The sequence below is a fragment of the Vibrio sp. CB1-5 genome (genome assembly GCF_059412285.1).
Genome location: NZ_JBJHPB010000003.1, coordinates 173,015 through 230,685 on the forward strand (window position 1 = coordinate 173,015; position 57,671 = coordinate 230,685).

56 protein-coding genes (2 of these 56 running past the window's edge) are annotated in these 57,671 nt (G+C 46.0%); 28 read left to right on the forward strand and 28 right to left on the reverse strand.

Annotated features, from left to right (window positions below):
- A protein-coding gene (locus ACJB0T_RS03450) for a PTS transporter subunit EIIC (protein ID WP_479292860.1) crosses the window boundary here: on the forward strand, positions 1-768 show its 3' portion. 666 nt of this gene lie to the left of the window's left edge; the window shows 768 of its 1,434 coding nt (coding positions 667-1,434); its start codon lies beyond the left edge, outside the window; the stop codon is at positions 766-768.
- Positions 769-854: 86 nt separating this feature from the next.
- Here ACJB0T_RS03450 and ACJB0T_RS03455 read toward each other — a convergent pair whose 3' ends face one another.
- The 6 genes from ACJB0T_RS03455 to ACJB0T_RS03480 form a co-directional block, all read right to left on the reverse strand.
- A complete protein-coding gene (locus ACJB0T_RS03455; protein WP_338166048.1) occupies positions 855-1,130 on the reverse strand; it encodes a nitrogenase-stabilizing/protective protein NifW in 276 nt (91 codons plus the stop codon).
- A 162-nt stretch (positions 1,131-1,292) separates the two neighbouring features.
- Positions 1,293-2,390 (reverse strand): alkene reductase, encoded by a 1,098-nt coding sequence (locus ACJB0T_RS03460; protein WP_479292857.1) that lies wholly within the window; start codon positions 2,388-2,390, stop codon positions 1,293-1,295.
- A gap of 26 nt (positions 2,391-2,416) precedes the next feature.
- The gene (gene gloA, locus ACJB0T_RS03465) at positions 2,417-2,803 is read right to left on the reverse strand and encodes a lactoylglutathione lyase (RefSeq protein WP_042470576.1); all 387 of its coding nucleotides are present in this window, start codon (positions 2,801-2,803) and stop codon (positions 2,417-2,419) included.
- 230 nt (positions 2,804-3,033) lie between these two features.
- Positions 3,034-4,203, reverse strand: a complete 1,170-nt coding sequence (locus ACJB0T_RS03470; protein WP_479292855.1) for a MerR family transcriptional regulator — start codon at positions 4,201-4,203, stop codon at positions 3,034-3,036.
- 154 nt (positions 4,204-4,357) lie between these two features.
- Complete coding sequence (locus ACJB0T_RS03475; RefSeq protein ID WP_479292854.1) at positions 4,358-5,896, reverse strand: glutamate synthase-related protein; 1,539 nt, start codon at positions 5,894-5,896, stop codon at positions 4,358-4,360.
- A gap of 103 nt (positions 5,897-5,999) precedes the next feature.
- Positions 6,000-6,716 carry a GntR family transcriptional regulator gene (locus ACJB0T_RS03480; protein ID WP_479292852.1) on the reverse strand — a complete coding sequence of 239 codons (717 nt, stop codon included), beginning with the start codon at positions 6,714-6,716 and terminating at the stop codon, positions 6,000-6,002.
- Between the two features lie 236 nt (positions 6,717-6,952).
- On the opposite strand from ACJB0T_RS03480, the gene ACJB0T_RS03485 reads away from it, so the two are divergent.
- The 3 genes from ACJB0T_RS03485 to ACJB0T_RS03495 all read left to right on the forward strand — a co-directional run bounded on the left by ACJB0T_RS03485 (position 6,953) and on the right by ACJB0T_RS03495 (position 10,065).
- A complete protein-coding gene (locus ACJB0T_RS03485) occupies positions 6,953-8,377 on the forward strand; it encodes a glycoside hydrolase family 1 protein (protein ID WP_479292850.1) in 1,425 nt (474 codons plus the stop codon).
- Between the two features lie 152 nt (positions 8,378-8,529).
- Positions 8,530-9,147, forward strand: coding sequence for a 3'-5' exonuclease (locus ACJB0T_RS03490; RefSeq protein WP_479292848.1), 618 nt, complete (start codon positions 8,530-8,532; stop codon positions 9,145-9,147).
- Positions 9,148-9,177: 30 nt separating this feature from the next.
- The gene (locus ACJB0T_RS03495) at positions 9,178-10,065 is read left to right on the forward strand and encodes a DMT family transporter (protein ID WP_479292846.1); all 888 of its coding nucleotides are present in this window, start codon (positions 9,178-9,180) and stop codon (positions 10,063-10,065) included.
- Between the two features lie 27 nt (positions 10,066-10,092).
- Here ACJB0T_RS03495 and ACJB0T_RS03500 read toward each other — a convergent pair whose 3' ends face one another.
- Positions 10,093-11,415 carry a PTS sugar transporter subunit IIC gene (locus ACJB0T_RS03500; protein ID WP_479292845.1) on the reverse strand — a complete coding sequence of 441 codons (1,323 nt, stop codon included), beginning with the start codon at positions 11,413-11,415 and terminating at the stop codon, positions 10,093-10,095.
- Positions 11,416-11,780: 365 nt separating this feature from the next.
- Between ACJB0T_RS03500 and ACJB0T_RS03505 the strand changes: the two genes are divergently transcribed.
- The 4 genes from ACJB0T_RS03505 to ACJB0T_RS03520 all read left to right on the forward strand — a co-directional run bounded on the left by ACJB0T_RS03505 (position 11,781) and on the right by ACJB0T_RS03520 (position 15,195).
- On the forward strand, positions 11,781-12,086 hold the full coding sequence (locus tag ACJB0T_RS03505; RefSeq protein ID WP_479292843.1) for a PTS sugar transporter subunit IIB: 306 nt from the start codon (positions 11,781-11,783) through the stop codon (positions 12,084-12,086).
- Between the two features lie 80 nt (positions 12,087-12,166).
- Positions 12,167-13,495, forward strand: coding sequence for a PTS sugar transporter subunit IIC (locus tag ACJB0T_RS03510; protein ID WP_479292841.1), 1,329 nt, complete (start codon positions 12,167-12,169; stop codon positions 13,493-13,495).
- 147 nt (positions 13,496-13,642) lie between these two features.
- Positions 13,643-13,948, forward strand: a complete 306-nt coding sequence (chbA, locus tag ACJB0T_RS03515; RefSeq protein ID WP_479294527.1) for a PTS N,N'-diacetylchitobiose transporter subunit IIA — start codon at positions 13,643-13,645, stop codon at positions 13,946-13,948.
- Between the two features lie 290 nt (positions 13,949-14,238).
- Positions 14,239-15,195 (forward strand): LacI family DNA-binding transcriptional regulator, encoded by a 957-nt coding sequence (locus ACJB0T_RS03520; RefSeq protein WP_479292839.1) that lies wholly within the window; start codon positions 14,239-14,241, stop codon positions 15,193-15,195.
- Here the strand turns inward: ACJB0T_RS03520 and ACJB0T_RS03525 are convergent.
- The 5 genes from ACJB0T_RS03525 to ACJB0T_RS03545 all read right to left on the reverse strand — a co-directional run bounded on the left by ACJB0T_RS03525 (position 15,182) and on the right by ACJB0T_RS03545 (position 19,494).
- Complete coding sequence (locus ACJB0T_RS03525) at positions 15,182-15,976, reverse strand: hypothetical protein (RefSeq protein WP_479292838.1); 795 nt, start codon at positions 15,974-15,976, stop codon at positions 15,182-15,184. The two genes, ACJB0T_RS03520 and ACJB0T_RS03525, sit on opposite strands and share 14 nt — an antisense overlap.
- Positions 15,973-16,755, reverse strand: a complete 783-nt coding sequence (locus ACJB0T_RS03530) for a hypothetical protein (RefSeq protein WP_479292836.1) — start codon at positions 16,753-16,755, stop codon at positions 15,973-15,975. The genes ACJB0T_RS03525 and ACJB0T_RS03530 overlap by 4 nt, the downstream gene beginning before the upstream one ends.
- A 219-nt stretch (positions 16,756-16,974) precedes the next feature.
- A complete protein-coding gene (locus ACJB0T_RS03535; protein ID WP_479292834.1) occupies positions 16,975-17,706 on the reverse strand; it encodes a hypothetical protein in 732 nt (243 codons plus the stop codon).
- Complete coding sequence (locus ACJB0T_RS03540) at positions 17,699-18,544, reverse strand: hypothetical protein (protein WP_479292832.1); 846 nt, start codon at positions 18,542-18,544, stop codon at positions 17,699-17,701. Before ACJB0T_RS03540 ends, ACJB0T_RS03535 begins: the two co-directional genes overlap by 8 nt.
- Before the next feature lie 161 nt (positions 18,545-18,705).
- A complete protein-coding gene (locus ACJB0T_RS03545; protein WP_479292830.1) occupies positions 18,706-19,494 on the reverse strand; it encodes an AraC family transcriptional regulator in 789 nt (262 codons plus the stop codon).
- Between the two features lie 99 nt (positions 19,495-19,593).
- On the opposite strand from ACJB0T_RS03545, the gene ACJB0T_RS03550 reads away from it, so the two are divergent.
- From ACJB0T_RS03550 to ACJB0T_RS03570, 5 genes are all read left to right on the forward strand, one after another.
- A complete protein-coding gene (locus tag ACJB0T_RS03550) occupies positions 19,594-20,508 on the forward strand; it encodes a DMT family transporter (RefSeq protein ID WP_479292828.1) in 915 nt (304 codons plus the stop codon).
- 98 nt (positions 20,509-20,606) lie between these two features.
- Positions 20,607-21,092 carry an acyl-CoA thioesterase gene (locus ACJB0T_RS03555; protein ID WP_479292826.1) on the forward strand — a complete coding sequence of 162 codons (486 nt, stop codon included), beginning with the start codon at positions 20,607-20,609 and terminating at the stop codon, positions 21,090-21,092.
- 207 nt (positions 21,093-21,299) lie between these two features.
- Positions 21,300-23,111 carry an alpha-amylase family protein gene (locus tag ACJB0T_RS03560; protein WP_479292823.1) on the forward strand — a complete coding sequence of 604 codons (1,812 nt, stop codon included), beginning with the start codon at positions 21,300-21,302 and terminating at the stop codon, positions 23,109-23,111.
- Positions 23,112-23,301: 190 nt separating this feature from the next.
- Positions 23,302-24,477, forward strand: a complete 1,176-nt coding sequence (gene malE, locus ACJB0T_RS03565) for a maltose/maltodextrin ABC transporter substrate-binding protein MalE (protein ID WP_479292821.1) — start codon at positions 23,302-23,304, stop codon at positions 24,475-24,477.
- A 342-nt stretch (positions 24,478-24,819) separates the two neighbouring features.
- Positions 24,820-24,978 (forward strand): hypothetical protein, encoded by a 159-nt coding sequence (locus ACJB0T_RS03570; protein WP_479292818.1) that lies wholly within the window; start codon positions 24,820-24,822, stop codon positions 24,976-24,978.
- 81 nt (positions 24,979-25,059) lie between these two features.
- Here the strand turns inward: ACJB0T_RS03570 and ACJB0T_RS03575 are convergent, their stop codons facing one another.
- The 3 genes from ACJB0T_RS03575 to ACJB0T_RS03585 form a co-directional block, all read right to left on the reverse strand.
- Entirely contained in the window at positions 25,060-25,716 is a 657-nt protein-coding gene (locus ACJB0T_RS03575) for a DsbA family oxidoreductase (protein WP_479292817.1), read from the reverse strand.
- Positions 25,717-25,764: 48 nt separating this feature from the next.
- Positions 25,765-26,088, reverse strand: a complete 324-nt coding sequence (locus tag ACJB0T_RS03580) for a rhodanese-like domain-containing protein (protein ID WP_479292815.1) — start codon at positions 26,086-26,088, stop codon at positions 25,765-25,767.
- A gap of 142 nt (positions 26,089-26,230) precedes the next feature.
- The gene (locus ACJB0T_RS03585) at positions 26,231-27,859 is read right to left on the reverse strand and encodes a glycoside hydrolase family 13 protein (protein WP_479292813.1); all 1,629 of its coding nucleotides are present in this window, start codon (positions 27,857-27,859) and stop codon (positions 26,231-26,233) included.
- A 134-nt stretch (positions 27,860-27,993) separates the two neighbouring features.
- Between ACJB0T_RS03585 and ACJB0T_RS03590 the strand changes: the two genes are divergently transcribed.
- Positions 27,994-28,884: a LysR family transcriptional regulator gene (locus ACJB0T_RS03590; protein ID WP_479294525.1), complete on the forward strand. Its 891-nt coding sequence runs from the start codon at positions 27,994-27,996 to the stop codon at positions 28,882-28,884.
- Positions 28,885-28,965: 81 nt separating this feature from the next.
- On the forward strand, positions 28,966-29,214 hold the full coding sequence (locus ACJB0T_RS03595; protein WP_479292812.1) for a hypothetical protein: 249 nt from the start codon (positions 28,966-28,968) through the stop codon (positions 29,212-29,214).
- On the opposite strand, the gene ACJB0T_RS03600 is transcribed toward ACJB0T_RS03595, so the two are convergent.
- The 4 genes from ACJB0T_RS03600 to malE (ACJB0T_RS03615) form a co-directional block, all read right to left on the reverse strand.
- The gene (locus ACJB0T_RS03600) at positions 29,195-30,118 is read right to left on the reverse strand and encodes a cation efflux transmembrane domain-containing protein (protein WP_479292810.1); all 924 of its coding nucleotides are present in this window, start codon (positions 30,116-30,118) and stop codon (positions 29,195-29,197) included. The genes ACJB0T_RS03595 and ACJB0T_RS03600 overlap by 20 nt on opposite strands.
- A 410-nt stretch (positions 30,119-30,528) precedes the next feature.
- Positions 30,529-31,419 (reverse strand): maltose ABC transporter permease MalG, encoded by an 891-nt coding sequence (malG, locus tag ACJB0T_RS03605; RefSeq protein WP_042469972.1) that lies wholly within the window; start codon positions 31,417-31,419, stop codon positions 30,529-30,531.
- An 11-nt stretch (positions 31,420-31,430) separates the two neighbouring features.
- Complete coding sequence (gene malF / locus ACJB0T_RS03610) at positions 31,431-33,002, reverse strand: maltose ABC transporter permease MalF (RefSeq protein WP_479292807.1); 1,572 nt, start codon at positions 33,000-33,002, stop codon at positions 31,431-31,433.
- An 81-nt stretch (positions 33,003-33,083) separates the two neighbouring features.
- On the reverse strand, positions 33,084-34,265 hold the full coding sequence (gene malE, locus ACJB0T_RS03615) for a maltose/maltodextrin ABC transporter substrate-binding protein MalE (protein ID WP_479292805.1): 1,182 nt from the start codon (positions 34,263-34,265) through the stop codon (positions 33,084-33,086).
- 769 nt (positions 34,266-35,034) lie between these two features.
- Here malE (ACJB0T_RS03615) and malK point away from each other — a divergent pair.
- Positions 35,035-36,144 (forward strand): maltose/maltodextrin ABC transporter ATP-binding protein MalK, encoded by a 1,110-nt coding sequence (gene malK, locus ACJB0T_RS03620; protein WP_479292803.1) that lies wholly within the window; start codon positions 35,035-35,037, stop codon positions 36,142-36,144.
- A gap of 66 nt (positions 36,145-36,210) precedes the next feature.
- Here the strand turns inward: malK and ACJB0T_RS03625 are convergent, their stop codons facing one another.
- The 3 genes from ACJB0T_RS03625 to ACJB0T_RS03635 all read right to left on the reverse strand — a co-directional run bounded on the left by ACJB0T_RS03625 (position 36,211) and on the right by ACJB0T_RS03635 (position 38,120).
- Positions 36,211-36,561, reverse strand: coding sequence for a hypothetical protein (locus ACJB0T_RS03625; protein WP_479292801.1), 351 nt, complete (start codon positions 36,559-36,561; stop codon positions 36,211-36,213).
- Complete coding sequence (locus ACJB0T_RS03630; protein ID WP_479292799.1) at positions 36,561-37,376, reverse strand: hypothetical protein; 816 nt, start codon at positions 37,374-37,376, stop codon at positions 36,561-36,563. Before ACJB0T_RS03630 ends, ACJB0T_RS03625 begins: the two co-directional genes overlap by 1 nt.
- 81 nt (positions 37,377-37,457) lie before the next feature.
- On the reverse strand, positions 37,458-38,120 hold the full coding sequence (locus ACJB0T_RS03635) for a curlin subunit CsgB (RefSeq protein ID WP_479292797.1): 663 nt from the start codon (positions 38,118-38,120) through the stop codon (positions 37,458-37,460).
- A 353-nt stretch (positions 38,121-38,473) separates the two neighbouring features.
- Between ACJB0T_RS03635 and ACJB0T_RS03640 the strand changes: the two genes are divergently transcribed.
- From ACJB0T_RS03640 to ACJB0T_RS03650, 3 genes are read left to right on the forward strand one after another with little or no spacing between them, the layout of a single operon-like run.
- Positions 38,474-38,968, forward strand: coding sequence for a curli production assembly/transport protein CsgE (locus ACJB0T_RS03640; RefSeq protein WP_479292795.1), 495 nt, complete (start codon positions 38,474-38,476; stop codon positions 38,966-38,968).
- A 10-nt stretch (positions 38,969-38,978) separates the two neighbouring features.
- Positions 38,979-39,389: a curli assembly protein CsgF gene (locus ACJB0T_RS03645; RefSeq protein WP_479292793.1), complete on the forward strand. Its 411-nt coding sequence runs from the start codon at positions 38,979-38,981 to the stop codon at positions 39,387-39,389.
- Between the two features lie 17 nt (positions 39,390-39,406).
- The gene (locus ACJB0T_RS03650; RefSeq protein ID WP_479292791.1) at positions 39,407-40,243 is read left to right on the forward strand and encodes a CsgG/HfaB family protein; all 837 of its coding nucleotides are present in this window, start codon (positions 39,407-39,409) and stop codon (positions 40,241-40,243) included.
- A 129-nt stretch (positions 40,244-40,372) separates the two neighbouring features.
- Here ACJB0T_RS03650 and ACJB0T_RS03655 read toward each other — a convergent pair whose 3' ends face one another.
- Positions 40,373-41,056: a LuxR C-terminal-related transcriptional regulator gene (locus tag ACJB0T_RS03655; protein WP_479292790.1), complete on the reverse strand. Its 684-nt coding sequence runs from the start codon at positions 41,054-41,056 to the stop codon at positions 40,373-40,375.
- Between the two features lie 370 nt (positions 41,057-41,426).
- A complete protein-coding gene (locus ACJB0T_RS03660) occupies positions 41,427-41,627 on the reverse strand; it encodes a restriction endonuclease subunit S (protein WP_112463026.1) in 201 nt (66 codons plus the stop codon).
- A 244-nt stretch (positions 41,628-41,871) separates the two neighbouring features.
- Here ACJB0T_RS03660 and ACJB0T_RS03665 point away from each other — a divergent pair, with 244 nt between their 5' ends.
- From ACJB0T_RS03665 to ACJB0T_RS03690, 6 genes are read left to right on the forward strand one after another with little or no spacing between them, the layout of a single operon-like run.
- Complete coding sequence (locus tag ACJB0T_RS03665; RefSeq protein ID WP_479292788.1) at positions 41,872-42,828, forward strand: AAA family ATPase; 957 nt, start codon at positions 41,872-41,874, stop codon at positions 42,826-42,828.
- Between the two features lie 34 nt (positions 42,829-42,862).
- Positions 42,863-43,888, forward strand: coding sequence for a DUF58 domain-containing protein (locus ACJB0T_RS03670; RefSeq protein ID WP_479292786.1), 1,026 nt, complete (start codon positions 42,863-42,865; stop codon positions 43,886-43,888).
- 10 nt (positions 43,889-43,898) lie between these two features.
- Positions 43,899-44,420, forward strand: coding sequence for a DUF4381 domain-containing protein (locus ACJB0T_RS03675; RefSeq protein WP_479292784.1), 522 nt, complete (start codon positions 43,899-43,901; stop codon positions 44,418-44,420).
- Positions 44,417-45,385, forward strand: a complete 969-nt coding sequence (locus ACJB0T_RS03680) for a vWA domain-containing protein (protein ID WP_479292782.1) — start codon at positions 44,417-44,419, stop codon at positions 45,383-45,385. The genes ACJB0T_RS03675 and ACJB0T_RS03680 overlap by 4 nt, the downstream gene beginning before the upstream one ends.
- Positions 45,378-47,219 carry a vWA domain-containing protein gene (locus ACJB0T_RS03685; protein ID WP_479292781.1) on the forward strand — a complete coding sequence of 614 codons (1,842 nt, stop codon included), beginning with the start codon at positions 45,378-45,380 and terminating at the stop codon, positions 47,217-47,219. Before ACJB0T_RS03680 ends, ACJB0T_RS03685 begins: the two co-directional genes overlap by 8 nt.
- A gap of 5 nt (positions 47,220-47,224) precedes the next feature.
- Positions 47,225-48,832, forward strand: a complete 1,608-nt coding sequence (locus ACJB0T_RS03690) for a BatD family protein (RefSeq protein WP_479292779.1) — start codon at positions 47,225-47,227, stop codon at positions 48,830-48,832.
- Positions 48,833-48,903: 71 nt separating this feature from the next.
- Here ACJB0T_RS03690 and ACJB0T_RS03695 read toward each other — a convergent pair whose 3' ends face one another.
- On the reverse strand, positions 48,904-49,941 hold the full coding sequence (locus ACJB0T_RS03695; RefSeq protein WP_479292777.1) for a porin: 1,038 nt from the start codon (positions 49,939-49,941) through the stop codon (positions 48,904-48,906).
- 423 nt (positions 49,942-50,364) lie between these two features.
- The gene (locus ACJB0T_RS03700) at positions 50,365-51,450 is read right to left on the reverse strand and encodes a porin (protein WP_479292775.1); all 1,086 of its coding nucleotides are present in this window, start codon (positions 51,448-51,450) and stop codon (positions 50,365-50,367) included.
- 658 nt (positions 51,451-52,108) lie between these two features.
- Between ACJB0T_RS03700 and ACJB0T_RS03705 the strand changes: the two genes are divergently transcribed.
- From ACJB0T_RS03705 to ACJB0T_RS03715, 3 genes are all read left to right on the forward strand, one after another.
- A complete protein-coding gene (locus tag ACJB0T_RS03705) occupies positions 52,109-53,131 on the forward strand; it encodes a porin (protein ID WP_479292773.1) in 1,023 nt (340 codons plus the stop codon).
- Positions 53,132-53,336: 205 nt separating this feature from the next.
- On the forward strand, positions 53,337-54,362 hold the full coding sequence (locus ACJB0T_RS03710) for a porin (protein ID WP_479292771.1): 1,026 nt from the start codon (positions 53,337-53,339) through the stop codon (positions 54,360-54,362).
- A gap of 301 nt (positions 54,363-54,663) precedes the next feature.
- Positions 54,664-55,713 carry a porin gene (locus ACJB0T_RS03715; protein ID WP_479292770.1) on the forward strand — a complete coding sequence of 350 codons (1,050 nt, stop codon included), beginning with the start codon at positions 54,664-54,666 and terminating at the stop codon, positions 55,711-55,713.
- 465 nt (positions 55,714-56,178) lie between these two features.
- On the opposite strand, the gene ACJB0T_RS03720 is transcribed toward ACJB0T_RS03715, so the two are convergent.
- Together ACJB0T_RS03720 and yfcC are read right to left on the reverse strand one after the other, a co-directional pair.
- Complete coding sequence (locus ACJB0T_RS03720) at positions 56,179-57,177, reverse strand: succinylglutamate desuccinylase/aspartoacylase family protein (RefSeq protein ID WP_479292769.1); 999 nt, start codon at positions 57,175-57,177, stop codon at positions 56,179-56,181.
- A gap of 66 nt (positions 57,178-57,243) precedes the next feature.
- A protein-coding gene (gene yfcC / locus ACJB0T_RS03725; RefSeq protein WP_479294523.1) for a putative basic amino acid antiporter YfcC crosses the window boundary here: on the reverse strand, positions 57,244-57,671 show its final stretch. The gene runs 1,048 nt beyond the window's last position; 428 of the gene's 1,476 nt are visible here — the last part of the coding sequence; the start codon falls outside the window, past its right edge — the gene reads right to left on this strand; it ends in the stop codon at positions 57,244-57,246.

Here is a 57,671-nt window from a genome sequence, read left to right on the forward strand (position 1 = left end):
GTATTGGGCTTCGTGCCTATCGAACTGCTCAACTATGGCGGTGCTATCGTGCCAGCAATCCTAGCGGTTTGGGTATTGTCTAAAGTGACACCGTTCGTTGACCGTTTTGTGCCATCTTCTGCGAAGCCTGTATTTACCCCCCTACTGGCCTTCACAGTGACGTCGACCATTGTCCTGTCATTGGTTGCTCCAGCAGGTATGTGGCTAAGTAATGGCGCAGGTTGGGTAGTGAGCTCACTACTAGAGATTTCACCAACGCTTACTGGTTTTGTGTTCGGTATCACTCGTCCTATTACGATTGTGTTTGGTATCCACCACAGCATGACACCAATCAGCCTCAACAACTTTGCGTTATACGGAAAAGATTTGCTAATGCCGATTATGTGTCTCGGTAACCTAGCAATTGCTGGCGCGACGATGGCGGTATGGTACAAACAGCGCAACCGCGTTTCTAAAGAGCAATCTTCAGTCACAGTAGGTTCAGGTATCACCGCTATCCTTGGTATCACAGAGCCAGCGCTATTTGGCGTACTGACTAAGTACACAAAAGCTCTATTTATGGCGAGCCTAGCAGCAGGTATCGTAGGTGCGATTTCAGTGACCATTGATACTCACCTAACCAGCTACATTCTGTCTTCTGTGTTCAGCCTTCCAGCGTACTTGGCGAGCGGTACTCAGAACTTCATTCAAGCAGTACTGGGCGTTGTCGGTGTATTTGCACTGGCCTTCACGCTAACCATGATGTTTGTGAACGTTGACGACAAATAAGCGAAGCGGCTAAATATCCAAAACACGATATAAAATAAAGGCTCATAACCACTAGGTTATGAGCCTTTTTCTGTTTACGGCTTTTGTTAGCGCCTAATACAAGAAGTACACCCCCGGCATGCAGAACGTGTTGCGGGATCGAGACGGCCTCGTTGGATTTTGCAATACGCATTACGCAGAACTCGCCTCGCAGCGAACCAATCATCTGGTTTTTGCATTAACAGATAACCATTGAAGCGCTTGAGAAGTGGCAGACGATATTCATCGAGAAACTTGCGGTCATAGTCGACTTCAAAATAGTCAAAGACCTGTTCAAGAGCTGTGAAAGTGGCCAGTTTGTCTTGGATATCGGTAAAGCTCATTGCAGCCGAAAAGAGAGGTGAAGGTATGAAGAGTGTATTAGAGATAACAAGAAAGAGGAAGCCCGAGACGCCATTCCTATAAATAGGATGCCCCCTCGCCTCGAGCCTAATCTTGTTACGTTATTTGATTATCGTGCTCAAATTGCAGCACTAAACAATCAATTACGCTTGGTATTCTGGGTAGTCTAAAAGACCAACCTCGTTACCACCGAACAGAGTCTCTGGGTTGTGCGGTGCTAGCGGGTAACCGTGCTGAATGCGACTCGGCAGGTCTGGGTTTGCGATAAATGGACGACCGAAGCCCACCATGTCCGCAAGACCGCCAAGGATCGCTTGCTCAGCTTTTTCTTGGTTGTAGCGACCAGCATAAATAATGGTGCCTTGGTACGCTTCACGTACTGCTGTTTTAAACTCAGCAGGTGTGTCTGGCGCATCATCCCAATCCACTTCAGCAATATGCATGTAAACCACATTGTGTTTGTCCAGTACGCGTGCAGCGGCCGTGTACGTCTCTACTGGTGTTTTATCAACTGTACCGTTAAGTGAAGTAAATGGGGCTAGACGCACACCCACTTTGTCCGCACCAATGGCGTCAACAACGGCCGCAACCACTTCATCTAGGAAGCGAAGACGGTTTTCGATTGAACCACCATACTCATCATCACGGTTGTTCGCTTCTGAGTCGATAAACTGGTTAATCAGGTAGCCGTTTGCACCGTGTAATTCGATTCCATCAAAGCCCGCTTCAACAGCGTTTAAAGCCGCTTGACGGTACTGAGCAATCACTTCTTCAATATCTTGTTTGGTCATTGCGCGTGGTTCAACAACGTCAACAAAACCTGGTTCATTGCTGCCATTGTCAACGAACACTTTCACGTTTTCTGCTTTGAGTGCAGACGATGAAATTGGCTGTTCACCACCGATATTATCTGGATGAGTAACACGGCCTACATGCCATAGCTGAGCGAAAATTGCGCCTTCTTTAGCGTGCACTGCGTCCGTTACTTTTTTCCAGCCCGCAATCTGCTCTTGTGAGTAAATGCCTGGTGTCCAAGCATAACCTTGACCCATTGGAGAAATCTGCGTGCCTTCAGCAACAATTAGACCCGCTGAAGCGCGCTGTGCGTAATACTGCGCCATGATGTCGTTAGCTACGTTGCCTGGCTGCGATGCACGAGAGCGAGTCATCGGTGGCATCACAATACGGTTTTTTAGAGTAAGCGAACCAAGTTGAATGGGTTGAAACATTGAATCTGCCATAATCATTTGCCTCTATCTGTTCTCTATTATTTGCTCGATTGAATTAGCTCAATAGAGTAACCATCAGGATCTTTCACAAACGCGATGTGAGTTTCGCCGCCTTTCATTGGCCCCGGTGCACGAGTGATGTTGCCACCAAGCTGTTCAATGCGCTCACATGCTGCATAAATGTCGTCACAACCGATCGCTATATGTCCCCAAGCATTGCCTTGGTCGTACTGGTCTGTATCCCAGTTATAAGTCAGCTCGATGGTAGAGCCTGCATCTTGACCTTCGTAGCCAACAAAAACGAGTGAATAGCGATATTCTTCGTTCTCGAAACGGTCTAACACCTTCATACCAAGAACTTCTGAATAGAATTTAATGGACTTATCTAAGTCCACTACGCGAATCATTGTGTGCAAAACTTTCATATTTACCCTCGCCTGAATCTTATGCGGACACTCACTAACATGGGTAAGTCGACGACATAAGCGAAATGGTGATTTCCAATTGGCGCTAGATTACGACAAAAGGGAAAGTACGTGAAATTATCAGATATTATGATTTGCATAATTTTTTGGAATGATTAAGCAAAGACGTGTGAACTCTATGAAAAAGCCCACTGTAAAGTGGGCTCTCTAATTCGTCAGCAATCTTACGTTTACTGCTTTTGAAGGATAAACATGTGATAACCAAACTCTTCGGCAAAATGTGTGCAGGTATCTACCTCTTGTTTGATGTCTTTCCATGCTGCCTTTTGAGACATCTCTGGTTCAAGCTCTGTGATCCGCTCGGCAAGCGGTTCATAGTAGTTTGCCCATGCCTCGCTGCTCATCGGAAAATGTTCGACAACCAGATAACCCCCTTTTTTCATCTGCTCAAGACGTGTCCCAACCTGTTGGATATCCGGGTACTCTTGATTCCAAAAACTCACAGACGCTTCGCTTGGCGTCGATGTCTTCCAAACCATGTCGCTCAACATGATATATCCGTGCTCGGCCAGCAACGGCTTCCATTGTGATATCGCTTTTTCTACACCCATTATGTAGGCGCTGCCTTCCGCCCAGATGAGATCGAAGCTTTGAGGTTCAAAAGGAAGTTCTGTCATGCTTGCAGAAACAGTATCAAGCCTATCGGCTAAACCCAGTGCTTCAAAGCGCTCAGTAAGTCGGTCTAGTGCTGACTGTTCATTATCGATCGCAGTGATGTGCGCATCACTATTTTCAGCTAGCACTTTGGTTGCTAACCCCTTCCCGCAGCCGATTTCAAGAAGCTGTTTAGGCGATGTTGGCACAGCGTTCAATGCTTTTCGTGTTTCTTGCTCACTGCCTGGCCCCCAGCGTTCGAGCGTTTCAAAGACCTTCATAAAGTCGGCCATATAAATGTCATGTTCGTTCATATCTTTTGATAACCATTTCAAACGCAGCGCTTCTTTCTCACTAAAGCCCTGCTTAATCAACCAATCTAAATGAGCATCAGGAGCGAGCTTATCCAATCCTTCGTGCCACGCTTTTAGGTCTCCCTCACCCAGCATTGCCGCCAATAAATCGCGCGACTTCTGCTTGTGCTCAATCTCTTGTTCAAGCGTATGCAAACGGCTTTGCAGCAGCGCTCTATCGACTTTAGCTTCTAGACACGCTTTGCATTCTCTTAGTGTTAATCCACCCGCTTGCAATTGCTGTATCAATCGGACTCGTTGTAAATCTTTATCGCTGTAGACTCGATAGCCGTTCGCCAACCTTTTGCCACAAATAAGCTGCTGTTTTTCGTAATACAGCAGCGCCGTTCGCGACAAGCCCACTTCGGCTGCCAGCTCAGATATTCGATACACACTATCGCCCTCTGTGATTGATGGTTATGAACTTTAAACTATAAAGCTATAGACAGGTCAATGGGAAATTACAAAAAACCGCGACCAAAATAGCCGCGGTGTTCCAACTAGTAAATTTTAAGCTGCAACTCAGCGATACTATAAGTATCAAACGTTAAGGTTCATATCCCGAATACTTTACGCCAGACAAATGAGCCATATCTCGATTCCAAGTCGCCAAATCTTTATGGTTAAACTCGCTCAACTGATGATGGCCACATGCTCTTGCCATTACTTGCATGAGCGAAACCGAGGCTTCAAAAAAGTTCTTAAGTTGGCGTGAGGCTTTGTCCACGTTCAATCTTTGGCGCAAATCCGCTTTTTGAGTGGCAATCCCCGCCGGACAGTTGTTGGTATTGCACATTCTCGCCGCCACACAGCCTATTGATTGCATGGCACTATTTGATATTGCGACGCCATCGGCACCCAGCGCCATCGCTTTCACAAAGTCCATCGGCACGCGCAGCCCACCGGTTATGATGAGCGTCACTTTGCCACTCATTCCTTGCTCGTCGAGATATCGCCGCGCTCTCGCTAGTGCTGGAATGGTTGGCACACTAATGTGATCGCGGAACATTTCTGGCGCAGCACCGGTACCGCCACCTCGCCCATCAAGAATGATGTAATCCGCACTGGCATCAAGGGCGAACTGAATGTCCTCTTCAATATGGTTAGCACTTAGTTTAAAACCGATAGGTATGCCACCTGTTACCTCTCTTACGCGGTCTGCAAATGCTTTGAAATCTTCAGCGCTATTGAGATCTTTAAATGTCGGCGGAGAGATAGCGGGTTCTCCTTCGGGAATACCACGAACTTGTGATATCTTCCCGATATTCTTGCTACCTGGAAGGTGCCCGCCAGTGCCCGTTTTCGCACCCTGCCCGCCTTTGAAATGAAAAGCCTGTACTGACTTGAGTTTGTCTTCATCGTAGCCAAATCCAGCACTGGCTAGCTCGTAAAAATAACGCGAGTTCGCGGCTTGTTCTTCTGGAAGCATACCTCCCTCACCCGAACAAATCCCCGTCCCCGCGAGCTCAGCTCCCATTGCTAGAGAGATTTTCGCCTCTTCTGATAAAGCGCCAAAGCTCATGTCAGATACGAATAAGGGAATATTGAGCTTAAGCGGCTTTTTGGCTTGCGGTCCAATGACAAGCTCTGTACCGACTACCGCATCTTCTAGCAAGGGTTTTGTCGCCATTTGTGCCACCATGACTTGCAGATCATCCCAATGAGGCAATAGATGGCGTGGCACGCCCATCGAGGTCATGGGGCCATGATGCCCAAGTTTTGAGAGTCCCTCGCGAGCGAGCTGATGAATAAACTCAACGGTAGGCTCCTCTTTAGTTTGGGTAGCGACTGGGGCGTCATTTGCTTTAGCGGTGACACCCGGCCCTTCAGTACCTACTTGTTCGTTTGAAAACTGTTTGTGGCTGCCATCGCAATAAGGAGGATTGGCGGTGTGTTTGCATCGACATAAAAAGGCATCTCCGTCTTTGTCGACAGAAAAGCTTTTTGGTTTGAAGTCTGTTCCTGCATGGGAGCCGTCACAAAAGGGTTGGTTTTTCGAGCGTCCACAGGTACAAAAATAATAGTCTTGCCCTGTTTTCACTTCGACCTTGATAGGTGTGTTGCCAGCGATTATGGGTTTGCTCATCGTGCTTTCCTTATATTCAACGCTTTCTAATGAAGGTTGTCAGGATAAGCATAGGTCAAAAATCAACCGCTCATGCGCTCTTATCTAGCTGTGATTCAAAACGTTACAGCTGCGTTTCGCTCTTGACGTAAGTTGTTGAGAACTCGAACGTGTCGCAAGTGTGCTTAGCGACGGAGTATTCAAAAATTTGGCCGTTATCCAAGTAAGCATTCTGAGCGACACTCACTATATTGTCTCCAACAGGCAGACTGAGGTGCTCCGCCTCCGCTATTGTCGCATTAGCGATGGTGATTTTAAGATTAGCGCTATGTATCGTAAGGCCGAGCTTACCAGTGATATAACCATAGATGGATGCTTTAACATCCTCGATCGCTAAACGAGGAATGATGTTAGCGGACAAGTAGATGTACTCAATAATAGTTGGCACACCATCAAGCACACGGACACGAGTAATGTCGTAGACTGGTTCACCTACCTGGCATTTCAGTTTATCAGCAATCGCCTTATCGGCATTCATTTTGACAAACTTAACCACGCGCGTTTTGACCGTTTTACCTTTCTCTTCTGCTCTTTTTTTGGTGCCCAGTAGATGTGAATCCGTTACTGAACTTGAGGGCTGCTTAACAAATGAGCCCGCCCCACGCTTGCGCACGACTAAGCCTTCTTTAACCAAATAATCTAGGGCTTTCTTAAGCGTTATCTCGCTGCACTGAAATTCATTCGCCAACGACTTTCCGTCCGGAAGCTTACCAGATGGTGAGTATTCACCCGCTAAAATTCTGGCCTTCATTTCGTTGTAAATGCCCTGATATTTCACCATTCTCGCCTGATCCCTTTACTCTGCCGAGTCTAATTTGATGTGAGATTACTGTGTAATGACTCAGCGTACAAGGCAAACCTTTAAACAATATGGTTTATCCTCTAAAAATCCGAAGAAACTACCAGATATGGAGATCAAGATCTCATTTATAACCAATACTACTTTAAAAACCATATGGTTTTAATAATATCGAATGCAGAAAACAAATACATGAAAAAGGGTTAATCGGGGTAGCTATGGCATTTCAAGAGAACTTCTTATGGGGCAGCGCATCAGCAGCCTATCAAATCGAAGGGGCAGCAAATCTAGACGGTAAAGGCGATTCGATTTGGGATGTGTACTCACGTGTTCCTGGTAATACGTTTAAAGATACAACAGGTGAAGTGGCGATCGACTTCTACCATAAATATGAAGAAGACATCGAACTGATGCGAGAAATGGGACTAAAGGCCTATCGCTTCTCTGTCGCTTGGACGCGCATCATGCCAGATGGCCGCACGGTAAACCCGAAAGGCGTAGAGTTCTACCACAACGTTATCAATAAGCTGATCGAATGTGGCATCACACCGATCCTAACTATCTACCACTGGGATCTTCCACAAGCGCTGCAAGACGAATATCAAGGCTGGGAAAGTCGTGAAATTCTGACGGACTTTACGCGTTATTGCGAAGTCCTGTTCAGCGAGTATGGTGACAAGGTGCCGTACTGGGTTTGCATGAATGAGCAAAATATTTTCACAAGCCTAGGGTACGTACAAAAGATCCATCCACCAAAAGTTTCTGATTACCAGCGCTTTATCAATGCCAACCACATCGCGAGTCTAGCGAATGCCAATGCTGTGAAGCGATTCAAAGAGATGGGTATTAAAGGTCAAATTGGCGCAAGCTTTGCGTACAGCCCAACTTACTCGAAAACCGCCGCCCCAGAAGATGTGATTGCCGCTGAAAACGCGCAAGAGATACAAGATCTGCTGTGGATGGATGTCTACGCAAAAGGCGCTTATCCAAAGATTGGTCTAAAACTGCTCGAGCGTATTGGTATCCACATCAACTTCCAAGAAGGCGATAAAGAACTACTTAAAGCCGGTATCTGTGATTTCATGGGTCTGAACTACTACCAATCAGCCACATTTGTCGCACCCGAAAACCGCGAGCAAACGGCGCAAACCGGTAATGCGGCGCAGGTTTCTGTTGTTTCTGATGTGGCTCGTATTCCTACTGATGATTATTATGTTCGCGCCGACAACGAACACCTAAAAATGACGGATTGGAACTGGGCTATCGATCCTGAAGGGCTGCGTGTTGCACTTCGCCGCATCACGTCTCGCTATAACCTGCCTATTCTAATTAGTGAAAATGGTTTGGGCGCTTACGACACACTCACTGAAGACGGTCACGTACACGACGACTATCGTATCGCATTCCTAAAAGCACACGTTGAAGCCATCAACGATGCGATAGAAGATGGCTGTGAAGTCATTGGTTACTGCACTTGGTCTTATCAAGATCTATTTAGTTGGTTGAACGGCTATGCGAAACGCTACGGCTTTGTCTATGTTGATCGTGACGAAGAGAGCGAAAAAGAGCTTAAACGCTACAAGAAAGACAGTTTCTACTGGTATCAACGAGTCATCGCGACGAACGGCGAGAACTTAGATTAATATAGAACCCAGATTAAAGTTAAAGGTCCAGTTTTGCTGGACCTTTTCTTTTCCATATAGTGAGTCTGTAACCAAAAACCACAATCATGAGGTTTCCTTCATCACGCGTTCAAGCTAGACTCTGCCTCCCAACTTTTTCCTGAGATTTCACTATGACCGCACTCGCCACTTCCGCCATCGTACTCGACTTTGAGACTACGGGCTTATCACCGAACCAAGGCGATCGCGCTATCGAAATTGGTGCTGTGAAACTAGAAAATGGCCAAGTGGTTGACCGCTTTCAATCATTGATGAATCCCGGTTTCCGAGTCAGCGGCTTCATTGAAGGCTACACTGGCATCACTAACAATATGCTCAGCCACGCACCAAGCTGTGACGAAGTGATGAGCGAATTTGTCGATTTTATTGGTGATGCAAATTTGGTGGCTCATAACGCATCATTTGATAAGCGTTTTTTAGATGCTGAACTGGAATTAATTGGCAAAGGATACAAGGGTGAGTTTGCATGCTCGCTGTTAGTTTCTCGACGCCTCAACCAAGAAGTCAGTTCACACAAATTGGGCGACCTTGTGGCGTACCACAGCATCGCCAATGATGGTGTATTTCACCGTGCGTTAGCGGATGCCGAGGTGACAGCATCACTTTGGTTACTTTTAGTGAACTCTATAACTGAAAAGCACGCTATCGAGAAGCCGAGTTTTCAGTTGATGCAAAAGCTCGCTAAGCAGCCAAAAGCATCTGTTGAAAAATTCTTGGGTAAGCAAAGATAAAACCCACGTCAACCTTTCAAAGAGACATCTATGACCTCTACTTTCGACTCAATCGTACCCGTTGGCGTTCGCTACATGGTGCTATCGGCACTTGGCTTCGCGCTGATGTCTGCCTGTGTAAAATATGTGAGCACTTATGGTATTCCCGTATTTGAAATCGTGGCAGCACGTGCATTAGTCTCTCTGGTATTGAGCTATCTGGATGTCAAAAGGAAAGGAATTTCAGTTTGGGGGCACAAAAGACCCTTGTTACTGTTACGCGGTGTCGTTGGCTCGCTGGCTTTGATCTGTGTGTACTATGCGGTGACCACGTTGCCTCTCGCCGAAGCGACAATACTTCAGTATATCCACCCTATCTTTACTGCCTTACTCGCTTTTTGGTTTCTAAAAGAAAGCATTCAGAAATCGACCATCATTTGTATCGTGCTGAGTATTCTCGGCTTGACGTTTATGGTGGGACCAACGTTAGGCAGTAGTACGACAGAGTCATTGCCGTTATTCAGTGTAGGTATTGCGCTCCTTGGCGCATTTGGCAGCTCTATCGCTTACGTTATCGTTAGGAAGCTAAGCCAAACTGAAGACAGCTCAGTGATCATTTTCTACTTCCCATTGGTTGCGTTGCCAGTCTCCATTCTATTGATTGGCGACGACTTCGTGATGCCGGATTGGTATCTCACCATAATGCTGGTGTTGGTGGGTGTCTTCACGCAAATAGGTCAACTAGGATTAACCAAAGCAATGCAAACCCAAGCGGCAGGCAAAGCTTCGGCATACTCCTATGTTCAGATTGTGTTCTCTATTTTGCTAGGTTTAGCGCTGTTCAATGAAGTCCCTACTGTTTGGACTTACATTGGTGGCTCACTCATAGTGATAGGGGCTTTGATCAATACCTTCGGTAAACGAGTCGCTGCTAAATAAACACCCAATGACAGCGGGCACACGCAGCTACTGGGCCGCTTGTGCTTGCTGCATTCGTTTTGCTCGCTCTTCTTCTTGCTCAACCAAAATTTTCTCATGGGTTCTGAAGAAAGGCAGGTAGATAAAGTAAGCATTGACCATAGCAAACACGACCATTAACGCGTTCATGTAACTCCCATTGGCAGCCCACGCCGCACCGATTGGGGCAGGTACAGACCATGGAATCATTAGTACCACGCGATCCAAAATCTCCGCCGAAGTTAAGAACCAAGCAATGGTTGCGTTGAGCATTGGGACAAAAATAAACGGCACAAGGAAAAGCGGGTTCATAATAATTGGGAAGCCAAACAATATTGGCTCGTTAATATTAAATATCGCCGGAATCGCGCCAACCTTACCCACCGACTTTAACTGTTTTGAACGGCTTTTAATCGCAAGATACACCAATGGTAATGTTGAACCTACCCCGCCTATCAAAACAAAAAAGTCCCAAAAAGCAGGTAGATAGATATGAGGGAGTACCTGACCGCCGGCTTCCAATGCCGTTTGGTTCTCAAGCAGGTTAGACATCCAGAATGGATTCATAATTCCGGTAATGATCAGTGCGCCATGAATCCCCATAAACCAAAGAAGCTGACAAATCAGTATCGAAATTAACACCGCAGCGAGACTATCTGAGGCTAGCACTAAAGGGCGGAATAGCTCTTCTATTAATTGCGGAAAGTGCACACCAAACTCAGCATCAAGAAAAACATTGAATGTTGAAATGCTGATCATCACGGCAAAGATCGGCACGATGAGCTTAAAACTTTGAATCGTTAGAATAGGAACATCTTCCGGCATCTTGATGTACCAGCCCATACGGATAAAGAACCTAACGACTTCTATTGAATACAGACTCGCGATAAGCGCTGTAAACAGTCCTGCACCACCTAGGTAGCGCGCATCTTCTTGTCCATCGATATAGAAGCCGGCCAGCATGAGAAACGCCATACACCCTGTCAATCCAGACAGGCGCTCTGGCAATTGATAGCTCTTCGCGAGACTGGCAGAAACGCCAAAGGAAACGATAAGCCCTACGACGCCCAGTGTCAGTTGATAAGTTGGCAACAAGATGGGTCTTAACGCCAAAGATAAGTCCATCCAAGCCATCGACATCCAAGACTCAGAATCGGCAAACGGAGGAAAGATAATCGGGACAAACATACAGCCGACAAAAATGAAAGGCATTGCCAACTGGAAACCATCACGCATAGCCATAAGGTGCTGACTGCGCATCAGCAGTTTTGCTACAGGATTCATGAACTGTTCTACCTGATTGGCACACAGTCTCATAATGGATTGGTTCATTTACTCTACCGGCTATATGGATCCGCGTCAGGATACCCGAATGCACAAACTCTCGGAAACCGATTATCCAAATCTGCCGACTCCGCCACGTTTTTTACCTCATCACTCGCTCAATTCCGACTTTAGATCACGCTTCCCCCACCACTGAGCCATTTCTAGTACTCAATTTAAGGTCATCAGCGCCGTTTGAAGCGCTTAGTTTCCCAGTTCAAGATCATTCGTTAACTGTGTCACGAATTTTTCGCCATAACTCGGGTTTCCAGTGATCGTTTTCACACTTGCCTGGAAATCATTTGGAAACCGGTTTCCAAATGATTTCCTTAAGGGCATATTGATTAGGCATTCAAGATTCTGGAGAAGAAAAAATGAAAAAAATTATGCTTTGCTGCTCTGCTGGTATGTCTACCTCTCTACTGGTTAAGAAAATGGAAGCGTCTGCGCAAGAACGCGGTATCGAGGCTGAAATCAAAGCATTTGGCGCAAGTGAGTTCGACGTTCAAGTAGGTAACTACGAGGTTGTTCTTCTTGGTCCTCAAGTGAAATACATGCAAGCAGATTTCCAAAAGAAAGCAGATGCTCTCGGCATCAAAGTTGAGCCAATCAACATGATGGATTACGGCATGCAGAAAGGCGATAAAGTGCTTGATTTTGCACTAGAACTTATCAGCTAACCTGTTTTTGCTCGGCGTCCCCCCTTAGTCAATTTTCGACGCCGAGCTTTTCTAAACTTTATCCTAACGAGAGTAACGACATGGGCGCTATGTACGACAAAATGGTCAATGTTATCGAGCAAAAGGTCACCCCTATTGCTGGTAAGATTGGTCAACAAAAATACATCACTTCTATACGTGACGGCTTTATTGCTGCACTACCTTTTATGATTGTTGGTTCTTTCATGCTGGTGTTTATCTTCCCTCCGTTTTCTGCGGAAACGACTTGGGGATTTGCACGCGCATGGCTAGATTTTTCTGAGACATATCGTGAGCAGCTCATACTGCCATTCAACTTGAGTATGGGGATCATGACCATATTCATATCGGTGGGGATAGCGTCAAGCTTGGCTCGCCATCACGATCTTGATCCTGTTACGACAGGTTTGCTATCACTAATGAGCTTCTTGCTTGTTGCAGCGCCAGTTCAAGACGGCATGCTGTCAATGCAGTACTTCTCTGGTCAAGGTATCTTTACGGCGATCATGACAGCGTTGTACTCTACTGAAGTCTACGCATTCCTGAAGCGCAACAACATCACTATCAAGCTTCCACCAGAAGTGCCAACAGGTGTTGCGCGTTCATTTGAAATCCTGATCCCTGTATTGGCAATCATCATCACGCTTCACCCTCTAAACCTGTTTATCGAAGCGCAAACGGGCATGATCATCCCAGAAGCAATCATGGCTCTTGTTCAGCCACTAGTATCTGCCTCTGATACGCTACCAGCTGTTCTACTAGCGGTACTGGTATGTCAAATCCTTTGGTTTGCGGGTATCCACGGTGCACTAATCGTAACAGGTATCATGAACCCATTCTGGATGGCGAACCTATCAGTTAACCAAGCAGCAATGGCAGCAGGTGAAGCCATTCCGCACATCTTCGTTCAAGGTTTCTGGGATCACTACCTACTTATTGGTGGCGTAGGTTCAACACTTCCACTTGCGTTCCTACTACTTCGTAGTAAAGCCGTTCACCTACGTACCATTGGTAAGATGGGTACCGTACCAGGCCTATTTAACATCAACGAGCCAATTCTATTTGGTGCGCCAATCATCATGAACCCTGTGTTCTTCCTGCCATTCATTTTGGTACCAATGGTGAACGCAACTCTAGGTTGGTTTGCTCTTGACTGGGGTCTAGTAGAGCGTGTGGTTTCTCTAACGCCTTGGACAACACCAGGACCTATCGGTGCATCGTGGGCAGCTAACTGGGCATTCAGTCCTGTCATCATGTGCTTCATCTGTATGGCTATGTCAGCAATGATGTACCTGCCATTCCTAAAAGCTTATGAAAAACAACTTCTTGAGCAAGAAGCAGCGGACGAGAAAAACCAACAAGAAGCGGCTGGTCAGCCAGTAACAGCATAATCAACCAATTCTGAACTATCAGACACGGTTGAAACCAATAATAAAAAAGTCGCCCCCTAGTCTTAATTGGGGTTGAGCGAGGGGCGACACTGTCTACCTTTCGGTAGGCTCCATTTAAGAATTTAAGAGGTAAGCAAAATGGAAACTATGGATCTAGAAGAACAAGTGATGGGCATCATCATCAATGCGGGTCAGTCTCGCAGCCTTTGTTATGAAGCACTTCGCCATGCTAAAAACGGCGAGTTTGAAGAGGCTGAGGGCTTGATGAAAGAAGCACAAGAGTTTGCAAACCAAGCTCACCTAGTTCAGACCCAGCTTATCGAAGCCGACGAAGGCACGGGTAAAATGAAGATGACGCTAGTGATGGTTCACGCACAAGATCACCTAATGACTTCCATGCTGGCAAAAGAGTTAGTCGCGGAAATGATTGAACTGCACAAGCGGACCGCTTAGTAATTCGATCTCACTTTACTTTTTTCAGTTTTTTCGACCATTAACGGGGCGAGTCAGGCATGAAAACGTCTTATAGGAGCGTTTTCAACATCTTTGGTCGTAAGCAGCCTGTTTTTAGGAGCCCAGCTTTTGAAGCCTTGTCGTGTTCCTTACTCTGGGCTGCTCTTTTTCCTCACCTTATATCCTCTCATCAGACTTGGATCAGTACCTCTGAAAGAGTACAATAACGGAAATCTTGGGAAACGGTTTCCCAGTTCTAGAAACTCTATGAATCTATTAAGGTTGTTGTCATGGCTACTATCACCGATGTCTCTCTGCTAGCAAACGTATCGAAAGCGACCGTTTCTCGCGTGATGAGTGGCAGCCGTGGTGTTAAGCCAGAGAGTCGTGAGGCTGTATTACGCGCCGCCGAAGAACTTAACTACCGCCCAAATGCCGCTGCACAAACACTGGCAAATCAACGCTCCGATTATATTGGCGTTATCCTTTCCTCTAGTGACGCTGGACAAGTGTCTACTTACCTACCTCTACTTGCAAAATCACTGAAAGCGAAAGGCAAACACATGCTGGTTCAATTTGCAGAAACAGCAGACGAGCAAGTACGTATGGTAGAAGAACTTAATCAAAGACACTGTGACGCCATCATCTCACTCGGTGGCACGATTCAATCCTTGGCTACCGACAACGTCATTGCCATCGATAGTTTGGCAAGCGCTGAGCATGCTATCGGATACGATTACAAGTTCGCAGCAGAAAGTGCGTGCCGCTTCTTATCGAGTAAAGGCCACGCAAGTATAGCCATCGTCGTGGACGATGAAAGTTACGCGTCAACACAAGTGCTTGAAGGCTATAAAACATCGCTACAAAACTCGGCAATGCCAGTCAACAGACAGCTTATCGTCACAGCGAATGGCAACAATGAGCAAGCGATTATGTCGCTATTAAACAGCTACCACCCGTTTACGGCCTTGGTAGTCATGCGTGACAGCCAAGCTGCTGTCGCAATGAACCTGTTCAGAGATTTCAATTTAGCGACACCTCAAGAAGTCTCGATCGTGTCACTGGAAGATTCACAATTGGCAAGCCAGCTCAATCCTCCCCTCACCTGCATCAGCTACCCTTCACAGCAGATAGTCGATATGGCTATGGAGAAGTTAGACGCCATTCTGGAAGACAAGCCAATGTCGAGCAAGCCTTTAATTACTGGCCGACTCGTGACTCGTGACTCAGTTATCAATCGTCGTTAGCATGGTGCTCATAGCTAGCATGGTGTAAAGCAACGGGTCTAAGTGCCCGTCTAACCACGATAAAAATCCACCAAATGACACCAAAGGCCAATAGCATTCTGAGCGTATAGGTCGCGGTTCTCAGCAATACGGCACTGCGTGATACCGATACCTTTAATTCATAAGGGTATTGTGGTGATACAACGCGATGGCTAAGAACAAAAGTAGACCAAAAACTGTTATCGATATTGACGTGTTCGCTTGAATAACGTGGCAGTGATTCTCCCAATAGATACACCTGATAAAAGTAGTCGCGAAGCGGGCTCTCTAACCAGTGTCCCAACATTCTGCGCGGATTTACATAGGCAAAATACTCGGTATCGCCTACCTGCTGAGCAACAACAAACGATGGCTCAGGGAAGTATGTCGTCAGCAGAGACCAACCAATGAACACACCTTCATCGCTAGTATTGCCAGCCCAATAGCTTTTGTTTGATGACACTTCTCCAAACAAGCTGCACGCATACCAGCCCGTTGTGTGGTTTCTTACATAGCCGAGCGCTCGAACTTCCTCTTCGATATACGCCTTTCGATTGTAGAATCGGCGATGTTCTGATTCGCACCCTTCATGCTTGGGTAGAGACACCACCAAATTCAACGTAGATTCAATCCTACTATCGATGCTTGTCAAACTGGCCTCAAGTTCGTTGGCGATGTCTTGTTTAATGGTGGCGGTTGCAAAGATATAACTCAAAACACTGAGCAGTACCGTTAGCAACAGTGAATAGATGACAACTCTCATTTTTGCTCCTGCACCTTCTCAGGCTGCACCTGCTTTTTACGAAAGCCAATCATTGCAATGGCACCCACTACCATTCCGAACACCACCAACAACCTTACGATAAAGGTGACGACTCCTTGCCTGTATAGAGCAGTATCTTTATAGACTGAAATCGAAATAGGAAACAATAGCGACTCTTTGGTGGCTTTGTAATCCCCAAATGAAGCGCTATTTTTCTGCAAAAGTGGCGTTTCGTCGTTTGAGAAGTGAAGGATCCTATGAGTTTCCTGAGGCGCTTCTTGTACCCACCATCCCAATATCGCCGTGGGGTTAATCGTTGCAATAGCGACGTTTTCATCTCGATAAAGTGCTAGCGCGTAAGAAGTATTACCGTCATGAGTGGGTGAGCGCAACTTGGCAAAGCCAATATCCCCTTTTCGAGCTTCATTCCAAAACGAATTATCCAGCGGCTGATTCGTAGGTCCTAGGTTGCTGCAAAATTGATAATGATCTGGTTGCTTGGTACCAACAAAAAGGCCGCGCATTGAAACGCTGCGAAAAACCGTATGACCAAGCTCTGTCTGCATCGATTTATCGCACTCTGCTAAAGGAAACAGATAGTTAGACAATACATGCAGCTCTGACTGAATTTGGGTAAGCTGACGCTCGACACCACTTAGCACTTGCTGTGCTTCTTGATGAGCCTGTTCGCGAAACGTAAAGAACTGATACACACAGCCAATCAGCAGCGTGTAGAGAAAAATATAGAAAATATTGGTGAAGGACTGTTTTAATTGCATTGAATAAATTTGCGCTGAATTTCCTCACTGTTATACAGCATCAAATTTATACGAACCTTATCCCACCTCAAATTTCTAAACATTGTTTATATATATTGCGAGACGTCATTCAAAATTCAAATGAAATAAAAACCACGCATACATTGTATAAATATTACGTAAAACAACCATCACGGAATATTCTCATTTAGTCTAAGTATTTATACGACATGGCACTCGCTATTTTTCAACCACTTGAAGAAGAGAACCTTTAAGCAGCCGATAACTGATCCAACCCAGTCCAACAATACACATCACGCGCAACCAATATATCCCAGCGTGTTTCAACACATCGACAAACGAAGCTGTCGCTTGAATGGAATAAGGGTGGTGTTCAGAATGCGCCGTTTCCAGCAACATGCTTTGCATTCTCACTGGTGATCGCGTGTAAAAAGGCACGCAGTCCGAATCCAAAGTCAGGCTGTAATTTGCATACGCTAGGCTTGGCTCAATCCAGTAACCAAGCACTCTTCTAGGGTTGATGTAAGCGAAAGCTTTCTGCTTCCCTTTGTCTTTGGAGACCACAAACGACGTCTCTGGGAAGTGTACCGTCAACAATGAGTGTCCAATAAACACCCCCTCTTTTTTGCTGCCTCTCCAGTAGTTAAGCTTAGAAAGTTGGCGCCCGAACATGCTACACACATACCATTGTTCGCCCGTGTCATAGATATAACCCACCGCACGAATACGCTCGTTTTCATGCGCAATATTAGCGTATTCACGCTTCACTTCATCTCCACAATGGGGATCGCTCGGCAGCATGTCGATAACATTAAGAATGTTCTTTATCTCCCTATCTACCCTTGCTGTTGCACCGATCGCGCTCGTCTCTAATTCATGTGTAATTCGGAAATAGGCACCGACTAGGCTCACCAATGCCGATAGCGACATCACCACCAACCACTTAATCATGACTCACCTCAAAGTCTTGCTCTGGGTTTTCTCTGCGTGTGCTACGACGATAAACGTCAAGCAGCAACAGGCTACCAAATGCCAATATTCCGCCTAGTGTAAGCCGCTCAATAAAGGTCAAAAGCTTATCCCAAAGCACAGTAATAGGTTGCGTCACACGAATCATAATTGGGTAACGTTCGGAATAAGTCGACATTTCAATACCATCACCATCGGCGATATCAATACCACGCGTCAACAATGCTTCGCCATCATTAAAAGACAGGACTACCTTAGCCTGAGGGAAAAATGGTTCAATCCACCAGCCAAGAATAATGCGTGGGTTAATGGCTCCGAGGACAATGGTATTATCTTTAATAATCGCTAAGGCATAGGAGGGATCGCGTCGATACTCAATCTGCTTAATTTTCGCAAACGCCACATCTCGGCTGTATCTAGCATCCCAAAATGTCGACGTAACCGCAGCTTTGTGCTGGCCAAAGTTACTACAAGCGATAAACGATTCCTCATTGCCACTCTGCACTGTCCCAACGGCTAGTCCACGTAAGCCTAAGCTTCGAAACACATGATGAGCCAGCACCTTTTGCGCTTCAGTGCTGCAATCCGTCGGTTGATAAACGGCTCTCAACTCTCTTTCGATCTTTGATAGTTGAAACTCAACTTTGCTAAGAATTTGGTCAGCACTGTCGCTCAGCTCCTGACGAAACGTGAGTACTTGATAAACACAGCCAATAAGCAGCGTATAGAGAAAGATGAAGATCAGATTTTGCCAAGTGCGCTTGGGGAACATGTAATAAAACGACTCACAACCATAGAACTGCCAAATGATAATCGCCAATTCAAAGCTATGTCTTTAATCTGACTCAACCTTTTGAGAGGACTGTCTCAGTGAGTGAGAATTTAGTAGCAAATAACTATAGCTGAGATCGCTTGTAGCAGGACAGCTAAAAATCTTGAAGTGTCAAATAACCCTATGACGCCAAGTCAACGGGAATTTCTCTACAACAACTTATTCTTATATTGCTCCGGCGTTTGCCCAGAATATTTCTTAAACATCGAGATAAAGGGACTTGCTTGGTTATAACCGAGCGTAAATGCGACTTCTTTTACTGAATGGCCACTTCTCAATAGATCCATTGAAAACAAGTACCGTACTCGCAAGCGCCACTCGGTAAAACTCATACCAAGTTCGCTTTGGCAGTAACGCGCAAGCGTACGCTCAGTCGTATGAACCTTTGATGCCCACTCTTTAAGGCTAATGTCGTTAGTTGGTTCTTCCTCAATGGCCGCCAGAATAGGTGCGAGATATTTGTTATTACTAGACGGTAGGAAGTGGTGCTGCTCTTGCTGATCGCTCAGTTGGTCTAAGAGCACTTGGATCAGGCGCTGATCTTTGTCAGATTCAGCCACGTTAACGTTACGGTGACGAAAATCCTCAATGATCGAGGAGACGATCGGTGTCACTTTGATTAAGCTGGTTTTATCTGGAAACCCGTCAGTAAACTCGTGAGCAATATTAAGAGAGCAGTATTCGAGCGGTTTTCGGTTGTAGCTGCAATGCATCACCCCCGCTGGAACCCAAATGGCGAGGTGTGGCGGAGCAAGAAAACGCGTGTCCTGCGCTTCCATTTCCAATATCCCACCGCTAATCAGCTGGACTTGTCCCCAAGGATGGCAGTGAACGCGGGTTTCCGTATTAGACAAAAACGCGTCAAAGTTCATGAAAACATTGGAGGGCATCTTGTCGATAGACAAAGAGGGGTGCAAATTTCTAGTGTGTTTTTTCAACTTGTCTTCCTATCGCGCGCAATGTCGTTTTAAAGATACATGCAATTATACCGACCTGTCACACTATGAATCAACTTACAAAACGCGATGAGGTTCACAGTGGTCTATCTTCTTCCCTTCTTTACTGTGTTGATATGGGGCGGCAACGCCCTTGTGAACAAGATGTCCGCCTCTGCCATTGAACCGAGCGCGATGAGCTTCTATCGCTGGGCACTTGCTATCTTGGTAATGACGCCTTTTTGCCTACCAAAAGTTAAGCGTTACTGGCCAGAGATCCGCAAAAACAGCGCCAAACTCGCGTTTCTTGCATTGCTGGGCATGGTGCTTAACCAATCGTTAGGCTACTACGCAGCGGCAACTACAACGGCCTCTAATATGGCGCTGATAACTTCACTAGTCCCCCTGCTCGCGGTGTTCATTTCCGTGCCGTTACTTGGCAAACGTATCTCTAAGCTAAGCATCGTTGGCGGCGTGATCTCGCTTGCTGGTCTTGCCTTTATGCTTGGGCAAGGTGACCTTAGCTTCTTTTTACACCAAGACATTTCCCAAGGTGATGGCCTGATGGTACTCGCAGCAATTGTGTATGCGACCTACTGTGTTCTACTAAAACGCTGGAAGATGCAGCTGTCTACCTGGATGCTGATTTACACACAAGGCGTATTTGCCGTGATCATGTTATTTCCACTATTACTGACTAGCGAGCAAATCTTGCCAAGCAGCTCTGCCCTGCCGCTTATCGCCTACGCGGGATTGCTAGGTTCCTTGGTTGCTCCACTGCTGTGGGTAAAAGCGATCGATTTGATTGGCGCAGATGGCAGTGCCATGTTCATGAACCTATTACCAGTTATCGCAGTCGCTCTCGCTGCGGTACTGCTTGGTGAGTCAATTACCCAGTTCCACCTTATTGGCGGGCTCATGGTCATTTCCGGCGTTATTTTGTCGCAAATTAAGACCAAAAAGCTTCAGCCAGCGCAAGAAGCGGTGGCACCTAAACTCACTATCGATAAACAGTAGCGAACGGCAAAAAACTCGCACACTCAAACTCATAGCGTGTTGTTAACAAGTTTGTCATAATCAAGTCACTTAGCAGCTCAGATAAAGGAATAAAAATAATGAGCAGTGGCAGAAGAGAGACCACCCTGCGTTTTCTAGCCGAGCCAGGCGATGTTAACTTTGGCGGCAAAGTGCATGGCGGCGCAGTAATGAAATGGATTGACTTAGCGGCGTACGCTTGCAGCGCGGCATGGAGTGGCAAGTACTGTATCACCGCTTACGCTGGTGGCATTCGCTTTGTTGAGCCAATCCACGTTGGCAACTTGGTAGAAGTGAGTGCCAAAGTGATCTATACCGGCAGAAGCTCAATGCACATTGCCATCGATGTGCAAGCCAGCGACCCTAAAGAGCTGAAAAATCGTCTCACAACACACTGTATCGTTATCATGGTGGCGGTGGATGAAAATGGCAAACCCACCGAGGTGCCCGAGTGGGTACCGCAAACAGAAGACGATATTCAACTTCGTGAATCGGCAATCAAGCTGATGAACATGCGCAAACAGATTGGCGAAGAGATGGAAGCGCACGTCAAATATCTCAAGTAATTTCCTCTCCTTACTTGTCAATCAAGCCCTAAAATTCATGCAGACTGAATTCTCGGTCTGCATTTGTTATCCAGATCTCATCTACGCCCTAAATCATCCTCCAAAAGAAGGAGTTTTCATCTTTTCCCTTCAACTACACTAGATTGACGTGATAGATTTTTTCTATATCCAAACAGAATTCCTACAACATCAGCTTGGTGAGATTTTATGCCCAACTCTTCCATTTCTAAACCTGAGCAAAAGATTCATCTGTACCAAATTTTCACCCGCCTATTTGGCAATACCAATTCAACCAACCAGCCTTGGGGCACCATAGAGCAAAATGGTGTCGGCAAGTTTAGCGATATCAACGAGGCCGCCCTAGCATCGATTCGAGACCTCGGTATGACCCATGTCTGGTATACCGGTGTGCCGCATCATGCGGTTATCCGTGATTACAGCGAGTATGGCATTCGCAATGATCACCCTGCCGTTGTTAAAGGACGCGCAGGGTCACCTTATGCGGTGAAAGACTATTACTCGGTGAACCCAGATTTAGCCAACGATCCCGCCGAAAGAAATCAAGAGTTTAAGCAGCTGATTGAACGCACGCATAAAGCGGGCTTAAAAGTGGTGATTGATATTGTGCCCAACCACGTGGCTCGCCAATACCAAGGGCTCAGCAACCCTGAAGGCGTCACCGATTTTGGTGCGGAAGACGATACCAGCCTCGAGTACTCGCGGGAAAACAACTTCTACTACATTCCAGACCAAGCGTTTGAACTGCCCGATGTACCTGAGCATCTCGCACCGCTTGGTGGCGAGGATCACCCATTACTCAAGCAGTCTTATCATGAGTACCCTGCTAAATGGACCGGCAATGGCGCGAGAAACGCCAAACCGAGCGCCGACGACTGGTATGAGACGGTTAAAGTCAATTACGGAGTAAGACCCGATGGCAGCAAAGACTTTCCTGAACTACCCGAATGTTATCGACATAAGGACTTTGCTGACCACGCCAAATTCTGGAATGACAAAGATGTACCAAGCTCATGGCGCAAGTTTCGTGACATTGCCATGTATTGGCTAGATCAAGGCGTCGACGGCTTTCGCTATGACATGGCAGAGATGGTACCGGTGGAGTTTTGGAGCTTTCTCAACTCATCGATCAAACTGAACAATCCCGATGCTTTCTTAGTGGCAGAAGTGTACCAACCACACCTTTATCGAGATTACATTCAGCTTGGCAAAATGGATGCACTCTACGACAAAGTTGATCTCTACGATACGCTCAAAGCGATTATTCAAGGCCGAGATAGCACAGAGTCCATTTCTCGTATCCAAACCGAGCACAGTGACATCGAACCTCACATGCTGCACTTTCTCGACAACCATGACGAGCAGCGGATCCCTTGCGCTGAGTTTGCAGGTAGCGCCGAAGCGGCCTTACCAGCCATGGTGATTTCAGCCACCATCAGTAACGCGCCCACAATGCTTTACTTTGGCCAAGAGCTCGGTGAAGCAGGTGAAGAACACGCTGGTTTTGGGCAGCCAACCCGTACCTCGATTTTCGATTATATCGGTGTTCCAAGCCATCAGCGCTGGATGAACAATGGCGCATTCGATGGCGGGCAATCCACCGAACAAGAACTGAATCTGCGACGTTTTTACCAACGCTTAATGCGCTTTGTGCAGCATAGCCCTGCGATGTCAGGCTCTCGACTGTCACTGGATATTCAGCGTGATGAACGCCATGGCGAGCTTCGCCACAAGCTTTATGGATATTGGCGTGAGAACAAAGGCAATGCTGCGTTAGTCATAGTTAACTTTGATGCGCATCAAGCCAGTGGTGAACCGATTTCCGTGTCCGTGGACGTGATCAATGCTTTAGGGTTAATCGATGGTACCTACTCACTAACATGTAGACTAAATCCAAAAGTCACCGCAGAGCTTAGTGTCTCGAATGGCTCAGGCCAAGTTGATATTGCCCTCAATCCACTGGCTTCACATATTTTTCAAATTGTAGCTACAGAGCGTTAGCCGCCCGACTTCATCGAAGCCTACTGTAATCAAGCCTCACCGTAAAAACTGAGGCTTGATTTTACTCATTAAGATCACACCTCGCGCAAGTGAAATAGCAAAAATCTATACCATTTAACAAAAAGGCTATTTTTACGACTCATTGCATCCGATTATTCTTATCCCAATGCAAATGGACAGGATAGTCACAATGAAAACACTAAAAACATCCTTAACCGCTTTGGCACTAGCAACGTTAACGGCAGCTCCAGCAATGGCAGTCACAGAAGGTGAACTGCTTATTTGGATCAACAGTGATAAGGGTTACGAAGGGCTTGCAGAAGTAGGCCGACAGTTTGAAGCCGATACTGGTATTAAAGTCAGCGTTCAGTTTCCAGAATCGTTAGAAGCACGCTTTCAACAGGTCGCTGCCACTGGCGATGGCCCAGACATCATTTTCTGGGCACATGACCGCTTCGGTGGCTACGCTGAATCTGGTCTGCTGCGAGAAGTGAAACCGAGCAAAGCATTCCAAGATAAACTGGTCGACTTTAGTTGGGATGCGGTGAACTACAAAGGCAAGCTCATTGGCTACCCTCTTGCGATTGAAGCCATTTCACTGATTTACAATAAAGACTTGCTGCCAGAAGCACCTAAATCGTGGGAAGAGCTACCCGCTATTCATACGAAGATGAAAGCACAAGGCAAAGAGACCATTATGTGGGATGTGAAAAACGCCTACTTCACTTGGCCAATTGTCTCTGCCGGTACTTATTCGTTCGCGAAAACGCCACAAGGTCACGATGCCAACGACACAGGGATCAACAATCAACGCGCTCAGGACAACCTAGCGTTCTTGCTGAACATGAAGCAAGAAGGCATTGTCAATCCGGGAATGGATTATGCCAATGCCGAGTCGTCCTTTGCCAAAGGCGAAGTGGCGATGACGATCAACGGTCCTTGGTCATGGGGTAACCTAGACAAAGCTGGCATCAACTACGGGGTTGCCACCTTCCCTACATTGGATGGAGAAAAATCGAACCCATTCGTTGGTATTTTGAGTGCCGGTATTAGCTCTGCAAGCCCAAATGAAGATTTGGCAGTAGAGTTTATCGAAAACTATTTGTTTACCGATGAAGCGCTCACCACTATCAACAACGACAAGCCGCTTGGTGCCGTGACTCTGAAATCTTTCCAGCAAACTCTAGAGTCCGATCAGCGAATTCGCTCAACCATGATTAACGCTGAAAACGGCGAAATCATGCCAGCGATACCAAAGATGATGACTTTTTGGATGTCTGAAGGCGCTGCCATCGAAAACACACTACTGGAACGCCAGACTGTTTCTGAGGCGCTTGCAACTGCGGAGAAGCAGTTAACGCGCTAACACTAACCACTCGCCATATGCAGCAGAAACTGCACTTGGCGAGTAAATCAATCGAAGTTTTGTTGTTTCTTGTAAGCTCGTGACCACCTCTTAAAACCGCAATGTAACGCTTTAAATCGCTCTACATCAGATCCTCTGCTTCATCACATTCTCACCCAAGATCTCAAACAGCTGATTGAATTTCTCTCTATCGCTATCTATACCCTTTAACTATGCTCGCAGTTCCTCTGTTGTTCGAGCACGTACGACGCCACACGATCACGCTTGTTGGAAGGTAATAAATCATGGGTGGTGACAAAGTGATGAAAACAAAAGAGATAAAGGCGAAACAAGGAGATAACGATGGACAGAATTTGCCCAATTTGCCAAACGCCAATGGTAGAGAGAAACAACATACATGTTTGCCCGAGAAATGAAATTGGCGACTGCGCCTACGACCCCTACTTTCATGAGTTTGAAGCAACACAAGAGCGCGAGATGGAGCAAGTTCGTCCTTATTAGAATCACAAGGCGATAATTGTCAAAAAGGCGACTTCTCAACATAAAGCCGCCTTTTTATTGAATCTTAAGGACACATTTAAGTTAACACCAACTTGCGCCTTCGCCCGTTTGCGGTTTTAGAAGCTCTTTCACATTCGCTTCTATAACTCGATAGCCGACGTTACCAAATAAAGTTTGTCGCCCGCCGTCAATAATATAGGTTGGACTGCCTTTGATCTGTTGAGCCTCACGAAGCAGTTGGTCGCTCCAGAGTGCCGCATAGGCAGAACCATCCATCAGGTACGGCTGAAGCGCTTCAAGGTTTATTCCATGAGAGGCAAGGACATCGGCAATAACTTCAACATTACTGATATCTCTCCCTTGTTCAAAAAAAGCCTGTCTTAACGACTTAGCGAGACACAACACTTCATCTTGGCTGCTACCAGCAAGCTCTGCCGCTTTTAAATGGAGATGTGCAGGCATGGAACTGGTTGGTCTAATGCTGTGCCATACAGCGGGGTTAAGCGTCAATTCAGGGAACTTAGCGGCCACCTCCTCGGTGTGCTTTGCGAATCCATAAAAACCGCCTTTGTCACTCCATCCTTTACCGATACGAGTTTGTGTGTCACCAAACAAGTTAATGAACTTAGGTGATAATTCAATTTGGCCATCAAAGTTAGCTAGCAAGGCATCATTTCGAGCCTCCGCTGCCCACGCCCACACACAAAGTACATCGCTGACATAGTCGATTTTTAACATGATGCATTCTCCCGCTTTGTTATAACTTCTTCTGAGAATTAAAAACGATTATCGTGAAATATAGTCGTTGGCCGCTGCGACCGTACCGACATTAACGATGTTTCGATAACCCATAGACTCAAGAACTTGAACCGCCTGAGACGCTCTCATACCAGATGCACAGTAAACAATAAGGTTGTCTTTAGGCTGGATGTCGCTGTTAGCAACCGCGAAAATGCTCTGTAATGGGAAATTCAAAGAACCTGGAATATGCCCCGAAGCAAACTCTTGTGACGAACGCACATCGATCAAATACTGCTTAGCCGCCGAGGATTCAGAACAACCAGCAGTACTATGGTGTGAGGTTATGTTTGTTTGAACAGTTGAATTCATTTAAACAGCTCCAGCTAATTAAGTTAATACTAATTTAACTAACACAACCAAAGCTGTCAAACATTATTTTAGAAAAAGCTAAAATAAAACTTCAAGTGTTGGCCTTTGGATCCCAGAACCAAGGACCTACAACCCAAAACTTTTACAGCTCAATCATATAAGCATCATAAGGCTCAAGCTCTACATCCCCAAAATCAAACGTCGTTCGCCCAGAGTTTGATAACAGCACCTCGGCTGAACTTTGCTTGAACTCACTCAAGTCGACGGTCAATGACTCGCCACTGAAATTAGCGACAACCATTAGGCGTGTCTCCCCTTCTGTTCTGAGATAGGCAAAGACTTTGTCGTGCTGTTCCAGTACAGGAGTAAAATCGCCGTGCACAATGGCACGATGGCGCTTGCGAATTGCAATTAATGACTGATAGTAACGATACACAGAATCACTACTTGCCAGGTCATCTTCAACGTTCACCTCGGTGTAGTTTGGGTTCACTTCAATCCAAGGTTTGCCTTGCGTGAAGCCGGCTTGCGATGCTGCTGACCATTGCATCGGTGTTCTGGCATTGTCACGACCATTCTCACCCAATGCGTGCATCATCTCTTCATGGCTCACGCCCGCCTCTGTTTTCACTTTATAGAAGTTCAGCGACTCAATGTCTTTGTATTGTTCCAAGCGGTCGAACTTCACATTCGTCATCGCGATCTCTTCGCCCTGATAAATGTACGGCGTGCCCTTAAGTCCGTGCAGTACTGTGGCCAACATTTTGGCTGACTTGGTGCGATACACACCATCGTCACCATACTTTGACACCGCGCGAGGCAGATCGTGATTATTCCAAAACAGTGAGTTCCAACCTTGATCAGCGAGCTCTAGCTGCCATTTGGTTAGCACTTTCTTAAACTCAGGTAAGTCGAGTGCGATCGGCTGCCATTTGTCACCGTCTTTCCAAGTAAGCGTAATGTGTTCGAACTGGAAAACCATAGACAGCTCATCACGTTCTGGCGCGCTATATAGCTTAGCGATTTCAGGCGTAGCCCCCCAAGTTTCACCAACCGTCAGAAGGTCCTTACCGCCAAAGGTCGCATGATTCATTTGCTTTAGAAGTGGGTGCAATCTTTCGCCATTGCCCGTGATGCCTTTATCGATCTCTTTACCAATCAGATCAATAACATCAAGCCTGAAGCCGCCAATACCCTTATCTATCCACCAGTTCATCATACGGTGGACTTCATCATGCACTTTTGGGTTTTCCCAGTTAAGATCAGGCTGTTTTTTTGAAAAAAGGTGCAGGTAATATTGCTGAGTCGGCTCATGCCACTGCCATGCACTGCCACCAAAGATCGAATCAAGATCGTTAGGCGCGCTACCATCCGGTTTCGCATCACGCCAAACGTAGTAGTCACGATATGGCGAATCTTTTGATTCACACGCTTGTTGAAACCAAGAGTGCTCATCTGAAGTATGGTTAACCACCAAGTCCATAACGATACGAATGCCGCGCTGTTTTGCTTCGCCGATCAGCGCTTCCATATCTTGCATAGTGCCAAACTCTGGTGCGATGGCTTGATAGTTCGAGATATCGTAGCCGTTGTCATCCATAGGAGACTGATACACGGGCGATAGCCAAATCACATCCACTCCTAGCTCTTGTAAATAATCCAGCTTAGAGCGAATACCATTTAAATCACCAATGCCATCACCATTCGAATCACAAAAGCTGCGCGGGTAAATCTGATACACCACCGCATCGTGCCACCATTTTTGTTCCATGAGTCTGTCCTAGCTTATCGTTAAATTACCCCCACTTTACGAAGTTATCGCTGTGATTAAAAATAGATTCTCCGTATAATCGTATAGATTTTTTATATATCAAACACCGACACACTAAAAGGCAATGTATGGCGCTGAACAAATCCATTAAGTACTTCTTGGCAGTAGCCAAACACGGCAACATTAAACGCGCTTCTGATGAGCTATTTATCAGTCAGCCCTCTCTCACCTCTGCAATCAAAAAGCTCGAGGCAGAGATGGGCGCTCCCTTATTTAATCGTCTATCAAAGGGTGTGGAACTGACGCCGTATGGCAATAAATTCCGTAAGTTTGCACAGGAGCAACAAGAACAGTACTTTGCCCTCAAGCACCAGTTTAACGACATGCAGCAGCGCCAGTTCGGTAAAGTAAAAATCGGTACCGGAGAAGTATGGTGGGAAGGTTTCGTACGCCAATCGGTGACTGATTACCAAGCATTAAACCCCGCCAGCTCATTTCATCTTGAGTTCGGAAATAACCTGTCTCTACTTCACCACCTTGTTCAAGGTGATATAGATTTATTCATAGGTCATGAAGTTTTAGACTTATCCGAGTCGTGTCGTGTAGTGTTCCAGCCTCTGTTTCAAGATTACGAAGCCATCTACGTGTCTAAGCACCACCCGCTTGCTACTGGGATAAGCGAGCCAAGTACCCTACATCGCTACCCTCTTCTACGGGTGACACCAAACCATCCAAGGCACCAATCTGTGCTTGCAAACGGTCTTCCTCATGACACTCATTTTGATGAGCGCATCACCTACGACGTGGATTCTGTCATGGCCAGTATGGATATGCTACATATGACGCAAGCGATAATGCCTTACAGCCACAAAGCCAGTGATTGGCTCGAGAAGCATGACATCGTCATCGCGTATCTCGATAAAGAAAAAGTCGGCAATATAGGGATTTACACCAAGCAAGGGGAAAGCAAATCGAGCGTGGAAGCCCTTGTTCAGCTTCTCACCAGTAATGTCAAATCCCGGTAAGGTCACCGAACTGTCATTTTTCTTTCATTAAACTTTGATGTAATCGTACAGCGTTAGAATAGTCTGAGAGAGGAGCTCGACTTGACCCTGAGCGATATTACCCTAAGTCAATCCACGTTAACTGATTTAAAAGCGGTGGAATATCAATGGATACGTACCATGTACGTTGAAGGATACCAGCGCGATGAAATCAATCATTACATTCAAATCTGCTTTGGCGGGGATGAAGTATTTGCAGACTTGTTCCAGCGTGTGGCAATGGAGCAAGAGAGTTTATACGTCTTGCTCCAATATCTCGGTTGTGCGCCGTCTAGCCGCGAGCTAGTTTAGACGCATCGGTTGATGTGGGTGAACGTTGCAAAATGACATCCACTTCCGTGAGTGTGTACGGCTTATCGACTTTGGTTCTTAGATCCTCCACAAACCGCTCGTAGCTCTTAAATGTCATGGATTCACGTTTCGGATCGACGTAAACAGAGACCCAAGTTTTACGACCAAGCTTAGCGATAAAGATATCCACGATCTCAATCTCATACTCTTGAGCCAGTCCTTTTAAACTGCGATAGATAGGCTTGGTATGCTCAATAGGTGGGGTCGCCATGGTCAGTTCTCGCATACCATTTTTGACCAGTTTTATCGGATCGCTGATAAACGCCAAGCTGAACAGTACCACCAGAATTTGGTCGATGTAACGGCCAACCCAGCCAAATGATGTCTCTTGGATAGCAATCACCAATACTAACGCCACGCCAATCGCACCGGAAATCACACCGTTGATGAACCAGGCGTTTTTCTCTGCCTTTAGAATGTCGGAATGAGACTGTTTGTGACCCACATGACAAACCCAGTACAAAAGGGCGCACAGAGCGACAGCTGGGAACACGTAGATGGCCATCAACCCTAAAGCAGGCTCCCTACCACCAGCTAAAATCACAGGGATATTACTACCTACGGCAAAGGCGATGAGAATAAGTATGGTAATGCCCTTAACCACCACGATCAGCGGCTCAAAAGCGAAAAAGCCTATCGGGTAATGACGAGAGCGACCCGTTTGTGTCAGTTTCGCTATCCGTAGCGAGGCGTACGACACCGCCGCCGACAAAAGGTTGAAGGACGCATCGAGTAAGATAGCGCTAGATTCAGAAATCAACGCCATTATGCCGCCCCAGAGCGACAATACCGTGGCACCCACGGCAGAAGAGATTAATGCTTTAGATTCAGTAATTTTTGTCATTTGGCCATCCTTTCCAAACGCGATTGTTGCGCTAATTGTCATCCTTATAACATAGGAATATGACCTTTCCTATGGCACCTAGCCCTATTTGTTCAAAGTTAGCACAAAGATATCAGCATCTTATGCTATTCCTACATGAGTTGATCAGTATATCAATTCGTTTTCCCAATAGCAGGCATAGTGATTCTAAACCAACTAGTGACAAAAAAGACTACGGGCAAGAAAAGAAGAAGCCCGAGCGAATGCTCGGGCGTCGGTTACAAGAACTGTTAGTCGTGATAGTAAGGAATCCTGATAACAGCCAGCTATACGTAACACCAGTGTTGCTTGTTCAACTTGTCGGCGGCCAAACCAAATAATGTTAAACAATACAAAGAAAATGGGTGACCTTGCGGTCACCCTTATCGTTTTTATCCTTTTACACCGCCGGCGGTCAAACCACCAACCAGCCAACGCTGTGCGAGTAGGAATACGACTGTGATAGGTAGTGCTGATAGTACCGCCGCTGCCGCGAAGTCACCCCATAGATAGTTCTGAGGGTACAAGTACTGCTGCATACCAACCGCTAGTGTGTACGAGTTTACATCAGAAAGTAGTAGTGATGCTACCGGTACTTCACCAACAACCATGATGAACGACAGAATAAACACAACCGCTAGGATTGGCACTGACAGTGGCAGAAGAACTAGGCGGAATGCTTGCCATGGCGTTGCACCGTCAAGTGCTGCTGCTTCTTCTAGAGAGCCATCAATCGTTTCGAAGTAGCCTTTGATTGTCCATACGTGAAGTGCAATACCACCCAAGTAAGAGAAAATCAGACCACCGTGCGTGTTCAAGCCTAGGAACGGAATGTACTGACCGAGTTTGTCGAACAAAGCGTAAATCGCTACCAATGCGAGTACCGCTGGGAACATCTGGAAAATCATCATCGCTTTCAGGATAGTTGACTTGCCTTTAAAGCGCATACGAGCAAATGCGTAAGCAGACGTTGTTGATAGACATACAATCAAGATTGATGAAATGCCCGCAACTTTGATTGAGTTCCACAACCAAGTGAGTACTGGGAACGGAGGCGGTGTTACCGAGCCGTCTGCGTTCGTAACCGAGAAGCCTAGTGCTAGTTTCCAGTGCTCTAGCGATGGGTTCTCTGGGATTAGGCTACCCGTTGCGAAGTTACCTTCACGGAATGAGATAGCGATAATCATCAGTAGTGGGAAAATAATCAGCGATAGGAAAGCCCACATAGCGATGTGTGTTGCCCAAACGCGGTATTTTAATGACTTACCTTGTACCATTGCCATTTTAGGCCTCCTTAGTCTTGAGCTACTTTCGTGACGCGTAGGTTAAGTAGTGCTAGTGCACCTACTAGTAGGAAGATCAGTGTTGCGATTGCACTCGCTAGACCGAAGTCTTGACCACCAGAACCTTCAAACGCGATACGGTACGTGTAGTTAACCAATAGGTCGGTGTAACCCGCTGGCTCAGAAGTACCAATCATGTTAGGACCACCATTCGTTAGAAGGGCAATCAGTACGAAGTTATTGAAGTTAAACGCGAAACTTGCAATTAGTAGCGGAGTTAGCGGCTTAATCATCAATGGCATTGTGATCTTAGTGAAGTTCGAAACAAAGTTTGAACCATCGATTGCTGACGCTTCATACAGGTCATCAGGAATCGCTTTAAGCATACCCATACATAGAATCATCATGTAAGGGAAACCTAGCCAAGTGTTCACAATAAGAATCATCAATTTAGCCATCATCGGATCTGAGAACCAGTTTGGACTAATGCCAAACAGACCTTCAAGGAGCATGTTCACTTCACCAAAGCTTTGGTTGAACAAGCCTTTAAAGATAAGAATCGAGATAAACGCTGGTACTGCATACGGAAGGATCAGCAGCACGCGATAAATAGCACGGCCACGTAGTGCTTCCCACTGAACCACACTTGCCAGTACAAGACCAATAAGAACCGTTAGCGCAACACTCACTGCTGAGAAAACAATCGTCCAGATAAAGATACTGATGAACGGCTCTTTAATACCATCGTCTTTCCATACACGTTCAAAGTTGTGTGTACCAATACCAACAATAAAACCTGGTGATACTGTGTTACCAACAAACTCGCCACTATCGTTAACTGGCTGGTAGAAACCCTCGTCCATATTAGGGCGCAGTAGTTCGCCAGTCTTGTTGTTACGCATGTCGTTTGTACCTTCCACCATAGTGTATAGCGGTTGTACAGAAGCAAATTTACGTAGACCACTCATACGGATGTCAGAGCCATCTGGCATATGAAGGTCAACCGTGTTGAGTTTCGCACGATTTTGAATAATCGCTTTGATCTTCTCTTTCTCACCAACTGGCACTTCTGCCGCGGAAAGGTCGTAATCTGCTGAAGGGCTAGTGATGTCAAAATCAGGCGTGGCAAGCAGCTGTTCACCGTCTTTCACGTAGATACGGTGACCGTTGTCTGTCTTGTAAAGCTCAAACGAGTAGCTCTCACCACTTTGGAAAGTACGCTGCACCAATACGCTTTGCGTCCTATCCAGAGAAAGCTGGTTTTTCGCGCTGTAGTTCGTGAAGGCCAAGCCAACCGTGTACGCCAAAGGGAAAAGAATGAAAAGGATCATACCCGCAATACCTGGATAGATATAACGGTGCGCGTACGTTTTCTTACTGCCGAAAATATAGAGTGCCAGAGCGGTAAGAATCACAGTAAGCAATGCGAATGCAAGCTCACCGCGGGAATACATTAGAATCGTCGCATAACCATTGATAAGTCCCACTGAGCCAAGAAGTCCCCACTTGATGAACACTTTTTTACTGCTTGGAACTGTATTAGTTTCTGCTGACATGGCATCTGTACCTTGAACTGACTGCATAAAAGGACCTGCTAGCGATAATACAAAAAAATAGAAAAGAAGGAGGGGTTACCCCCTCCTTAAAAGGGTTGTTCTAGAAAATTACTTCGTCATTTGCTTTTCAGCGTCAGCAACTGCAGCTTCTACTGATTGACGACCGTCTACCACGTTAATGATTGTATTCTTAGCAGAAGCCCAGAATGCACTCATTTGTGGAACGTTAGGCATGATTTCGCCGTTCATCGCGTTGTCCATTGTCGCTGCGATACGTGCATCAGAACCTAGCTCGTCTTGGAATGAAGTCAGAGCAACAGCACCTAGAGGTTTGTCGTTGTTCACTTCACGAAGACCATCGTTAGTTAGTAGGTAGTTCTCTAGGAACTCAACTGCTAGGTCACGGTTAGGTGACGCAGTGCTGATACCTGCTGTTAGTACGCCAACGAAAGGCTTAGAAGCTTGGCCGTTGAACTTAGGTAGAGTAGCCACACCGTAGTTGATGCCAGACTTCTCGATGTTCGCCCAAGACCACGGACCGTTGATAGTCATTGCCGTCTTACCTTGGTTGAACGCAGACTCAGATACTGAGTAATCCATATCTGCTGAGATAACGCCTTTGTCTACTAGACCTTTAACGAAATTAAGTGCGTCTTTAACACCATCTTGAGCGATACCTGCGTCTTTAACGTCGTAGCTACCACCGTTGTATTTGAATGCGTAACCGCCATCAGCAGCCATAAGTGGCCATGTGAAGTACGGTTCTTTTAGGTTCCACATGATTGCTGTCTTGCCATCTTTAGCAAGTTTTGCGTTCAATGCTTCTACTTCTTCCCAAGTCTTAGGTGGGTTTGGAACCAAGTCTTTGTTATAGATTAGAGATAGTGACTCAACTGCTACTGGGTAACCGATGATTTTGCCATCGTACTTAACTGCGTCCCATGCAAAGTCAACAATGCCTTCTTTAGTTTCTTTAGAAGGTTTGATTTCAGCCAGCAAACCTGCTTGAGCGTACTCACCGAAACGGTCGTGTGCCCAGAATACGATATCAGGACCGTCACCAGTCGCTGCAACTTGAGGGAAGCGCGCTTCTAGACCATCAGGGTGAGCAACTGTCACTTTAATACCTGTGTCTTCTTCGAACTTTTTACCTACTTCTGCAAGACCGTTGTAACCTTTATCACCATTGATCCAAATAGTGAGTTGTCCTTCTTCGATAGCAGCATTTGCACCAAAAGAACCTAGAGCGACTAGCGTACCTAGTGCTACAGTGCTTAGGGCTTTTTTCATGTTTATATCCTTTTTATAGTTTTGATCGTAGGTTCATCCAGAGGATTTCCCAAGTTTCGATGAGTATCATCTTAAAAATACAGCAAGCTCTCATCATCCTACTCTCTACGCCCTCGCGACAAGCGTTGATTTCCGTGACCTCAATCGCCCAAGACTATAGATCAACATCACAAAACAATCTCCTCTTGTGACAGAATTCACTATTATCAGGCACAAATTTTTGACCGAGATCTCACACAACCATTCTCCCCCCCCACCTTCCTCCTCCTTCTCTACTACCCCCATAATTATTTTTGTCAGGAGGATGTACGAGAGACCTCAATCAAGGAAACTGCAGTCATCCAAGAGTGGATGGTAAGAACCCTTTACCAGTAAGAGCAAATGCTCTGACAGTTTCTTTAAGGAATGAACTTCTACAGGGAACGTATGCTGGGTTTTCATCGCCGGACTCGCCAAGTAGTCACAAACTGAAGCACTAGTGGTAAATGTATTTTACGGGGGAGGTTTTCAGTTTGTGTCGGGGGATACTAGCGAAGTCTTGGCTTTGAGGGTGGCGCCAAATCGTACAGCGCCACCCTTTTTTCTTTCCATCTGGGACTATCTGCACATACTAAGGAACATCAAAACCTAGAATCATCACGCAACAGTTTCCCAGAACTCCAAACCACGTTGTTGGAGTCACACACTGACCAATTTCCTACTATTATTACCTGTCGAATTATCTCTATAATGACCGACGGAAAGAAAAAATGAATCGAGGACGAGCTACATGGCGAGTGTCACGTTAAAAAATGTTAGTAAAGCGTACGGCGACGTACTGATCTCCAAGAATGTCGACCTAGAAATCAACGAAGGCGAGTTTGTTGTCTTTGTTGGTCCATCAGGTTGTGGTAAATCAACTCTACTACGTTGTATCGCAGGTTTAGAAGACATCACGTCCGGTGATTTATATATTGGTGAAGAGCGCATGAACGATGTTGAACCATCGAAGCGTGGCGTGGGTATGGTATTCCAGTCTTACGCACTTTATCCTCACCTTAACCTTTATGACAACATGTCATTTGGTCTTAAGCTTGCTAAAGCAGACAAAAAAGAAATCGACCGCCGCGTTGAGCACGCAGCAGAGATTCTACAGCTCGGTCACCTACTGGAGCGTCAACCTAAAGCACTTTCAGGTGGTCAGCGTCAGCGTGTGGCTATCGGCCGTACATTGGTTTCACAGCCAAACGTATTCCTACTCGACGAACCGCTATCTAACCTAGATGCCGCGCTTCGTGTAAACATGCGCTCGCAAATCACTAAGCTTCAACGCCAACTAGGCTGCACTATGATCTACGTAACGCACGATCAGGTTGAAGCGATGACCATGGCTGACAAGATTGTTGTTCTAGACGCAGGCTATGTTGCACAGGTTGGTAAGCCTCTTGAGCTATACCACTACCCAGACAACCGCTTCGTTGCAGGCTTTATTGGTTCACCTAAGATGAACTTCATGAGCGTGTTCATTGAAGAAGTAGAAGCAGAGCGCGTGAAAGTTCAGCTTTCTGATGGTGATTCATTCTGGATCCCAGTTGATGGCACAACCGTGAACAAAGGCGATCGTATGTCTATGGGCGTACGTCCAGAGCACTTAGTATCTGCTGAAGAAGGCGATGCGAAAGTGGGTGGCGAAGTCATGATCGTTGAGAAGTTAGGTAACGAAACTCAAGTCTATCTAAACCTAGAGAGTGCAGACGCTGACGTTATCTACCGTCAGCCGGACACGCTTGCAGTTGAAGTTGGCGACAAGTTTGAGATCGGTATTCCAGCTCACCGTTGTCACCTGTTCCACAGCGATGGTAAAGCATGCCGTCGCCTATACAAAGAAGCGGGCGTATAAGCCTCTCTAATACTTTTAAGCACCTTTGCTTGCTGAAAGCCCCTAAACTCTCTGAGTTTAGGGGCTTTATTTATCTTCAGACTGAGAAGGCTCTATTTGACACTTATCGTTTACATGCACTTGCGTACCTTGGTTCAAATCCCTTACCTCGATGGGAAACTGTGATTCAGATAACTGAACAGACACAATGCCCCCTCTGCTTTGATAGCGAATCCTATTCTTCATGCTTGTTGTTACATCAACGACACCTTCCGTTGAGACAATAAGTGTTATTAAGGTGTAATCATTGCTGTTCTGCTGATAACACTCAATCGCTGGGAAGATAACAGAACGCGGGGCTGAGTTAGTTTTATACCCTGCAAAAACCAACAAAAAGGCGATGCTAAGCAGCACCGCCAGTTTCGCACTAATAAGCATCAGTTTTGGTGAATAAACACTGAGTTAGCATTTGAGTTGGTTACAAAAACTCCTGCATAATCACCCGTAGATTGAACCACATGGATACCACTCTTGCCATAGCCCCATTCGTTAGAGCCGCGGTTATTACTTGAGTTTTCAATGGAGATATCCGCTTGCGATTTGCCATGTCCATCCATATGTTTGACGTACACTTTATTGCGGTCACTATCACCAAAGATACCAACGTTAGCATTGTGTTTTTTGCCGAGTTGTTTCACATCAACATCGTTACCTGTTGCCATTGAGCTATTACCATCAACGACGACTGCTGCACGGTTGTCAAAGTCTTGAGAAATCTTCACATCAGTGTTTCCAGCGTCATCCAATGCAACCCAAGCCCTATTTTCGCCATCACCCGCACTTAGGCCTGCAACACTAGCGCTTTGATTTATGTCAACTGTGTTTCTAAACGACGCATCCGAGCCATCCTCTTTACCGATTTGGACTATAGCATCGTTCTCTACAATATGTTGTCTGATTCGTACATCGTTATCCCAACCAGTAGATTCGATATCCACGAACGCACGGTTATGCTCCTCACCACCAAGTTCACCTTGAATAATAACAACATCGTTACCTCCACCACCTTGCATATGAACTTCCGCATCGTTATCTAGCGTCTGGATTAAACCTGAAGCATCAAGCGCTCCTCGGATGTTAGTACCAGAAACATTGGTGCCTCCTCCTTTTACTTCGTCTAAATCATATATAGGAGACGCGATGACGCCTCCTGAAGCTAAGATGCTTACTGTTAATAACGCTAACTTTTTCATAACTAGATTTCCTTTTTTACATTCCATGTCGTTCCCTTCCTTCCTAAGAAGGATATCTTTATATAAATCGAGCTCGGGTTCTTAATTCGCTTGATTTATATAAACCCTCATCAATGCCGAAGCATTAATAATGGCGGCGTCACCACCATCTTGAGAAATACCTAAATTTGCAGCCCCAGCACCAGCGACAACGGCGATATTGTTATCGTTTTGCTGAGAAATACTCAGTTGACTACTTGCTAACCCGTAATTAGCCTGCCCGATTAACGCGAGATTGTTATCGCCATTTTGCTCAATCAACGCTTCCGCGTTTCTGCCCAGCTGGCCGATAAATGCAGCGTTCGAACTTCCTGTTTGAGTTATGTAAGCGGTATGGCTACGTCCTGACTGTGTGACAAGCGCGGTATTGTTGGCTCCGTCACGCTGTATCACTTTAGCCTTATTGCCTGCCTTCGAGACACCCCCTCCTTCTTGAACAATTATCGCAACCGAATCAACGACATTTACTGAGTGAACTTCTGAGTAGTTATCTAAATCAGAGCTCGCACCAGTCACAAACGCATCATAATCCGTGACCACATTTTCACTCACACCATCAAGAAACGTCCCAGGTGGTGCGCTAAGACCACCGTTTGGCGCATACCAAAATGTCGCTGCTTGTACAGAGCTTCCAGCGGCAACAACCACTGAACACAACATGGTCGCAAGCCCTCTAGATTTGAACATTTCGTTATTTAAACCCATGCCTGTTTACCGCTCTTCCGTGATTATTAAGTGTCTAAAAGAAGGTTTGTTATATGTTTCTGTGCTTTTCTGACGCACCAAATTTTCAAAAGCCATTCTTTCATTGCCTGACCATTACTATTTTAAAATTGCACCATGACTTTGGCTCTAAACTAAAAACGAGTTACAGAAATAATTCATTAGTAAGTTGTCTTATTTGAGGGGTATTTCTCACGTCCGAAGTATGAAAAAAATCACTTAACTTCTAGGTCATAAGTTTATGTTGAAACCACGAGGTTTGAATTAGTCTTTACTGTAGATTTTCACGAATCTATTTCTCATTTTTTAAAAAGGATTTTGGAATGGGAGCCTTTATGACTTTAAAACTGCTTACATTACTGCTTGCGTTCGTGGCACTGCCAAGTATGGCCAATAACAGCAAGCTTGAAAACGGGGCTCCTCTCGAAAACGGAACCAAACTCGAAAATGGGAATAAGCTCGAGGAACAGGGAGACAAGCTGAAGCCGCCATTTAATAACTTCAATGAAGTGAGTGGCGTCATCGTGGATAGGACGATTACCCGCTTGGGAGAGGATTTTTATTTTTTCTTCACCCAACAGTTGAACGACCAATATCCAGAACTTCAAGAAAATCTCACTGTGAACGAAATACCAACAGCGCTCTCAGGTAGTATCATCGAAGTTTTTCATTCAAGACAAGTGATCTATCGAACGGCGCTTTCCCCGGGTCGACGCCAAGCTAAAGACAGAGCTCAAGATGCTATTCGTGTCGTAGGCAACTACATCATTCGATGGCAAGCAGAGCGTCTCTACATGGATACGTTTGACCTAGAACATGATGAATTTTAAGGCGGCAAGGATGGCAAATTTATCAAGCAGACTCGCTCTTATAGCTTTAGTAGTCGTGCCAATGGCACACAGCTCTGAGCTCGTGTATACCCCGGTTAATCCCAGCTTTGGTGGCAACCCCCTCAACAGCACGATATTGATCAACCATGCAAATGCGATCAACGACTACTCTGACCCAAACGCGTCCACCTTTGATTTTGAGGAAGAGTCAGCGTTAGATAGATTGGCCTCCAGCCTTGAATCGCGCTTGATAAGCCAACTGCTCGCCGACATCGGTAACGGCAACACAGGCCAACTTGAAACCGACGACTTCTTCCTTAATGTGGTTGACGACTCAGGTAATTTGTTGGTGCAAATAGTCGACAAAGATACCGGCGAATCAACAGAAATCAGTGTTTCCGGACTCAATCCCGACCTCTAATTTACAAGGAACGTATTATGAAAGGTCTCATTTCTATTGGCTTAGCGCTGCTGCTGAGCGGATGCGCGCACTCATTGGATATTCCTGATACCGACGCATCACCGAAATTAATGCCGCGTGGCGCAACTTACACCGACCTAGTGTCACTACCTAGACCAGCAGGAAAAATTCTGGTTTCTGTGTATGACTTTAGGGATCAGACAGGGCAGTACAAACCGCAGCCAAACAGTAACTTCTCAACTGCGGTTCCACAAGGCGGTACATCACTACTAACGACGTCTTTACTCGATTCTCAATGGTTTATTCCACTAGAGCGTGAAGGGCTGCAAAACCTTTTGACGGAACGCAAAATTATTCGTGCCGCTCAAAAGAAAGACAAAGTCATCTCTAATCACGGGGCAGACCTCTCTTCACTTAACTCTGCCAATGTCGTTATTGAAGGCGGTATTGTCGCTTACGATTCCAATATTCGCACCGGTGGTCTCGGCGCAAAATATCTCGGGATTGGCGCATCAGGGCAATATCGGACCGATCAAGTCACCGTTAACCTAAGAGCGGTAGACGTTCGCAGTGGTCAGGTGCTGCTCAGTATTACCACGTCGAAGACCATCTCTTCACATGAAATGGGGTTAGGTGCGTTCCGCTTTATTGATTACAAAGAATTACTGGAAGTGGAAATGGGATACAGCAACAACGAGCCAGTCAACATTGCAGTTATGTCGGCCATTGATGCCGCAGTGATTCACCTTATTGTCAAAGGCATGGAGCGTGGTATGTGGTCTGCAAGCGACCCACAAGCAATGTCTAACCCAATCATCGCAAGATACTCTCAAGCTGAAACGGAAATTCTTTAGCAACCGAGTAAGCAGTAAACAGGGCTTTGTGGAAAACGGAACTTACCCTTAGCCCTGTTTTTTCTCAATATGCATAAAAAAGCGCCGCTTTCTGCTAGAAGTAGCGCTTATCGGTTTTGTCTAGTTAAACTACTGAACAAACTCGCTAGACGCTACGTTGTTCTTCACCCAAAGCAACGCTTGCAAGCGGTTTTTCACTTTTATCTTTTTGAAAGCGTTGTGAAGATGTGCTTTAACCGTATTTTCACTGACAAAAAGGGTGTCAGCTATCTCAGTATTGGAAGCACCATCACCGAGTAGTTTAATGATTTGCTGCTCGCGCTTAGTAAGCTTTGTGTAATAAGGGCTGGTTTTTGCACATTGCCTGCGACGATAGAAGTGCACATATTCATAAACCAACTTGCGGCTCATCCATAATTCGCCGTCTAAAATCCGAGAAAAGCCATTCACTAAAGTATCTATCGTGTCGGAATCATAAAATACTCCCACCAGATTCTGCCACTTAAGCATGTCCGCATGGGCGAGCATCTTCGGTGCGTTAAGTAATATTTCCTTCGTATAGCGTTCGACATTTTCAATCACCTCGATATACCGTGCTACGTCGCTTCTGCCAATCGTGGCGTAATCGATAATGACAAACTCTGTATCACGCCCTAATGAATCGTCGCGAGCCTCGCATAGTTTCTCTGGCGATACTAAACGTATCTTTAGCGGTACTTTTTGTTCGATTGAATCTTTAAGGAGGCTCGACTGAAGGCTATTACCAGCCAGCAAGATCGCATGTTTGCGGCCATTATCTTCAGCTTGAGACATAATGAACTCCTTTCCTATAAACAAATCCCTCCGACAAAGTATAACAAACTCAGTGCACCTGTCTTACCACCTAAATGACGATAACTCGCCTTCAGCCCTTGTCATCACTAGCGTTGAACAAATAGTCTCACTAGTGAGATTATTCAAAGATCCTTCCTAAGTTGCAGTATGATACTAATGAGTCCATGCTAACTCGATATCGCTAACAGGCATGTGGTGAGCTAAGAATTGCTGTAATGCACAAAACAAATGTGTCTAATAAACATTAAGATAGAAGTAAGTCGCGAGAAAAGCCAGAAGCGAAACATTTGACATAAATAGGAGGGACGACACAGTACCAAGTCGAACTTGAACTGTGTCGAAAAATAGATTAATGAATAGGTGTCTGGTTATCTTTATTAAATTTACCAAAGTACTGCTCAAGTACTTCTGGCGTCAACTTGCCTTCTGCTTCTAGTCGCTTTAGCTCTGCCGCAATTTCGCGCTGCTCTTCAATCGATGGCAATGCCACCTCAGGCTCAGATTCTACTTGAGAAGCCATTTGCTCTAGCTCTTTCTCAAAATCGCTCATAATGATTAACCTCATCAATACTTGTAAACTGGGGCGATTGTACTCGTTTTAGCGAGTGGGTACCAACTTTGCGGAGCCTACTACGCAACTGTTTACTTTTGCATCATTTTGCTACTGAAGTTTTGATTGCCCCCCAAAAAGCTATATATTTACAAAACAATGACCTAGAGTACGGAACTTTTCGCACTTCCACTTTTCTATGTTCTTATCTATGCTCTCATACCTGCAATAAGGAATTTTCATCATGCCAGCTCAGTCTTTCCAACAACTACAACATTACTTGCAATCCCAAGTTATTGGTCAAGACAACCTTGTCACGCAGTTACTCATCGCCCTACTCGCCGATGGCCATATTTTGGTTGAAGGTCCTCCGGGGCTTGCTAAGACACGTGCCGTGAAATCTCTGGCTGATTGCCTTGAAGGCAGCTTTCATCGTGTTCAGTTTACACCGGACCTTCTACCTTCTGATCTTACTGGTACCGACATCTATCGACCAGAAACCGGAGAGTTTCAATTTAAGGCAGGGCCAATCTTTCACTCCTTGATCCTTGCTGATGAAGTCAACCGAGCACCCGCAAAGGTACAAGCGGCGATGCTTGAGGCGATGGCAGAAAAGCAAATCAGTGTCGGTCAAACGACCTACGCACTTCCTGAACTGTTTTTGGTGATGGCGACTCAAAACCCTATTGAGCAAGAAGGTACCTATCCGCTGCCAGAGGCGCAACTTGACCGCTTTTTACTTCATTTAGAAGTGGACTATCCAAATGAAGAAAGTGAACTTGCCATACTCAGGCTTAACCGAGGTGAAGCTCAGGGTGAATGGCAACAGTTTGAAGAAAAAATCAGCCAAGAGACCATCTTTAAAGCGCGCCAAGAAGTGCTCTCTATCCATATGGCTGAGGCTATTGAGCGATACATCGTTCGCTTGGTGATGGCGACTCGTCAACCAAATACCTACAGTCAAAAACTCGCCAATTGGGTTGAAATGGGGGTCAGCCCACGCGCTACTATAGCGTTAGACCGAGCTGCCCGAGCGCACGCTTGGCTCGCTGGCCGTGATTTTGTAAGCCCGGAAGATGTTCATCAAGTGATTTATCCAGTACTTCGCCATCGCTTACTGCTTACGTACCAAGCACAAGCGGAAGGTGTGACTGGAAATGCGGTCATTGAAGAACTTCTCAATACCGTGGCGTCAGCGTAATGGCGGCGCACGTTAGAAATTTTGGGAACAGCGTATGTTGAGTCAACTTAAGTCAGCACTGTCTCACAGAGTATCTAGAAAGCGTAGTCCCAAAGAGACGCTTCAGCAGCTGATAGAAAATGGAAAGATCCCAAAGGCCACCAATGGAGTGACCGTCTCCGTTGAAGAGCTGTGTTTTTATCAAACACACAGCCTACGTTGGCAACCGCCAGCAAAGAGTATTTGGTCACAGCTCAATGGTGCCCATGCCAGTCCTCGAAAAGGTCGGGGTATGACGTTTTCTGAGGTAAGACAGTATCAAGCAGGGGACGACGTTCGCCAAATTGACTGGCGAGTGACGGCTCGCACTGGCAAGGTACACACCAAGCTATTCACCGAAGAGCGTGAGCGCCCAGTCGTTTTGTTTATCGATTTAACAACGAGTATGCTCACTGGTACAAAGCTACTGCTCAAGTCGGTGCAACAATGCCATTTGGCGGCACTATTGGCGTTTGTAGCGCTTGGCAGTAAAGACCGCGTGGGGGCAGTAATTAGGGTTGGCTCAGAACTTATCGAAATTAAGCCATCGAGCTCTCGAACGTCAATCATGCGATTACTTAGTCAATTGTGCGAGCTGCACAATCACTTCTTGCATCAAACAGCTTCATTACAAGTTGAGTCACTCACCAACGGGAACCGCGGGCTGAACGACCCATTCATTGCTTTGAGTAACTTATGTAAAAAAGGCAGTGAGGTGATTATAGTGAGTGATTTTTCTCAGCTCAAGATGACAGAGTTGCAAGCAATGGCTCGTTTGGCGCAGCACAACCGAGTAAGAGCAGTACAGGTCTTTGATCCTATTGAAACAGGACAAACCCATGCACGAGGCACGCAAAAAGTCATCGCCAAACACCAAGCGCTATCACTCGACTTCTCAAGTTCCGGTGTGAAACGCCACATATCAGAGGCTTTTAATACTCAAAACCAACAATTGTCAGCAGAACTGTCAAAAAGCGGGATCGCGCTATCTCTGATTTCAAGCGGCAACCCTCTACTTTCTCAACTCATTCGTTTTAATTAGTACCATCATTATGAACGCATCAACGCAAAGCCAATCCATTCCTTTAAAGCCACTGCATCTGCCAACTGAGCCGGGAATCTGGCCTCTTCCTTGGGGGTACTGGGCGATAATCGCAGTTGTTATGACCACGGTTTTATTGTTGATTTGGCTAACACGCAGCTACAAACGCAAAGCTCGCGCCAAAAAGGCCGCACTCAAGCTAATTGCAAGTCATAACGGCTCAACACCGTCTGCTGCACTGGAGATTGTTAGGCAAGCTGCCCTTAGCTATTTTCCTCGTGAAGACATTGCCAAGCTCAGTGGTGAGCAGTGGTTAGCATTTCTTGATTCACAGCTAGATAGTCCTCGGTTTAAAGCCAACTCCCTACAGTGGCAACAGGCGCTTTACCGAAAACCTACCAATATCCAAACGATCAACAACAATGACAACGACGGCGCACAAGAGGATCTAGAATTGATCAGCGATTGCCTTCACTGGGTGCAATATGCCCTTCCTCCCAAGCGTAAGTTCAAAAATTGGAAGGCATCATGAGCGGATTGAGTTTTGAATGGTGGTGGATGTTTCTTGCACTTCCATTGCCGCTGATCGTATATCGTTTGCGCTCTGCACCAGTTTCGCGAGTTCAAGTGACATTGCCACACATGGATGGCGTCACTGCCCATGTCAATCAACGCGACAAGCTGTGTAAGCTTTTGGCGGTATTGACATGGATAGCCATGATTACCGCGAGCGCAAGGCCCGTTTGGTATGATGAGCCCATCACAGTCTACCCTAAGCATCGCGACATGATGCTCGTCATTGATCTCTCCTATTCAATGTCTCGTGAAGACATGAGGCATGAGGGCGATTATGAGGATCGTCTCTCTACGGTAAAACGTGTGGTCTCGGACTTTGTTGAGCGTCGAGAAGGTGACCGATTGGGGCTTGTCTATTTTGCTGACCACGCTTATTTACAAACACCACTCACCTTTGATCGCAAAGCGATTCAAACCCAGCTCAACCAAACCGTTCTCAAGCTCATTGGCACCCAAACCGCGATTGGTGATGGTATTGGGCTTGCGACGAAAACCTTTATCGATGGCGACGCCCCACAACGCGTTATGATCCTACTCAGCGACGGCAGTAACAACGCCGGTGTCCTCGATCCTATTAAAGCGGCTGAAATTGCCAAGCGCAATGACACCACCATCTATACCATCGGCATTGGCGCAGGTGAGATGCAGGTGCGAGAGTTCTTTATGACGCGCACGGTTAACACCGCAGAAGATCTCGATGAAAGAGCGCTTATCGATATCGCAAAGCTCACAGGGGGTCAGTACTTCCGTGCGAGAGATGCGAAAGAGCTCAACACCATTTACGATACCATCAATGCACTGCAACCGGTTCAGAAGGCGACCCAATCATGGCGACCACGCACTGAGTGGTTCCCACTTCCAGCCACTGTCGGCCTGATTTGCATCGTGCTCATGACCATTATTAGGAGAAATGATGTCTGATTTTCAGTTTCTCTATCCTCAAATGCTATGGCTACTCCTACCTACAATCGGCCTGTTGTTTTGGCTCACAACAAGCCAACGCTCCACGGGGATCATAGCGACGCACCTAGCAAAAGCTCTAGGACAAAACCGTAAAAAAGGGGCGAACCTCTATTGGCTTTCTCCGCTTCTCATGGTGACTATCATCGCCTTAGCTGGGCCCAGTTTTGGTAACGCAGAAAAGCCCGGGGCACAATCGGCGAATGCGCGAGTGTTGGTACTGGATATGTCTCAATCGGTTTACGCCAACGACATCAAACCCAATCGTCTGGCGCAAATACGCTATAAAGCGCTCGATATTCTGCCTCTTTTCAATCAAGGACAAACCGGCCTAGTTGCCTACGCAGGCGATGCCTATACGCTCAGCCCGCTAACTAGCGATGCGGCCACGCTTTCGAATGCCATTCAATACTTGTCTCCAGAGATTATGCCCTTTCAAGGCGCCCGAGCGGACCTTGCCGTCAAACAAGCGGTAAGTCTGATGGAACAAGCTGGCATGACTCAAGGTGAGATAGTGCTGTTTGCTGATGACCTCAGTCCAAGCGAGTCCAAACAGATCGAAAAGCAGCTTTCCGGTAAGGCATTTACCCTGTCCATTCTTGCATTTGGCAGCCAAAGTGGTGCGCCGATCCCGCTTACCGATGGTACTTTACTTACCGATAGTCGAGGCAACACCGTCGTCGCCAAGACCTCATACGGTGAAATGCGTCAGCTCGCTAAATCCGCAGGCGGCCAATTTTCGAGTTATCAGAGTGACAACACAGATATCGAGCATTTAGTGAAAGCCTCTCGTTATCAACAGGTCTCTGGCGAGCAAAGCCAAACACTCGATGTTCCCATCAACCACGGTTTTTGGTTGATGCCGCTCGTAGTGTTTCTGGTTCTACCGTTATTTCGTAGAGGCTTCCTATTTTCCTTATATGGCGCTCTGCTGCTCTCTGCAGCTTACGCACCACCCTCTCAGGCTTCTTTGCTCGATAGTGCTTTTAGCAACCGAGATCAAAGAGGCGCTGAAGCTTTTGACCAAGGTAACTATCGGCAAGCAGCCGAACTGTTTGACGACGCTCGTTGGAAAGCGGCAGCTCATTACAAAGCGCAAGAGTATCAAGCTGCCATTGACGCGCTTGAAGGACTCTATAACGTTGACGACCTCTACAATAGAGGCAATGCCCTAGCGCAATCTGGGGAGATTGAGGCGGCGATGGAGGCCTATCAAGAGGTTTTGAAAACAGAACCTAACCACCAAGATGCGAAATACAACCTAGAGCTTATGCAGCAACAGCAACAGCAACAGCAACAGCAACAGCAACAGCAACAGCAACAAAAGTCTGAAGGCGATGCGGAGGGCAATCAAGGCCAGCAACAAAAAGAAGCCAATCACAGCGACAGTGCCTCACAAGACAGTCAATCTCAAGATCAATCAAATGACGCTCAAAGTGAAGAAACATCGCAAAGCGATGCTTCCAGTGAAAGTGATTCTGAGTCTAATCAGCAGAGAGAAGGTGGAGAAGCGCAACAAGAGCCGAATCAACAAGGCGCCAATCAATCACAGGAAGTGCAATCACCTTCAACTAATCAAGAGCCTGTAAACAGCAGTATGCCTCAGTCATCTGATGAAACAAAAGAACCAAGCCAAGCAACAACGTCGGCAAGCCAACAGCAGGAAGCCAACACCGATTTACGCCAACTCGAACAAGTAGAGAGCGTGCGCGACCCAAGTTTACTTCTTAAAGCACAAATGTTACTTCAAGCAAAAGAGAAACCGGCTCCGTCTGCAACGGACAACAACTGGTAGTAAGAATGAAATTGAATCAACTATGTACAAATCTCGCCATCGCACTGCTGACCATGACCAGCAGCTTTGCGGCCATGGCCCTCAATGTCACCGCCAGCGTGACCAAAACCAGCGTCAGCAAGGACGAGGTGATCCAGCTTAAAGTCGTGGCTGATGAAAAGCTAGATGGCAGCAAGGTCAATTTTGATGCACTGAGCGATGACTTTTTTATGGGAAGACCCAGCTTTAGTTCATCGGTCAATATTCTCAACGGTACTCGCCGTGACAGCAGTGTATGGACCATTGCTATCGCACCGCAACGTTTAGGACGGCTCACTATCCCAAGTTTCGATGTCGATGGCGTCACCACAGCGCCCATTACTCTGACCGTAACTGTGGATGACCAAACGCCTACCTCAGACGAACTGATTGAAGTGCGAACTCAGATTGGCAAAGCAGAGCTCTACCCAAAGGAGAGTACCACTCTCGATGCACGCATCATCGTCAAGGTCGATCCTAGAATGTTGCAAAACCCATCCCTGAGCGACCCTATCGCCTCGGGGCTTGATATCGCAGCAATTGGAGATCCGAAGCAATATCAAGCGGTTTTGGACGGAGTTGAGGTGTTAATTGTTGACCAAAGCTATCGCGTTACCGCCAAACAAAGTGGCGAATACACCATTGTTGCTCCCACTCTGCGTGGCGGCGTATTATATAGCAATCAGCGTGGTGGCAGCACCAAAATCTTAAGTCTTGATGCTAAAGCGCCGGAAGTAATCCTATCTGTGCTCCCAATTCCAGAAGACTACAACGGCATTTGGTTACCAACACCTTCGCTTAAAGCTGCACAAACATGGATGTTAGATAACGGCGAATCCATAACCTCGGACTCCGTGAGTATTCAAACGGGCAACGCTTTAACTCGAACCCTGTCGATAACGGCCGAGGGGGCATCAGCAGAACAGATGCCAGAACTCACTATTCGTAATCCAGATGCGTTTAGAGTCTATCCAGAGAAGCCAAGTTTCACAGACAATGGGGATGGCTCGGTCACCATGACATTGAAGCAAGTCTTGATCGCCAAATCACCACAAATCGTTACGCTGCCAAGTGTAGATATTCAGTGGTGGGATACAAAGTCCAAACAAGCCGCCACGACTACGCTTTATGGACTAGATGTAGAGATCACGCCGAGTGAAGATAGCTTCGCAGTATCACCGACATCTTCCACTCCCCCGCCACCTTCCGTCGTCATCCACAATTCTGGGATCTGGCCTTGGCTGACAGCGCTATTTGCAGCGCTGTGGTTGGCATTTATGGGGCTCTGGATGAAAGAGAAACGTCGCTCGGCATTGCCGCTAACATCAACCCACAAACCACAAGCATCGAAGCACAAACTGATTCAAACAGTGAAAGTTGGAGACGTAATAGCAGCGCACGCTCAGTTTGAGCAACTGTGTAAAGAAGAGCATTTTTCTCAAGCGTCGATTTTAGCTGTTAAGCGAGAGCTCAATGCAATGGGTAAGAGTGCTTTGGGGCTGCAATCTACGGATTGGGACAACCGCCAATTGTTAACGTTGATTGATGCTATGGAAGTGGAAACGAATGAGGGTGGCGTGTTAGCTAGGCTCTGAGCAAATAAAAGAGATCAAAAACTTGAAAAGGCGCTCATTGTGAGCGCCTTTTGTCTAATCAAACTAAGTGATTATAGGTAGAAACGACCACCAAGTAGGAATTCGTCGTTGCGAGTTTTCTTGTACTCAGAACCTTCACCTTGGTTGTCAATTTTATAACCAGTGAATGCGCGGAAACGTGGAGAAAGTGGGTATTCAACAGATACAGAAGTCTCAGACTTCATGCGAAGGTCTAGAACAGCATCTTGTGTTTCTTCATGCTTTGCGATTAGGTTTAGACCATTGTCCAGAGCGTAAGCTAGGATTGAATCCATAGATTTAGTATCTGTTAGACCCTGGAAACCTTTTTTCATGTTCTCTGCGTCTTGGTATGTTGCAGCAACATAAAGACCTTGACCAAATGTACCGTATTTACCAGATACTGCGTAAGCGCGAGCTTTTTTCGTTGCTGATGCTGCAGATTCTTTGATATCACCAGTGTTAACAGCTGCGTTAACTTGGAAGCCAGCAATATTATAGCCTAGGCGAGCTTGCGTACGTGCGCCATAATCAACACCGTCCTCATCGCTCTTAGCACCTTGCCATCCAGCACCAAACTCTAGCGAGCCTGCATCACCAAAGTCGAACGCGTTAGAGTAAGCAGCAAGGTTTTCACCACGAGCTGTACCTAGTTTACCTTGGTTCTCGTAAACAAAGTCATTTGACCAAGCAATTGGCTGATCCACAACCGCAGCTGCACCCATGTAGTACTGTGACCATTGAGTACCAAGCGCTAAACGACCTGCAGTTTCGTGTGTAAGACCGATGTAACCTAGACGAGTAGTGAATGCATTTTCGCCACCGTTTTCCATGTTGATTGCCCACTCACCTTTCATGTCAGCTTTAAGGCCGTTACCTAGATCAGTGATTGCTTCGAAGTTAATACGTGGAGCTTTTTCGTTTTGAACTACAGCGCCTGCTCTTTTACCTGATTCGTCGCTTTTAAAAGCAACTGTTGCGTGGCCGCCGATAGATGCAGTTGTAGTACCATCGTTGAATACTTCTAGAGCGTTAGCTTGAGTACCGATTGCTGCTGCAGTAACAGCAAGAGCTAGTAGAGTTTTGTTCATAATAACTTCCATATGACAGTTTCATACCCGAGCGCTTCTCTCTATTCATACAAGTGAAAAGCAAAGCTCAAGTAGTAGGGTGTTAATTGCACTACTCTGAACACTCTTATTGATAGAGTGCTCATTTGTTTGCGATATGGAGTTACTTTAAACGGGAAGTTCCGCGATGTTGCGTGAAATAAAATGAAGAGTTAAAAAACCCACCAAAAGGCATGTTTTTTCTTTAAATTCAAGAACATAAAACCCTAGAATTGAGGCAACCTGAGTAAACGCCAGCTTTTGTAAGATATTTTTACCTTTTGTGCATTTTTTCTACAAATGCCATCAGTAAGTGCTATTTAATGTAATTATGAGTTTATTTTTGGGACATAAAAAACCCGCTCAAACGAGCGGGCTTCTGAATAAAAAGACTAACCGTTTCTATTATAGGAAGAAACGTACGCCAGCTGCGTATTGATTGTCTTTGTCTGTTTTGTATTCGCCAGAACCTTGTAGGTCAAACTGGTATGCTACGAAAGCACGTACGCGTGGGTGAATATCGTACTCAGCTTGGATAGCAGAAGTAGAGTAAACCGTTTCGCTTGCTTTGCTGTCTTCTACTTGCTCGTAGTTGATGCTTAGGTTTAGACTGTTTGATAGGCCGTAAGCAAGAATTGCTTCGTATGCTTTGCTGTCTTCAAGCAGACCAGTTGCAGTTGTGTTACCAGCTGTAGCAACAGGAGCATTGTTCATGAATTTGTTGTCAGCATAAACACCAGCTACGTATAGACCTTTGCCGTATGTACCGTAGTTAGCAGAAACTACGTGAGATTCAGCTTTCTCTTTGTCAGCGCCATCCTTGATGTCGCCGCCAGTGTATGCGTAGTTAAGACCTAGGCCGACGATCTCGTAGCCTAGAGCAACTTGGAAACGATCTTCAACATCTACAGTAGTAGTGTTTACTGGCTTACCAGAACCGTCTACTTCTTCGAATGCAGTAGCAGAAGAGTCACCCTGCCACGCTAGACCAAAATTAAGTGCACCAGCGTTGTCAAAATCGTAACCATTTGTGTATGCAACCATACCGTTTGCACGACCAGTACCGAATGCACCGTGGTTGTCGTATAGGAAATCGTTCGCGAATGCGATAGGCAGGTCAGCAACGCCTGCAGCAGCGTAGTATGGTGACCATTGTGTACCAGCAGCTAGACGACCGTAATCAGCGTGAGAAACACCGATGTAACCTAGACGAGTAGTGAATGAATTCTCACCACCGTTTAGCATATTTAGCGCCCACTCACCTTTAACGTCAGCTGTGAAGCCGTTACCTAGGTCTTGAGTTGCTTCCATGTTGATACGTGGAGATTTTTCGTCTACAGCGAAGTTATCTTCGTCACCACCAGCAACGCCAACAGTTGCGTGACCGCCAATAGTAAAAGTAGAACCGTCGTTGTTGTATAGCTCAACTGCTTGTGCAGTAGTACCGAATGCAGCAGCTGCCACTGCTAGTGCGATAAATTTTTTGTTCATTGGGATTTCCATATTTCAATTTTTTTGCATCATCTCGATGGATGACATCACGCTCATTAAGAGGTTACGCACACAGACATAACACCCATGCATGCAACCCACCTTGATGTAACGCTGGATTAACATGACGAGAATCACTCTAACCTCAAAGCTCCCAAAGACTTCATAAAAAGACGTAAAACATTAAAAACACTGTTTTCTATTTAAATAAAACCAACAAATACAGCAATTTATGAAAACAACAAAAATCATAAAGCATTATAAAAACAGCCTTCAACTCAGTGATTTTTAGCTATTTTAGATCTTTTAGGGTGTATTTTGTGATATTACGCACCCTAATTTGTTTAAATTTCAAACAAGTCTAATTAACTATTGAATCAGTAAAACAACGGTTTAAGTCAGACATATCAGAGCCTACCTTGCTAGCACGGTACTTAGAGAACGCACACTTGGAGAAATGAGTTACAAAACTACTAATGAACTGGGTGATATATGAGCATCAGATCACAAAATTACAGATAAGATGGAACTTTACACCAATCGGTGAGGAAACATTCAAAAGGCGTCCTATCCTTCAAGTAGATCGTTTTTAGAGTGGTATCGGAGCGATCTCGCAGTGGAAACATTGCAGTGGTTAAAATAATTAAAGGATAGAATTATGAAAATGGCAGCCATCGCTACGGCGATTACAACAGCACTCGTCTCTGGTTCAGCACTTGCAGCAGAGGTTTATAGCTCAGATGGCACATCTCTAAGTATTGGTGGTCGTGCGGAATTCCGTGGTGATTTCCAGGGGCAAGACAGTGGTGCTAAACTTGATGGTACTATGCAAAACAAGTCACGTGTTCGTGTGAACGTAGGTGGTGAAACGCAGATCACCAGCGATCTGAGTGGTATTGCTTTTTATGAGGCAGAGCAGACTGTGAATTCAGATGGCTCTAACTCACAAAACCCTACTTTTAAACAGCGTTACATGTACGCTGGTTTAGGCTCTGGGAACAATGTTGTCACCTTTGGTAAGCAAGATGCAGCAACTGTCCAGATCTCGCAAATGTCAGATAATGTCTCTACGCACAGTGGTATTCAAAAAACCTATATTGAAGCGGGTGACGAGCAAATCAATAACGCTATCAACTATTCCGGATATTTCATGGATGCTCTGTCTGTAAAAGCTAGTTTGTTAGCATCAAGTGAATCAAACGAAGATGGTTATGCGCTTTCAGGCCTTTACACATTCCCATTCGGTCTAGGTGTTGGCTTGGGTTATGCCGCCAATGAGAACGATGGTAATCAAGACTCTAAACAGTTCATCGGCGGCTTAAACTACAAATGGGAAGGCCTCTATGTAGCCGCAACTTATACGCAAGGTGAAGGGTCGAAAAAAGCCTCTGGCGATAACGATTTCACTGGCTATGAGTTCGTTGCTCATTACCTCTTTGAAAACAACTTCCAAGCCCTAGTTGGGTACCAAAAAGGTGAAATCGATAAGTCTGGCGCAGCTAAATACGATGTCAGTGATTACTATGAGCTGACGGGTATCTACTACTTCAATAGCTCATTAAGAACCTATATCACTTATAAGATTAACAACCTAGAGGCTGGTGATCAGATTGGCGATACGCAACCGGCTTTAGTAGACGCAGACAATTCACTACGTCTAGGTCTACGTTACGACTTCTAACCCACCGGGTTAACCAATACATAAGGGCGAGTTCACTCGCCCTTCTCTTTTGTCTCAAATCAACCATCACTTCACTCACTAGAAAACTTCATTTAAATCACAACGTAATATAACTCACATTTATCTGTCACAAGAAAACCATACCTTATCTGCAACCAAACAAAGACATGAAGTCTTGTCATCCATACAAAAAGGTAAAGAGAAAATGAAAAAGGCAGTTCTAGCGAGTGCAGTGGTTGCAGCAATGGCATCAGGTTCAACTCTGGCGGCTGAAGTGTATAGCAAAGACGGTACGACTCTAAAAGTCGGTGGTCGTGCTGAGTTTCGTGGTGACTTTCAAGGTACATCTTCTGGTAAAGAGCTAGAAGGCACTATGGACAATAAATCTCGCTTTCGTCTGAATGTTGGCGGTGAAACCCAAATCTCTGACAACCTTACGGGTTTCGGTTTTTACGAGGCTGAGCAGTCGGTTGGTAACTCTTCGGGTAACGAAGGAACCAAAGAGTTCAAGCAGCGTTACATGTATGCAGGTCTTGGCACTCAGTTTGGTGCGTTCTCATTCGGTAAGCAAGATACCGCTAACGTTCAGGTATCTAAAATGACGGATATCGGCACGCACACGAACACGAACAAAGACTTCATCTCTGCGGGTGATGAGCAAGTTAACAACACCATCAAGTACACTGGCGACTTTATGGATGCATTAGTGGTTGAAGCTGATTTCGTGGCAAGTGACGAGAAAAGTAACAACGCTTACGGTCTGTCTGGTATTTACCAGCTGCCAATCGGCCTAGGTATCGGTCTTGGCTACTCCGCTGGTGATCTTGGCGAAACACTAGGTCAAGATAACGGCAGTTCAAGCCAATTTATTGGCGGCCTAAGTTATGAGATTGGCTCGTTCTACATTGCGGGTTCGTACACTCAGGGTGACATCAACGACAAAGCAACTAGTACTGACGCAAAAGAGTTTACAGGTACTGAACTCGCTGGTCACTATAAATTTGGCAACGGTTTCCGTGTCATCGCAGCCTACGCTAAGTCAGAAGAAAAAGCAGACAATGGTGATAAGACTAACACCAATGACTTTGTAGAGCTGACTGCGCGTTATGATTTCAACAAGAGTATTCGCACTTACGCATCTTACAAAATCAATAACTTGAAAGCAGATAGCTCAACTCTGGCTGAAGATGCCGACAACTCACTACGTCTAGGCCTACGCTACAACTTCTAAAGTAAGGCCTATACTTTCCTCATACCAATGCCCGAGAAGATTTTCTCGGGCATTTTTCATTTAAAGCAAAACCATACAAAGGGAAGCATATAATCAGCCAACCTCGAATCACAAGCATCAGTAACAACCCTCCTCAATACCTCATTACAACAACAACTCACAATGCATAACACATTGAAAACAATATTTAATATGTATTTTTCTCTTAATCAAACTGAAATATAAGCTTAATAAACGCCGCATACCTTAGCCTCAACTTTGAGTACATAACCTCACTTTTGATAACCAAGGTATTTAGAAAATGAAAAAAGCAGTATTGGCAAGTGCAATTGTTTCAGCATTGATGTCTGGCATGGTAGGTGCGGCGGAAGTTTACAACAGCGAAGGCACTTCTTTGGAAGTTGGCGGTCGTATGGAGTTTCGTGGCGACTTTGGCGGTGATGACAGCGGCAAGAAAATCGATGGTTCAATGAAAAATAAGAGCCGTGCTCGTTTAAACATCAAAGGTAAAACCGAGATCTCTGAAAACCTAACCGGTTTCGGCAAGTATGAAGTTGAGCATGCAGTTAATAACAGTGCTGGCAAAGACGATGGCACAAACGTTGCCGACAGTAACAAAACCAACTTCAAACAGCGCTACATGTTTGCAGGTCTAGATACACAGTTTGGTGCCATTTCATTTGGTAAACAAGACACTGCTGGCGTGATCATTTCTCAAATGTCTGACAACGGTCAGATCTACACTGGTATTCAAAAAGAATTCATCAACGCGGGGAACGAGCAGGTCAACAACGTTGTTAAATACTCTGGCGAGTTCATGGATGCCCTAACCGTTGAAGCGTCTGCAATTCTTGGTTCTGGCAAGAATGAAGATGGCGCAGGTGTTGCTGCTAAGTACCAAACGTCATTTGGTCTTTCTGTTGGTCTTGGTTACGCACAGAACGGCAACGGCCAAGTAGGTGGTGTTGACAATGGCACGGCTAAGCAGACAATCGCGGGTCTTGGCTATGCTATCGGTGACCTTGAGCTAGGCGCGACTTACACCCAAGGTAAACTCGACGACAAAAAAGACACAGACTTTAAGGGTACGGAGCTTTCTGCTGCGTATGGTGTCACCGATACATTCTCGCTACTGGCGTCTTACCAAAATACAGAAAAAGACTCAGCGGATGCTAACTCTGGCGAAGAGAAAACCAACTTCTACGAGCTAACAGGTCAGTACAAGTTCAACAGCAACCTACGTACTTACCTCGCGTTCAAGCTGAACAACCTGAAGAAGGGCGAATCAGCTAAGTTGAACGATGTTGATGCAGAGCACTCGATGCGACTTGGTGTACGTTACGACTTCTAATGGCGTAACGTTGCATCTAAACCACTGCCAACGCTTTGGCTAGGAGCTTAGGAATCTAGAGACCTAGCAAAGTAGCTAAATAGCTAAATAGCTAAATAGCTAAATAGCTTCCGTATTTTAAGGCTGAGCATCTCGCTCAGCCTTCCCTATTTTAGTGCAAATGCACCAGCCCACACCTACTCGTCGATATCCAGTCAAGCCAACTCTAGTTAGAACTGAATAAAATCAATATCTTATGAATCGAATCACTTTTGGCACGACTACTGCTTTAGTAGTAGGGACAAATGCTGGCAGCATTTGCACTTATCGGTCTCGGTGTTGGTCGGGTTGCTTTTTTAGAGGGAGAAGGTGACTTGATAAACACACTCTAGGCAGAAGGGACTTTATAAGTGGTCACTATTTGCCTCCCCAGAGCGAAACTAGGGGAGGTTTTTTTTGTCTTGATTTTGGCTATCGTGCTTACAACTATTGGATCAACCGAACAACCAAAGCGCCCGGATCACGTAGGCTATCCACGTTGTAGCTGAGCACTGTACCGGCATGAGGTGCATAATATTGATCGAGTACTTGACCAAAAGCATCGTATTGCGTTGCTACTAACTGGTCTTTCTCCACCTGTTGTAATAACTCTACCTGAGGGATAACAAACCCGCCTTGGCGTGCGCGTACGGTAGTAATGCTCTGCCCTTCTACCGCGCAAGCTAGCACTTCTGGCGCACTTCCTGTCATTAAACCATGACGAGTTAGTATCTGTTTAACACCTTCAACCGTTCGCTCAATGAGCTCAGGCTGAGTGACCTTACCCATCCCTACTTCAATAGTAATGCTCGGCACACCCGAGCTATTCCATACCGTTTCAAGTACACCTGCGTCGCCCGGATCGTTAAGAATTACGTCTGGTTTTATCAAGCGAGCCATCTCCAGCGCAGGATCTAGCCTAAAGTCAGCAAACACATAAAGAGGATACGTAGCGCCTCGGGTTTGAGTATGCAAATCAATGGCAAACTCAGCATTGGGCTTCAGCAGTTGATTCCAAAGACGGTAGAGATATTGATTTGCCGCATCACCATCGACTTTGCCAGGAAAGAAGCGATTGAGGTTGACGGGTGACGCGTCCGGATCAGACGAGCTGAAATCACGGCTGTGACTTAAAATGCCAGGAATATTCACAGAAGGCACGATCGTAACGACGCCCGCATCCACATTGCCTTCCAGTTTTCTAGCAAGTTTATGAGCCGTTAAAATACCATTGAGCTCATCACCATGCACACCAGCGGTGATCATAAACTTAGCACCCGGGTTTTCGCCTTTTATGACGATAACGGGCAGCTGAATACCCACGCCCATCGCGTTGGTAGAAACTTGAAACCAAAACCGGTGCTCACCAGAAGGAAGCGTATCGACATCAAGTGATGTGATGGTTGGATAAGTTGGTTTGATGTGTTGTTGAGTCTGTTGTTGCATCTTTTCGCCCAATAAAAAAACAAAGCGGGACAATGCCCGCTTTTTTAAATCTTTAAGTGTCTGAGGTTACGCGAATCCAGCGAGGTGCGCACCGATAACCACAAAACTTGCTAAAACGAATAGCAGCAGTATAAAGCGCCAACAGAATTTTGCCCAGTCACCCCAATCAATACGACACACACCAAGCGTTGCCATCAGGGAGGCTGATGTTGGTACGATAACGTTAGTAAAGCCATCACCAAGCTGGAATGCCAGTACCGCAACTTGACGTGTCACACCGGCAATATCTGCCAAAGGTGCCAGCAGCGGCATGGTGAGTGCAGCTTGACCAGAACCTGACGTCACAAAGAAGTTAAATACCGACTGGAATGCATACATTAACCAAGCAGCGGCAACATCAGGCAGGCCGCTTATCATGCCACCAGCGCTGTTTAGAATAGAGTTTAGGACGCTAGACTCGTCTGTTGTACCACCACCTAAAATTAACAATACGC

What these genes read in the sequence shown, in the direction of transcription:
- ACJB0T_RS03675 (WP_479292784.1), top strand. Translation starts at nt 43,899, where the DNA reads ATGAACGCATCAACGCAAAGCCAATCCATTCCTTTAAAGCCACTGCAT.
- ACJB0T_RS03505 (WP_479292843.1), top strand. Translation starts at nt 11,781, where the DNA reads ATGAAAAAAATTATGCTTTGCTGCTCTGCTGGTATGTCTACCTCTCTA.
- ACJB0T_RS03460 (WP_479292857.1), bottom strand. Translation starts at nt 2,390, where the DNA reads ATGGCAGATTCAATGTTTCAACCCATTCAACTTGGTTCGCTTACTCTA.
- malF (WP_479292807.1), bottom strand. Translation starts at nt 33,002, where the DNA reads ATGCAGTCAGTTCAAGGTACAGATGCCATGTCAGCAGAAACTAATACA.
- ACJB0T_RS03715 (WP_479292770.1), top strand. Translation starts at nt 54,664, where the DNA reads ATGAAAAAAGCAGTATTGGCAAGTGCAATTGTTTCAGCATTGATGTCT.
- ACJB0T_RS03680 (WP_479292782.1), top strand. Translation starts at nt 44,417, where the DNA reads ATGAGCGGATTGAGTTTTGAATGGTGGTGGATGTTTCTTGCACTTCCA.
- malE (WP_479292821.1), top strand. Translation starts at nt 23,302, where the DNA reads ATGAAAACACTAAAAACATCCTTAACCGCTTTGGCACTAGCAACGTTA.
- ACJB0T_RS03685 (WP_479292781.1), top strand. Translation starts at nt 45,378, where the DNA reads ATGTCTGATTTTCAGTTTCTCTATCCTCAAATGCTATGGCTACTCCTA.
- ACJB0T_RS03490 (WP_479292848.1), top strand. Translation starts at nt 8,530, where the DNA reads ATGACCGCACTCGCCACTTCCGCCATCGTACTCGACTTTGAGACTACG.
- malG (WP_042469972.1), bottom strand. Translation starts at nt 31,419, where the DNA reads ATGGCAATGGTACAAGGTAAGTCATTAAAATACCGCGTTTGGGCAACA.
- ACJB0T_RS03720 (WP_479292769.1), bottom strand. Translation starts at nt 57,177, where the DNA reads ATGCAACAACAGACTCAACAACACATCAAACCAACTTATCCAACCATC.
- ACJB0T_RS03630 (WP_479292799.1), bottom strand. Translation starts at nt 37,376, where the DNA reads ATGAAAAAGTTAGCGTTATTAACAGTAAGCATCTTAGCTTCAGGAGGC.
- malK (WP_479292803.1), top strand. Translation starts at nt 35,035, where the DNA reads ATGGCGAGTGTCACGTTAAAAAATGTTAGTAAAGCGTACGGCGACGTA.
- ACJB0T_RS03535 (WP_479292834.1), bottom strand. Translation starts at nt 17,706, where the DNA reads ATGATTAAGTGGTTGGTGGTGATGTCGCTATCGGCATTGGTGAGCCTA.
- ACJB0T_RS03635 (WP_479292797.1), bottom strand. Translation starts at nt 38,120, where the DNA reads ATGGGTTTAAATAACGAAATGTTCAAATCTAGAGGGCTTGCGACCATG.
- ACJB0T_RS03645 (WP_479292793.1), top strand. Translation starts at nt 38,979, where the DNA reads ATGGCAAATTTATCAAGCAGACTCGCTCTTATAGCTTTAGTAGTCGTG.
- ACJB0T_RS03560 (WP_479292823.1), top strand. Translation starts at nt 21,300, where the DNA reads ATGCCCAACTCTTCCATTTCTAAACCTGAGCAAAAGATTCATCTGTAC.
- ACJB0T_RS03480 (WP_479292852.1), bottom strand. Translation starts at nt 6,716, where the DNA reads ATGGTGAAATATCAGGGCATTTACAACGAAATGAAGGCCAGAATTTTA.
- ACJB0T_RS03570 (WP_479292818.1), top strand. Translation starts at nt 24,820, where the DNA reads ATGGACAGAATTTGCCCAATTTGCCAAACGCCAATGGTAGAGAGAAAC.
- malE (WP_479292805.1), bottom strand. Translation starts at nt 34,265, where the DNA reads ATGAAAAAAGCCCTAAGCACTGTAGCACTAGGTACGCTAGTCGCTCTA.
- ACJB0T_RS03500 (WP_479292845.1), bottom strand. Translation starts at nt 11,415, where the DNA reads ATGAACCAATCCATTATGAGACTGTGTGCCAATCAGGTAGAACAGTTC.
- ACJB0T_RS03665 (WP_479292788.1), top strand. Translation starts at nt 41,872, where the DNA reads ATGCCAGCTCAGTCTTTCCAACAACTACAACATTACTTGCAATCCCAA.
- ACJB0T_RS03475 (WP_479292854.1), bottom strand. Translation starts at nt 5,896, where the DNA reads ATGAGCAAACCCATAATCGCTGGCAACACACCTATCAAGGTCGAAGTG.
- ACJB0T_RS03485 (WP_479292850.1), top strand. Translation starts at nt 6,953, where the DNA reads ATGGCATTTCAAGAGAACTTCTTATGGGGCAGCGCATCAGCAGCCTAT.
- ACJB0T_RS03525 (WP_479292838.1), bottom strand. Translation starts at nt 15,976, where the DNA reads ATGAGAGTTGTCATCTATTCACTGTTGCTAACGGTACTGCTCAGTGTT.
- ACJB0T_RS03625 (WP_479292801.1), bottom strand. Translation starts at nt 36,561, where the DNA reads ATGCTTATTAGTGCGAAACTGGCGGTGCTGCTTAGCATCGCCTTTTTG.
- gloA (WP_042470576.1), bottom strand. Translation starts at nt 2,803, where the DNA reads ATGAAAGTTTTGCACACAATGATTCGCGTAGTGGACTTAGATAAGTCC.
- ACJB0T_RS03575 (WP_479292817.1), bottom strand. Translation starts at nt 25,716, where the DNA reads ATGTTAAAAATCGACTATGTCAGCGATGTACTTTGTGTGTGGGCGTGG.
- ACJB0T_RS03555 (WP_479292826.1), top strand. Translation starts at nt 20,607, where the DNA reads ATGAGCAGTGGCAGAAGAGAGACCACCCTGCGTTTTCTAGCCGAGCCA.
- ACJB0T_RS03670 (WP_479292786.1), top strand. Translation starts at nt 42,863, where the DNA reads ATGTTGAGTCAACTTAAGTCAGCACTGTCTCACAGAGTATCTAGAAAG.
- ACJB0T_RS03700 (WP_479292775.1), bottom strand. Translation starts at nt 51,450, where the DNA reads ATGAACAAAAAATTTATCGCACTAGCAGTGGCAGCTGCTGCATTCGGT.
- ACJB0T_RS03530 (WP_479292836.1), bottom strand. Translation starts at nt 16,755, where the DNA reads ATGCAATTAAAACAGTCCTTCACCAATATTTTCTATATTTTTCTCTAC.
- ACJB0T_RS03660 (WP_112463026.1), bottom strand. Translation starts at nt 41,627, where the DNA reads ATGAGCGATTTTGAGAAAGAGCTAGAGCAAATGGCTTCTCAAGTAGAA.
- ACJB0T_RS03510 (WP_479292841.1), top strand. Translation starts at nt 12,167, where the DNA reads ATGGGCGCTATGTACGACAAAATGGTCAATGTTATCGAGCAAAAGGTC.
- ACJB0T_RS03455 (WP_338166048.1), bottom strand. Translation starts at nt 1,130, where the DNA reads ATGAGCTTTACCGATATCCAAGACAAACTGGCCACTTTCACAGCTCTT.
- ACJB0T_RS03690 (WP_479292779.1), top strand. Translation starts at nt 47,225, where the DNA reads ATGAAATTGAATCAACTATGTACAAATCTCGCCATCGCACTGCTGACC.
- ACJB0T_RS03580 (WP_479292815.1), bottom strand. Translation starts at nt 26,088, where the DNA reads ATGAATTCAACTGTTCAAACAAACATAACCTCACACCATAGTACTGCT.
- ACJB0T_RS03640 (WP_479292795.1), top strand. Translation starts at nt 38,474, where the DNA reads ATGACTTTAAAACTGCTTACATTACTGCTTGCGTTCGTGGCACTGCCA.
- ACJB0T_RS03650 (WP_479292791.1), top strand. Translation starts at nt 39,407, where the DNA reads ATGAAAGGTCTCATTTCTATTGGCTTAGCGCTGCTGCTGAGCGGATGC.
- ACJB0T_RS03705 (WP_479292773.1), top strand. Translation starts at nt 52,109, where the DNA reads ATGAAAATGGCAGCCATCGCTACGGCGATTACAACAGCACTCGTCTCT.
- ACJB0T_RS03520 (WP_479292839.1), top strand. Translation starts at nt 14,239, where the DNA reads ATGGCTACTATCACCGATGTCTCTCTGCTAGCAAACGTATCGAAAGCG.
- ACJB0T_RS03710 (WP_479292771.1), top strand. Translation starts at nt 53,337, where the DNA reads ATGAAAAAGGCAGTTCTAGCGAGTGCAGTGGTTGCAGCAATGGCATCA.
- ACJB0T_RS03600 (WP_479292810.1), bottom strand. Translation starts at nt 30,118, where the DNA reads ATGACAAAAATTACTGAATCTAAAGCATTAATCTCTTCTGCCGTGGGT.
- ACJB0T_RS03655 (WP_479292790.1), bottom strand. Translation starts at nt 41,056, where the DNA reads ATGTCTCAAGCTGAAGATAATGGCCGCAAACATGCGATCTTGCTGGCT.
- chbA (WP_479294527.1), top strand. Translation starts at nt 13,643, where the DNA reads ATGGATCTAGAAGAACAAGTGATGGGCATCATCATCAATGCGGGTCAG.
- ACJB0T_RS03585 (WP_479292813.1), bottom strand. Translation starts at nt 27,859, where the DNA reads ATGGAACAAAAATGGTGGCACGATGCGGTGGTGTATCAGATTTACCCG.
- ACJB0T_RS03695 (WP_479292777.1), bottom strand. Translation starts at nt 49,941, where the DNA reads ATGAACAAAACTCTACTAGCTCTTGCTGTTACTGCAGCAGCAATCGGT.
- ACJB0T_RS03495 (WP_479292846.1), top strand. Translation starts at nt 9,178, where the DNA reads ATGACCTCTACTTTCGACTCAATCGTACCCGTTGGCGTTCGCTACATG.